The sequence below is a fragment of the Nonomuraea glycinis genome, assembly GCF_014646515.1.
Taxonomy (GTDB): Bacteria; Actinomycetota; Actinomycetes; order Streptosporangiales; family Streptosporangiaceae; genus Nonomuraea; species Nonomuraea glycinis.
The window spans coordinates 1-56090 of record NZ_BMNK01000018.1; the positions used below are offsets into that span (position 1 = coordinate 1).

General features: G+C 68.8%; 56 protein-coding genes (1 of these 56 running past the window's edge). 23 read left to right on the top strand and 33 right to left on the bottom strand.

Annotated features, from left to right (window positions below):
* From IEY87_RS36415 to IEY87_RS36425, 3 genes are all read right to left on the bottom strand, one after another.
* A partial coding sequence (locus IEY87_RS36415; protein WP_189143401.1) for a hypothetical protein occupies positions 1-285 on the bottom strand: 285 nt, incomplete at its 3' end.
* A 766-nt stretch (positions 286-1051) separates the two neighbouring features.
* Positions 1052-2734: a DNA polymerase/3'-5' exonuclease PolX gene (gene polX, locus IEY87_RS36420; RefSeq protein WP_189143402.1), complete on the bottom strand. Its 1683-nt coding sequence runs from the start codon at positions 2732-2734 to the stop codon at positions 1052-1054.
* A gap of 121 nt (positions 2735-2855) precedes the next feature.
* Positions 2856-3269 (bottom strand): DUF2000 domain-containing protein, encoded by a 414-nt coding sequence (locus IEY87_RS36425; RefSeq protein WP_189143403.1) that lies wholly within the window; start codon positions 3267-3269, stop codon positions 2856-2858.
* A 181-nt stretch (positions 3270-3450) separates the two neighbouring features.
* On the opposite strand from IEY87_RS36425, the gene IEY87_RS36430 reads away from it, so the two are divergent.
* The 3 genes from IEY87_RS36430 to IEY87_RS36440 all read left to right on the top strand — a co-directional run bounded on the left by IEY87_RS36430 (position 3451) and on the right by IEY87_RS36440 (position 5569).
* The gene (locus tag IEY87_RS36430; protein ID WP_189143404.1) at positions 3451-3945 is read left to right on the top strand and encodes an Lrp/AsnC family transcriptional regulator; all 495 of its coding nucleotides are present in this window, start codon (positions 3451-3453) and stop codon (positions 3943-3945) included.
* A gap of 97 nt (positions 3946-4042) precedes the next feature.
* Positions 4043-5314: an acyl-CoA dehydrogenase family protein gene (locus tag IEY87_RS36435; protein WP_189143405.1), complete on the top strand. Its 1272-nt coding sequence runs from the start codon at positions 4043-4045 to the stop codon at positions 5312-5314.
* Between the two features lie 93 nt (positions 5315-5407).
* Positions 5408-5569, top strand: coding sequence for a hypothetical protein (locus IEY87_RS36440; RefSeq protein WP_189143406.1), 162 nt, complete (start codon positions 5408-5410; stop codon positions 5567-5569).
* On the opposite strand, the gene IEY87_RS36445 is transcribed toward IEY87_RS36440, so the two are convergent.
* The 5 genes from IEY87_RS36445 to IEY87_RS36465 form a co-directional block, all read right to left on the bottom strand.
* Positions 5564-6127 carry an NUDIX hydrolase gene (locus tag IEY87_RS36445; RefSeq protein WP_189143407.1) on the bottom strand — a complete coding sequence of 188 codons (564 nt, stop codon included), beginning with the start codon at positions 6125-6127 and terminating at the stop codon, positions 5564-5566. The genes IEY87_RS36440 and IEY87_RS36445 overlap by 6 nt on opposite strands.
* A gap of 1 nt (position 6128) precedes the next feature.
* Complete coding sequence (locus tag IEY87_RS36450) at positions 6129-7340, bottom strand: hypothetical protein (protein WP_189143408.1); 1212 nt, start codon at positions 7338-7340, stop codon at positions 6129-6131.
* A complete protein-coding gene (locus IEY87_RS36455) occupies positions 7333-8298 on the bottom strand; it encodes an NAD(P)-binding domain-containing protein (protein ID WP_189143409.1) in 966 nt (321 codons plus the stop codon). The genes IEY87_RS36450 and IEY87_RS36455 overlap by 8 nt, the downstream gene beginning before the upstream one ends.
* 136 nt (positions 8299-8434) lie before the next feature.
* A complete protein-coding gene (locus IEY87_RS36460) occupies positions 8435-9559 on the bottom strand; it encodes a dienelactone hydrolase family protein (RefSeq protein ID WP_189143410.1) in 1125 nt (374 codons plus the stop codon).
* A gap of 181 nt (positions 9560-9740) precedes the next feature.
* Entirely contained in the window at positions 9741-10397 is a 657-nt protein-coding gene (locus IEY87_RS36465) for a TetR/AcrR family transcriptional regulator (protein WP_189143411.1), read from the bottom strand.
* Between the two features lie 120 nt (positions 10398-10517).
* Between IEY87_RS36465 and IEY87_RS36470 the strand changes: the two genes are divergently transcribed.
* Entirely contained in the window at positions 10518-11012 is a 495-nt protein-coding gene (locus IEY87_RS36470; RefSeq protein WP_189143412.1) for a nitroreductase family deazaflavin-dependent oxidoreductase, read from the top strand.
* Between the two features lie 24 nt (positions 11013-11036).
* Here the strand turns inward: IEY87_RS36470 and IEY87_RS36475 are convergent, their stop codons facing one another.
* Positions 11037-11981, bottom strand: a complete 945-nt coding sequence (locus tag IEY87_RS36475; protein WP_189143413.1) for an AraC family transcriptional regulator — start codon at positions 11979-11981, stop codon at positions 11037-11039.
* 114 nt (positions 11982-12095) lie between these two features.
* Between IEY87_RS36475 and IEY87_RS36480 the strand changes: the two genes are divergently transcribed.
* The gene (locus tag IEY87_RS36480; protein WP_189143414.1) at positions 12096-12920 is read left to right on the top strand and encodes an NAD(P)H-binding protein; all 825 of its coding nucleotides are present in this window, start codon (positions 12096-12098) and stop codon (positions 12918-12920) included.
* A 47-nt stretch (positions 12921-12967) separates the two neighbouring features.
* On the opposite strand, the gene IEY87_RS36485 is transcribed toward IEY87_RS36480, so the two are convergent.
* The 7 genes from IEY87_RS36485 to IEY87_RS36515 all read right to left on the bottom strand — a co-directional run bounded on the left by IEY87_RS36485 (position 12968) and on the right by IEY87_RS36515 (position 20289).
* Positions 12968-14788, bottom strand: a complete 1821-nt coding sequence (locus IEY87_RS36485; RefSeq protein WP_225277609.1) for a pectate lyase-like domain-containing protein — start codon at positions 14786-14788, stop codon at positions 12968-12970.
* Positions 14789-14995: 207 nt separating this feature from the next.
* A complete protein-coding gene (fmdA, locus tag IEY87_RS36490) occupies positions 14996-16252 on the bottom strand; it encodes a formamidase (protein WP_189143416.1) in 1257 nt (418 codons plus the stop codon).
* 28 nt (positions 16253-16280) lie between these two features.
* Entirely contained in the window at positions 16281-16562 is a 282-nt protein-coding gene (locus tag IEY87_RS36495; RefSeq protein ID WP_189143417.1) for an FmdB family zinc ribbon protein, read from the bottom strand.
* A 207-nt stretch (positions 16563-16769) separates the two neighbouring features.
* On the bottom strand, positions 16770-17342 hold the full coding sequence (locus IEY87_RS36500) for a TIGR03086 family metal-binding protein (protein WP_189143418.1): 573 nt from the start codon (positions 17340-17342) through the stop codon (positions 16770-16772).
* Positions 17343-17418: 76 nt separating this feature from the next.
* Complete coding sequence (locus IEY87_RS36505; protein WP_189143419.1) at positions 17419-18387, bottom strand: aldo/keto reductase; 969 nt, start codon at positions 18385-18387, stop codon at positions 17419-17421.
* Between the two features lie 35 nt (positions 18388-18422).
* Positions 18423-19460, bottom strand: a complete 1038-nt coding sequence (locus IEY87_RS36510) for a zinc-dependent alcohol dehydrogenase family protein (RefSeq protein WP_189143420.1) — start codon at positions 19458-19460, stop codon at positions 18423-18425.
* A gap of 1 nt (position 19461) precedes the next feature.
* On the bottom strand, positions 19462-20289 hold the full coding sequence (locus tag IEY87_RS36515) for a helix-turn-helix transcriptional regulator (RefSeq protein ID WP_189143421.1): 828 nt from the start codon (positions 20287-20289) through the stop codon (positions 19462-19464).
* 105 nt (positions 20290-20394) lie between these two features.
* Here IEY87_RS36515 and IEY87_RS36520 point away from each other — a divergent pair, with 105 nt between their 5' ends.
* From IEY87_RS36520 to IEY87_RS36535, 4 genes are all read left to right on the top strand, one after another.
* Positions 20395-21105, top strand: coding sequence for an SDR family oxidoreductase (locus IEY87_RS36520; RefSeq protein WP_189143422.1), 711 nt, complete (start codon positions 20395-20397; stop codon positions 21103-21105).
* Positions 21106-21222: 117 nt separating this feature from the next.
* A complete protein-coding gene (locus IEY87_RS36525; RefSeq protein ID WP_225277608.1) occupies positions 21223-22539 on the top strand; it encodes a glutamate-cysteine ligase family protein in 1317 nt (438 codons plus the stop codon).
* Positions 22540-22606: 67 nt separating this feature from the next.
* Positions 22607-23629: a hypothetical protein gene (locus IEY87_RS36530; RefSeq protein ID WP_189143424.1), complete on the top strand. Its 1023-nt coding sequence runs from the start codon at positions 22607-22609 to the stop codon at positions 23627-23629.
* 37 nt (positions 23630-23666) lie between these two features.
* Positions 23667-25352 carry an acyl-CoA dehydrogenase family protein gene (locus tag IEY87_RS36535; protein WP_189143425.1) on the top strand — a complete coding sequence of 562 codons (1686 nt, stop codon included), beginning with the start codon at positions 23667-23669 and terminating at the stop codon, positions 25350-25352.
* Positions 25353-25354: 2 nt separating this feature from the next.
* On the opposite strand, the gene IEY87_RS36540 is transcribed toward IEY87_RS36535, so the two are convergent.
* Positions 25355-26146: a LysR family substrate-binding domain-containing protein gene (locus tag IEY87_RS36540; protein ID WP_225277607.1), complete on the bottom strand. Its 792-nt coding sequence runs from the start codon at positions 26144-26146 to the stop codon at positions 25355-25357.
* A 55-nt stretch (positions 26147-26201) separates the two neighbouring features.
* Between IEY87_RS36540 and IEY87_RS36545 the strand changes: the two genes are divergently transcribed.
* Positions 26202-26573, top strand: coding sequence for a DUF5997 family protein (locus IEY87_RS36545; RefSeq protein WP_189143427.1), 372 nt, complete (start codon positions 26202-26204; stop codon positions 26571-26573).
* A gap of 10 nt (positions 26574-26583) precedes the next feature.
* On the opposite strand, the gene IEY87_RS36550 is transcribed toward IEY87_RS36545, so the two are convergent.
* Positions 26584-28182, bottom strand: coding sequence for an ATP-binding protein (locus tag IEY87_RS36550; protein ID WP_225277606.1), 1599 nt, complete (start codon positions 28180-28182; stop codon positions 26584-26586).
* Between the two features lie 201 nt (positions 28183-28383).
* On the bottom strand, positions 28384-29133 hold the full coding sequence (locus tag IEY87_RS36555) for an SDR family NAD(P)-dependent oxidoreductase (protein ID WP_189143428.1): 750 nt from the start codon (positions 29131-29133) through the stop codon (positions 28384-28386).
* 95 nt (positions 29134-29228) lie between these two features.
* Here IEY87_RS36555 and IEY87_RS36560 point away from each other — a divergent pair, with 95 nt between their 5' ends.
* Positions 29229-29837 (top strand): TetR/AcrR family transcriptional regulator, encoded by a 609-nt coding sequence (locus IEY87_RS36560; RefSeq protein WP_189143429.1) that lies wholly within the window; start codon positions 29229-29231, stop codon positions 29835-29837.
* A 113-nt stretch (positions 29838-29950) separates the two neighbouring features.
* On the opposite strand, the gene IEY87_RS36565 is transcribed toward IEY87_RS36560, so the two are convergent.
* From IEY87_RS36565 to IEY87_RS36580, 4 genes are all read right to left on the bottom strand, one after another.
* Positions 29951-30523, bottom strand: coding sequence for a hypothetical protein (locus IEY87_RS36565; RefSeq protein ID WP_189143430.1), 573 nt, complete (start codon positions 30521-30523; stop codon positions 29951-29953).
* A 32-nt stretch (positions 30524-30555) separates the two neighbouring features.
* Positions 30556-31743 carry a serine hydrolase domain-containing protein gene (locus IEY87_RS36570; RefSeq protein WP_189143431.1) on the bottom strand — a complete coding sequence of 396 codons (1188 nt, stop codon included), beginning with the start codon at positions 31741-31743 and terminating at the stop codon, positions 30556-30558.
* A gap of 150 nt (positions 31744-31893) precedes the next feature.
* A complete protein-coding gene (locus IEY87_RS36575) occupies positions 31894-32295 on the bottom strand; it encodes a DNA-binding protein (RefSeq protein ID WP_189143432.1) in 402 nt (133 codons plus the stop codon).
* A complete protein-coding gene (locus tag IEY87_RS36580; RefSeq protein ID WP_189143433.1) occupies positions 32292-32540 on the bottom strand; it encodes a type II toxin-antitoxin system CcdA family antitoxin in 249 nt (82 codons plus the stop codon). The genes IEY87_RS36575 and IEY87_RS36580 overlap by 4 nt, the downstream gene beginning before the upstream one ends.
* A 280-nt stretch (positions 32541-32820) precedes the next feature.
* Between IEY87_RS36580 and IEY87_RS36585 the strand changes: the two genes are divergently transcribed.
* From IEY87_RS36585 to IEY87_RS36605, 5 genes are all read left to right on the top strand, one after another.
* Positions 32821-34875 carry a DUF6571 family protein gene (locus IEY87_RS36585; RefSeq protein ID WP_189143434.1) on the top strand — a complete coding sequence of 685 codons (2055 nt, stop codon included), beginning with the start codon at positions 32821-32823 and terminating at the stop codon, positions 34873-34875.
* The gene (locus tag IEY87_RS36590) at positions 34872-35462 is read left to right on the top strand and encodes a hypothetical protein (protein WP_189143435.1); all 591 of its coding nucleotides are present in this window, start codon (positions 34872-34874) and stop codon (positions 35460-35462) included. Before IEY87_RS36585 ends, IEY87_RS36590 begins: the two co-directional genes overlap by 4 nt.
* 4 nt (positions 35463-35466) lie before the next feature.
* The gene (locus tag IEY87_RS36595; RefSeq protein WP_189143436.1) at positions 35467-35769 is read left to right on the top strand and encodes a hypothetical protein; all 303 of its coding nucleotides are present in this window, start codon (positions 35467-35469) and stop codon (positions 35767-35769) included.
* 74 nt (positions 35770-35843) lie between these two features.
* Positions 35844-36086, top strand: coding sequence for a hypothetical protein (locus IEY87_RS36600; RefSeq protein WP_189143437.1), 243 nt, complete (start codon positions 35844-35846; stop codon positions 36084-36086).
* Entirely contained in the window at positions 36083-36460 is a 378-nt protein-coding gene (locus tag IEY87_RS36605; protein WP_189143438.1) for a hypothetical protein, read from the top strand. Before IEY87_RS36600 ends, IEY87_RS36605 begins: the two co-directional genes overlap by 4 nt.
* Positions 36461-36634: 174 nt before the next feature.
* Here IEY87_RS36605 and IEY87_RS46305 read toward each other — a convergent pair whose 3' ends face one another.
* Positions 36635-36856, bottom strand: coding sequence for a DUF397 domain-containing protein (locus IEY87_RS46305; RefSeq protein ID WP_225277605.1), 222 nt, complete (start codon positions 36854-36856; stop codon positions 36635-36637).
* Positions 36847-37668, bottom strand: coding sequence for a helix-turn-helix domain-containing protein (locus tag IEY87_RS46310; protein WP_225277604.1), 822 nt, complete (start codon positions 37666-37668; stop codon positions 36847-36849). Before IEY87_RS46310 ends, IEY87_RS46305 begins: the two co-directional genes overlap by 10 nt.
* Before the next feature lie 217 nt (positions 37669-37885).
* On the opposite strand from IEY87_RS46310, the gene IEY87_RS36615 reads away from it, so the two are divergent.
* Positions 37886-38401: an ATP-binding protein gene (locus tag IEY87_RS36615; RefSeq protein ID WP_189143440.1), complete on the top strand. Its 516-nt coding sequence runs from the start codon at positions 37886-37888 to the stop codon at positions 38399-38401.
* Positions 38402-38454: 53 nt separating this feature from the next.
* Here IEY87_RS36615 and IEY87_RS36620 read toward each other — a convergent pair whose 3' ends face one another.
* The 4 genes from IEY87_RS36620 to IEY87_RS36635 form a co-directional block, all read right to left on the bottom strand.
* Complete coding sequence (locus IEY87_RS36620; RefSeq protein ID WP_225277603.1) at positions 38455-39180, bottom strand: dienelactone hydrolase family protein; 726 nt, start codon at positions 39178-39180, stop codon at positions 38455-38457.
* A gap of 184 nt (positions 39181-39364) precedes the next feature.
* Positions 39365-41242, bottom strand: coding sequence for a DUF4132 domain-containing protein (locus tag IEY87_RS36625; protein ID WP_189143442.1), 1878 nt, complete (start codon positions 41240-41242; stop codon positions 39365-39367).
* Between the two features lie 43 nt (positions 41243-41285).
* A complete protein-coding gene (locus tag IEY87_RS36630; protein ID WP_189143443.1) occupies positions 41286-42950 on the bottom strand; it encodes a DUF4132 domain-containing protein in 1665 nt (554 codons plus the stop codon).
* Between the two features lies 1 nt (position 42951).
* Positions 42952-43224 (bottom strand): hypothetical protein, encoded by a 273-nt coding sequence (locus IEY87_RS36635; protein WP_189143444.1) that lies wholly within the window; start codon positions 43222-43224, stop codon positions 42952-42954.
* Between the two features lie 75 nt (positions 43225-43299).
* Between IEY87_RS36635 and IEY87_RS46845 the strand changes: the two genes are divergently transcribed.
* Complete coding sequence (locus IEY87_RS46845; protein ID WP_263652595.1) at positions 43300-43425, top strand: hypothetical protein; 126 nt, start codon at positions 43300-43302, stop codon at positions 43423-43425.
* Between the two features lie 146 nt (positions 43426-43571).
* Complete coding sequence (locus tag IEY87_RS36645; protein ID WP_189143445.1) at positions 43572-45233, top strand: YncE family protein; 1662 nt, start codon at positions 43572-43574, stop codon at positions 45231-45233.
* 16 nt (positions 45234-45249) lie between these two features.
* Here the strand turns inward: IEY87_RS36645 and IEY87_RS36650 are convergent, their stop codons facing one another.
* Entirely contained in the window at positions 45250-46551 is a 1302-nt protein-coding gene (locus IEY87_RS36650; protein WP_189143446.1) for an FAD-binding oxidoreductase, read from the bottom strand.
* A gap of 53 nt (positions 46552-46604) precedes the next feature.
* On the opposite strand from IEY87_RS36650, the gene IEY87_RS36655 reads away from it, so the two are divergent.
* Both IEY87_RS36655 and ligD read left to right on the top strand, forming a co-directional pair.
* Positions 46605-49844, top strand: a complete 3240-nt coding sequence (locus IEY87_RS36655; protein WP_189143447.1) for an ATP-binding protein — start codon at positions 46605-46607, stop codon at positions 49842-49844.
* Between the two features lie 4 nt (positions 49845-49848).
* Complete coding sequence (gene ligD / locus IEY87_RS36660) at positions 49849-51030, top strand: non-homologous end-joining DNA ligase (RefSeq protein WP_189143448.1); 1182 nt, start codon at positions 49849-49851, stop codon at positions 51028-51030.
* A gap of 8 nt (positions 51031-51038) precedes the next feature.
* On the opposite strand, the gene IEY87_RS36665 is transcribed toward ligD, so the two are convergent.
* Complete coding sequence (locus IEY87_RS36665; RefSeq protein WP_189143449.1) at positions 51039-51920, bottom strand: SDR family oxidoreductase; 882 nt, start codon at positions 51918-51920, stop codon at positions 51039-51041.
* Positions 51921-52006: 86 nt separating this feature from the next.
* Here IEY87_RS36665 and IEY87_RS36670 point away from each other — a divergent pair, with 86 nt between their 5' ends.
* Positions 52007-52585 carry a TetR/AcrR family transcriptional regulator gene (locus IEY87_RS36670; RefSeq protein WP_189143450.1) on the top strand — a complete coding sequence of 193 codons (579 nt, stop codon included), beginning with the start codon at positions 52007-52009 and terminating at the stop codon, positions 52583-52585.
* A gap of 13 nt (positions 52586-52598) precedes the next feature.
* Here IEY87_RS36670 and IEY87_RS36675 read toward each other — a convergent pair whose 3' ends face one another.
* Entirely contained in the window at positions 52599-53486 is an 888-nt protein-coding gene (locus IEY87_RS36675) for an SDR family oxidoreductase (RefSeq protein ID WP_189143451.1), read from the bottom strand.
* Positions 53487-53543: 57 nt separating this feature from the next.
* Here IEY87_RS36675 and IEY87_RS36680 point away from each other — a divergent pair, with 57 nt between their 5' ends.
* On the top strand, positions 53544-55310 hold the full coding sequence (locus tag IEY87_RS36680; RefSeq protein WP_189143452.1) for a thiamine pyrophosphate-dependent enzyme: 1767 nt from the start codon (positions 53544-53546) through the stop codon (positions 55308-55310).
* A 35-nt stretch (positions 55311-55345) separates the two neighbouring features.
* On the opposite strand, the gene IEY87_RS36685 is transcribed toward IEY87_RS36680, so the two are convergent.
* Positions 55346-56090, bottom strand: the 3' portion of a protein-coding gene (locus IEY87_RS36685; protein WP_189143453.1) for an IclR family transcriptional regulator. It continues 11 nt past the right edge of the window; the window shows 745 of its 756 coding nt (coding positions 12-756); the start codon falls outside the window, past its right edge — the gene reads right to left on this strand; the stop codon is at positions 55346-55348.

Below are 56090 nucleotides of genomic sequence, written 5' to 3' on the forward strand. Positions count from 1 at the left end.
GCCGCCGCCGCCGCCCCCGCCGCCGCCGCCGGCGTTGTTGTTGTTGGTGATGTTGATGTCGCCGCCGCCACCGCCACCGCCACCGCCGCCGTGTCCTCTGGCGCGGCACTTAGCCGGCTTCTTGTGGAACTTGCAGGGATGCAGTGGCTGGTTGAGCGTCTCGGTAGAAGACGTCCTCTGAGCCAGAGGTTCGGCGCTAGCGGCTGAGGCTGGCATCGTGATTGGGGCGACAAAGGCGGAAAGCACCATCGCGCCGGCGGTGAGGGTATTCTTGATCTTCATCATGACAGATCACTCCTCGGTGATCTTGAAGTCGGGGCCGCGCTCGGGATGTGAAATGCCGCGTTGGCGCTGAAGGCGCCGGCACGTCGTCAAGCCGACCGCATGACATTGGATCTCTTGTTCACGCTAGATGTGGTGCGTGGAATTGGTCATCTCGCGCAGGCAAAGGTACAGATTCGTTCCAATTGCCCTGGTGGGTGGGCAATTATTGTCCAGAAGTACTTAACTACACTCAGTTGCGCCCGTCGTGTCGGTGGTGTGTAGCTGTCAAAGTTCTGTTAGCTCCCAGTGGAGATTCCCGACGAAATTTCACGTTTAATCAATGCATATCATCGAAGGGTCGGCTGTTGTAAAGCGTCCGGAATGGCCGCCGTGTTCGCCTATTGCCCACGTATACAGGAGCCCGCGCGCGACCGTGCGGCATCGGACGGGCGCTGGAACTGCCGGTCCGGTCTACCGGTGATGCGCAGGTAGATCAGGTCTCCCTTTGCCGGTGCCCGGCGTGACCTGGGACTGTCGAGTCGTTCTTGGCCAGAATGACGACCCATGCCGCGCGGGCTCCTGGCTTCTCATCTCGAGAGGAGCGGAAGGGTCGCATATAAGAGACCCTGTGTCAGAAGTTCAATCTCATATATGAGATTGAATGGTGACTTATATGTAGTGTGCCCAACCGATGCCTGCCATAGGGGGAATACGCCAGGCGTCGTACGATCGGGCTGACAGGAGCTATGCGGGAGGCGATAAGCGTGCGGGTCGGCACCCCGAGAGATCAGCGGCCCAAGAAGGCGAGCAACCGCTCCAGCGGCCAGGTGTTGATCACATCGTCGGTCGTCAACCAGGCCCGCTGCGCGATCCCGATCCCGAACCGCTGATGACTCAGGTGCGGAATCGCGTGCGAGTCACTGTCGATGGAGAACTTCACCCCATGGTGCTTGGCCAGCCGCACCAGGTCGGCGGGCAGGTCCGAGCGGTCCGGGTAGGAGTCGATCTCCATCGCCGTGCCCGTGCGGGCGGCCGCGCGGAAGACGGCGTCCCAGTCGGCGTCCACCGGCGGCCGCTTGCCGATCTTGCGGGTGGTGGGGTGGCCGATGATGTCCACGTACGGGTTCTCGCAGGCGGCGATGAAGCGGCGGGTCATCTCCTCGCGGGTCATCCCGAAATGGGAGTGGACCGAGGCGACACAGACGTCGAAGTCACGCAGGATCTCCTCGGGCCAGTCGACGGACCCGTCGGGCGCGATGTTGAGCTCGGTGCCGTGCAGCAGGCGCATGTCCGGATAGTGCTGCTGCAGCTTGGCCACCTGCTGACGCTGCTCCAGGGCCCTGTCGAGCGTCATCCGCTGCATGGCCAGGTCCGGGGCGTGATCGGTGACCGCGTAGTAGGAGTAGCCGCGGGCGTGACCGGCCGCCACCATGTCCTCCAGCGACGCGATCCCGTCGTTGAGGTCGGTGTGCGTGTGCAGGTCGCCACGCAGGTCCGGCAGCTCCACCAGGACGGGGAGCTCGCCGCGCAGCGCCGCCCGCACCTCGCCGCCGTCCTCCCGCATCGGCGGCGGCACGAACTGCATGCCGAGCGCGGCGTAGATCTCCTCCTCGGACTCCGAGGCGATCACCCGCTCACCCTCGAACAGGCCGTACTCCGACAGCTTCCAGCCCTTCTTGACCGCCATCTCCCGAATCGCGACGTTATGCTCCTTGGAACCGGTGAAGTACTGCATCGCCGCGCCCCACGACTCCGCCGGCACCAGGCGCAGGTCCACCTGCATGCCGGACGTGGTCCGTACGGACGTCTTCTTGTCGCCCGCCGCGATCACCTCCGCGACGTACGGCTGAGCGCGGAACGTCTCCATGATCGACTCGGGTGCGACGGCGAGGATGTCGATGTCACCGATCGTGTCCTTCATCCGCCGCAGTGACCCGGCATAGGCGATGCGGTGGGCCTGGAGCGAGGCCATCACCTGCTCCGCCACGCCTGTCGCGACCCCGATGTGCACCCGCCGCCCCGACTGCTCGAGCTGCTCGACGCCCTTGGCCAGATTGGCCAGCGTCTTGGGGCCGAGCCCCTTGACCCCGTCGAGCCGCCCGGCCGCGATCGCCTCGCCGAGCGCCGTGGGGGAGTCGATGCCGAAGTCCTCGAACAGCATGATCGCCGTCTTCGGCCCCAGCGTCGGCACGCGCGTCAGCCGACGCACCCCGTCGGGCACCCGCCCGCGCAGGTCGTCGAGCTGCCGGAAGCTCCCCCGCTGCAGGAACTCCTCCATCTTCTTCGCGATCGCCTCGCCCACCCCGGGCACGCCACGCACGTCGACCGCCGAGATGTCCTCGGGGAACCCGGCGATCGCCTTGGCGGCCTTCTGATAGCTGCGCACCCGGAACGCGTCACCGCCCGTCAGCGCGAACAGCTCTGCGTATTCCTGGAGGGCGGCGGCCGCCTCGTCATTAGCCCGTGCCATGACCCCAGCTTAGGAGGACGCCCCGACAGAATCCGGCGGCCCGGCCCGTCGCGCACGGCGGTGGCGAAGTCGAAGTCCTCGGCCGGGCGGCACTCCATGGCCATGAACCGGTGGCCGCCGGTCAGGCGTGCAGGGGAAAGCGCTTGGTGAGGGCGGTCACGCGGTTGCGCGGCCCGAACACGGCGACGGCCACGAAGTCGACGTCCGCCGCAGACGTGCTCTTCAACGTGGCGAGATAGTCGTCGTAGTCACGGGCGCGGCGGGCCACCTCGTTGAAGCCCACCGTGATCAGGTCCTCGCGGGCCTGGGCGCGGTCGTGCAGGTCCCGCAACGCGTCGGCGGACGCGGTGAGCACGGGCACCGGATGGGGATTCAGGCCCGCGTGGGATCGGCCGGACGCGTCGGTGCCGTCGTCGCCGAGTGGGTGGCCCAGGCGCGCGCCCAGGCTGAGGCCGACCACCGCGGCCGCGTTCACCGCGAGCGCGGGATCGAGGTCGTCGCGGACGACGAGGACCAGCTTCGTGGTCAAGGACATGGTGGATCTTCCGTTCTGCCTGTCGAGCGTGGACGCGGGCACGGCGGGCCCGTGCGGATCAGGACCTGTTCGAGCATGGACCTGTCATCCGATCGGTTCCTCTCCTCAAGCATCGGGCATCCGGCTGTACGAGAGAGGCCCGGCCGTACGAATGTTCGGAATGACCGGCATAATCCCGTACATGGACGAACTTGATTCGGAGATCATCCGCCTTCTCCAGACAGATGCGCGGCAGTCCAACCGCGAGCTGGCACGCACGCTCGGCGTCGCGCCCTCGACCTGCCTGGAGCGCGTCAGGGCGCTCACCCGTCGTGGCGTCATCCGGGGTTACCACGCCGAGATCAACCCGGCCGCGCTCAATCGCGGCGTCCAGGCCATGGTCTCGGTGCAGGTACGCCCCCTCAGCCGCGCCGTCATCGACACCTTCAAGAGCTCGGCGAGCGCGATGCCCGAGGTGCTCAGCGTCTTCGTGCTGGGCGGCGGCGACGACTTCCTGCTCCACGTCGCGGTCCAGGATCTCGACCACCTGCACGCCTTCCTGCTCGACCGGCTCAGCAAGCGCCGGGAGATCGCGGGCTTCCGCACCTCGGTGATCTTCCAGCAGGTGCACGACACCGCCCCCAGCAGACTTCCCGACGTGCCCGGCCACCCACAGCCGCCTGCCGGGACGACCTGACCGTCTCAGGAGCGGGGCGGCCGCCAGAGGTCCTGGGGGGAGCGATCAGGGGCGGGGGTTCGCGCGGGCCGAGGACGCCGAGCTCAAAGCCTTCCTGGTGCCCACGGACGCGCCCGGCAGCACGACCAGCCCCATCGAGGTCGAGATCGTCTCCCCGGAACGCCAGTACTCCGTCTTCTTCGACGACGTCCGGGTGCCCGCCGACGCGGTGGTCGGCCCCGACGCCGGTCCGGCCGTCCTGTACGCCGGCCTCAGCTCCGAGCGCATCGTGAGCGCCGCCCTGCTGAACGGCATCGCCAGGTACGCCATCGACATCGCGGCCGACTATGCCCGCAAGCGCACGGTCTGGAACGTGCCGATCGGCGCGCACCAGGCCATCTCCCACCCGCCGGCCAGGGCCGAGACCGCGCCGGCCGGCGCCCGGCTGCTGACCGCGGCGGCCGCCCAGGCCTTTGATCGGGGCGAGTCCGGCGGCATCCAGGCGACTTCTTCCTGGCCCGCTGAGCGGTCGGGCGGAGGTCCCCCACTTCCCGGCCCGCTGAGCGTCGAATGGAAGCTTCCTGGCTCGCTGAGCGTCGGATCGAAACGCCACCGTGATCAGTCCCTGGCAAGATCACCCGCCATGAGACTCCTTCTCCCGATCATCGTGGCCGGCTCGGCCGTGCTCATCGCGGCGGCTCCGGCCCAGGCCGCCCCCAAGGACCCGGCCAAGGCGGTGAAGGCGCAGCTGGTCGCCGGTCACGGCGTCCGGTTCAGCGAGACGATCAAACAGGTGAGTGACGGCACGTCCAGCGTGTTGGTGCGGCGCTCCGGCACCTTGCAGTTCGGCAAGGGCAAGGTCGTCGCCTCGGACATCACGGGCACGTTCGCCTCGGGGAAGGGCAACAAGCCCGAGCGGACGATCATGATCGGCCGCACCTTCTGGACGTCGGGCGGCCTCTACCGGTCGGGCCTGCCCAAGGGCAAGACCTGGTACAAGCGGCCGAGCGCGCTCGCCAGCGGCGCCGTCACCGGGCTGGTCATCCAGGTGGTGGACGCGGCCGAGCCCTCGACCCTCGCCGCCCTGGTCCAGAAGGGCAAGCGCGGCAAGTCCGGCTACAGCGGGACCATCACCTTCAAGCAACTCGGCAAGGTCTCCCGCTCGCTCCGAGCCGCCAAGCCGGTCTTCGCCACACCCGACACCGACATCACGTACGCCCTCACCCTCGACGCCAAGGGCCTGCCGAGCCGCCTGACCACGTCGTGGGAGGCGGCGATGCTGGGGTCGGACCGGACGTACAAGGTCGAGACCCGCTACCGAGGCTGGGGCACCAAGATCTCGATCAAGCCCCCACCCCCCGCCAAGACCTCCACCAAACTGACCCGCTGAGCGGCAGATCCCGCTCGCCGTACCCTTCAGGCTTGATTTGGCGACAGAAGGTCGCGCAGGCTCCGGCCCGTTGGTCGCCGAGGTGCCGAAGACGTGCACCTCGCGGTGGAACTGCTGTCCGGTGTCATGCGCGCCGGCGCCGAACGCATCGGCCGGGCTCCGGTCGCCTTCGCGGCCAGGGTCCGCGCGGCGCGGGAGATCATCCTCGCGTCGCCGGCCCACCACCCGGATCACACGGCAGGGACATCTTCATGAACCCGGTCCTGAAAGATTTCGAGCAATATGCACACCTGAGAAGAAGAGACTGCACAGCGTGAGACTATCCGTGATGTGCCCCTGCTTGATGAGATCGGATATCTCCAGTTCGGGTATGTATGCAGCTCTCCCCAGGTCTTCTTCCCTCGCCGCAGGGTCCGCCGACCGTAGGGACTCCTCTGCTGCCGATGCCGTGAACACGTAAACACGCTGATCGCTGAGCCCGGGAAGCGCGTAAAAGCAACCGGCCAAGGTCAAACCGGCGTCAACTACACCGGTCTCTTCTCGCAGTTCCCGTGCCGCCGCTGCCTCAGGAGTCTCACCGGCGTCGATGGCACCCATGGGAAGCTCGAGCGACCATTCGCCGGTGGGATAACGGAAACTGTTGAGCATGAGGATGAGGCCCGAAGGGGAGGAGACACAGATGGTCACCGCGTCGGGGCGCTTGACAACAGCATAGATACCCTCGCCTTCCGCCCGCTTGATCACATCCTCGAAAACCGAAATCCATTGGTTCTCGTACGCAACCTTCCGGGAAACGCGCTTGAACTTGGACACTCTATATGCCTTCCCATGCGTCAAGAAAGCTTGGCTTCTTTTGGTCCATCAGTCTTTCCAGTGTCAGATCGATACAGAGGAGCGACTGTGGTTCGAAATCCTTTGCCTGGACGCCGCATTTGGTCCAAGCATAGGATATGTCGGATCGCCCTAGGTTCACTATCAGATTCTTGGAGTCCCAGACGTAACGTTCGATCGCCTTTATTTCAGTATCAAAAACGCGATTCATCGACCCCGGTCTCATCGTAAGAAGACGGGCGAGCTTCATCGACGTCGATTCGATCTGCCAGTAGGCCAGTATGTCTATCGCTCCGGTTCGTAGATTTCTGGTCAGCCCCACCGGCTGGATCCTGCGGGGATCTCCCCGGACATGCCCGATCTCGCGCGTCGTCTCGTGCTCTATGGTTCGCGAAAAATCTAGCTGTGTCCCATTTCCTAGGACATCGTCTCTGCCGCAAAAACCGCTCACGGACACGTCCCAGCGATCGCGAGCGAACAGGACGTTGGCACCGCGTTTTCTGAGAAGAATTCTCTTGTCGGAGGTGACAAGGCACGTCTGTGAGCCCAGCAGGCCAACATGCCCACTCTTCCACTCGGCACGAATGGAAGAGCTGATTCTTTTCAGCGCCAAAAGACGCTGGAGCGTCGATGAGCGAATCTCGGGAGGCGCCATCGGATCGTTTATCATGGCGAAGACCGAATAATCGATGGGGGCAACCCCGATGACAAATCGCCCTTGTTTTCCGGTCTCCCTCGAATAAGATACGGGTATATATCGCAAGGCGTCATAATACGACATGAGGCCTAGCGCCTCACGCCTTGCATTAAGATCTCCAAATCCTATGCGCACTTCATGGTCCGCACGCATCGCGAGGCTCAGGTCGATGTTGATCTCCACATTTCGACCTATGATCGGCAAGTTCAGCAAAAAGGGAGAAGATGGCGACTGCGCATCATGAGTAATAGGGACAGATTCGGTGGGCATCAATTGCCTCGCAAGCCTGTGCCGCCTTTTGAAGCCAAAGACGAACGCTACGACTGATGTCCCGAAGCCTAGCGCACCCAGCGCTACTACCGTGGTCACCACACTGAACTGGGATACAAGGTAGGGCAAGGATGCTATCAATATGGCCAGAACGGCACCGCCGGCGACTTGCGCTGAGGTCTGTACCAGAAAGTCACGCCACGTCTTCGGGCGATCCTTCTCATCCACGCTTGCCGCCTCGCGGCAAGGGTGTTGTAGCTTTCAGGAGAAAGTCCTGAGCAACTGGCGCCAGTCGGGTCCGGCCGTCGGCGAGATCCAGAAGATTACGGGTCGGCACAGGGTTCTCACCGACCGTCGCCGCGACCGAGTCGTTGGTTGCGTCCGCGCCTTCGAGTACCTGTGCGTCCACGCCGTGCTGCTCGAAGCTTTGCAGCAGAGCCTTGAGGTCCTTCGGCAGGCACCACTTACCAAAAGCCCCGCCCGGCACTCGCAGTGTCGTAGCGAATCGATCTCGCTCAATTATTGCGCTGCACAGCTCAACGAAATAGGCTCTGTCGAGCCCGATTGCATCTGCGTAGGCCAGATACTCGTTCCACAGACTGATCAGAACCGTGTCGATAGTATTCTCGACGTATTTGAGAAGCTCTACTGCCTCGAAGCTGGAGCTGACGTATCGAGGCGAGCCCGGGAACTCCTCATACAGCCTGTCGAGGATCTTGGTGGCCTGCTCGGGCCCTCCGTACGCGATCCTGGGGGGATTATTTGAATCCTCCCACTGGGTTTCCTTGGAGAGGAAGCTCGGATTGACCGCAAAAAGGGTGCGCTTGAATGACGCAGCCAGTTGAGCCGCTGTCCCAGGAGGGCAAGTGCTCCTTTGTACTACTACCGAGACGCTCCATTCGGTGGACGACTCTATAATGGACAGCTCCCTGACAAGAGACCTGATGATCGTCAGATCTGCGGCTCCCGACAGAGGGAGAGGATCCGTAGGGACACACATGAATACCGCATCGACCGTCGCTACATCGGTGAGATCGGTGAGACTTGCGTCGGAACCAAATGTTTCGGCGACCCGCTCCCGCATCTGCGGGAGGGGATCGTAACCGTATACTTGATACCCTCTGGTCGAAAATGCCCTAAGGGTATTGAACCCGACATTCCCGCATCCTAATACGGCGACCTTCAAGGTGCCTCCCGACGACAGTCGAACTGGCGATCCAAAGTCCCGGTGGTTGCGTCAGCCAAGAATCCCGATTATGCACCAGGGTTCTTGAGAAATCTAGTGCGGTTCGGTCGATCCGGAATGACGATTTTCGGCTTTCCTATAAGGCGAGCTTCGACTCCAGAAAGGCGAATGCCGCGTCTTGCATCTCGAGGTCGAAGCGGTGCGGGCCAGGAAAGAACTGAGCGGTGTACGATTTCGTCGCCCCCGCCTCTTGATAGTAGCGCGAAATTTTCCCGTGGCCGGCTTCCATGCCTTCGGGGGTGAAAAGCTGGTCATCCAGCAAGTATTGGACCAGCAGTGGAGAAGGAGCTCGACAGCCGGCGAGATCAGGCCAGTCGTACCCTGAAGAGGTCAGCTCCGGCGGAAAAAGCAGCCACGTATGGGATGCTACGTTCTGCTGCGAAAGATGGCGATAGGTCGTCATCATTCCTACGACAACTGCTGCGCGAATGTGCGGAGAAGTGGCATTGAGAAGAACCGCACGACACCCGCCGCCGGACAGGCCGATGCACGCAACTCGGGCGCGGTCGACATCCACTCTTGAAAGCAGATAAGACAAGGCCACCCTGTCTTCATATGCAATAAGAGCGGACAGGCTCACGCCTGCCGAAATGCATAGTTTCGCGATCGCATGCTCATGTCTTGCGGCGAGCCGGTTGTACCAGGACACCTGCAACGGGCCACCGTATTCCGCCTCCTGTATCATCCATTCATTCTCCGGAGGAGGTGAGATCGAAGACGGTAGCTCCTCTGCCGGAAACCTGCGACTTCCCCACATGAGAACATCTGGAACCAGAACCACGTACCCGAGTCTGGCCAATTCATTCGCGTATGCCCTCCCGCCGTAGACTTGTTGTCGGAGGTAAGACAACTCCGGTGGCAGGCCACCGGGTCCATCGGCGATCTTCTCTTTGCCATGAAATTTATACGAATCATGACTGTGGAGTGCAACTACGGCGGGAAGGGTGCCGCCGGCAGGTCTTGCCGGCTTGAAAAGCCATGCCACCGTCCGAGGGCCATATCCCACGCTATATGAAATCTCTTCGCCCACGACTTCGCCGTCGGTCCAGGTGGAATCGACCCGGGGTGACCTGGGTTCGACAGCGCTACTGAACTCCAGCGCACGTAGGGCTTCCGCTTGGTACAAACGTCGGAATCCTCCGCTCAACCGGGCGTCCGAGAGGAAATCAGAGAGACCGCTCCAGTAGCTTTCCTTGGTCATCGCATATCTCCCTCTGAAAAAGAGATCCGCTTATCCCGGATGAGAAAGTGAGGCCAAGCCAATGGCCGGGTGACGCGGAAGTTCAAGACTCCCAGCCAAACATGCGCACCGACTCGACACAACTGCTTCACCGCCGATCCCTACACCTCGGTCGTTCTCGCAGGCGGCGATGAGGGGCTTCTCACCTGTTCGGGGCCGTGTTCTTCACCGCGGACAGCAGGAGATCGATGCCGAAGGTGTAGTAGGCGTCCAGGTCTGGAGGGTCGGTGAGGGTGGTGGCGAAGGCGGTCAGGTGGGGGTAGCGGCCGGGGGGCAGGCGTTCCAGGTCGAGGCGGTGCTGTCGTCTGAGCTCCGCGGCCTCCTCCTCGTCGCCGCCCAGGCCGCCGGGCTGGCAGGAGACCATGGCCGCGGCTCCCATGACCAGGTAGGTGGCTGTCTGGTCGGCTTGCCGGAGGGTGAATCCGGCCTCGGTGAGCAGCCCGATCAGGGTGTCGGTGGCCCGTCGGTATTCCTCGGTCATGTTGCTGTCGATCATCGGCAGCAGAGCGGACAGGTACGGGTGCGCGCGGGTCTGGTCCACCAGCGCGGTGATCATCGCGCGGAGGCGTTGGTGCCACGGCCGGTGGGGGGCCACGTCGGTGACAAGCGCGGACAGCAGGCGGTCGGCGAGCGCGGACAGCAGCTCGTCCTTGTTCTTGACGTGCCAGTACAGCGCTGTCGGGGCGACGTCGAGCTCGGTGGCGAGGCGGCGGATGGTGACCGCCCCGAGCCCTTCGGCGTCGGCGAGCTGCAACGCCTGCTCGACGACGGCTTGGCGGGTCAGTTTCTCCGGAGGCACTTGACAACTGTAGGGGGTGCAGGGTCTCCTGGGCAACGTACATGTACAAAGTTCATGAACAACGTACAGGAGGGTGGAGGCCACTATGTGCCCGCAGGAAAGATCTTCATGGAGGCAGACATGAGCCGTAGTCGACCCACGCGCACGCACCGGTTCGACCACTGGCTGTATCGCGGTGGCCGTCCCAACCGGCTGGCGCGGGCGATCAACCGGGCTTGGGCCACCGTGTTCGCGGCCGGGATCCTGCAGCCGGACCGGATGGTGACCCTGGAGGTGCCGGGCCGGCGTACCGGCCGTACCATCTCCTTCCCGCTGGTCATCGCGGACCACGAGGGGGAGCGTTACCTGGTGGCGATGCTCGGCCCGGACACCAACTGGGTGCACAACGTCCGCGCGGCCGGCGGGCGGGCGGTGCTGCGGCACGGCCGCACCGAGTCCGTACGCCTGGAAGAGGTCGATCCCGGCGACCGCGCCCCGATCCTGCGCCGCTACCTGGAGCTCTCACCGGGAGGCCGCACTCACATCCGCGTGGACCCGCAGGCGCCGCTGGACGAGTTCGAGCGGATCGCCGCGCAGTACCCGGTCTTCCGCATTGCCCCCACTGACAACCGATAGCCCGGCTCCCCGTCCGGTCGTCCACTACGGTCGGGTGGAGACGAGCGGTCCTACAGCGCTCTGCCTGCGGTATTTGCCGGGTGCGATGCCGTACCGGCGTTTGAAAGCGTTGGCGAAGGCGAACTCTGAGGTGTAGCCGATGCGGGTGGCCACCTCGTTCAGCGGGGCGTCGGATTCGCGCAGGAGGTTGGCCGCGACGGTCAGACGCCACCAGGTCAGGTAGGTCAGGGGTGGCCGGCCGGCCAGGGTGGTGAAGCGGTGGGCGAAGGTGGCCCGGGACAGACCTGCCTGCGCGGCGAGGGTCTGGACGGTCCAGGGGCGTGCGAGGTCGTGGTGCATGGCGTGCAGGGCGGCGCTGACGGCTGGGTCGGCCAGCGCCGAAGCCCAGCCGGTGCCCGGTGTGGGTGGGTTCTCGAACCAGGTGCGCAGGATGTACAGCAGCAGTGTGTCGAGCAGTGCCGGCACGATGGTGTCCGCGCCGAGACGGGGATTGCCGATCTCGTTGCCGAGCAGGTCGACGGCCGCGCGCAGCTCGGGGTGGTGCCCAAGCCGGGCGGGCAGGTGGATCATCTCGGGCAGATCGCGGAGCAGCGGGTGAGTGTGGCCGGCGGAGAGTTGGTAGCCGCCGCACAGGGTCACCGTGACCGGCCCGTTCCGCCCGACGAAGTCGGAGGCGAACAGCTCGGCGTCCTCCAGCGGGTCACAGACCGGCTCGGCCAGCGGCGTCGACGGGCTGTCGGCGAGACCGTACCCGTGGCCATGGGGGAAGAACACCACGTCGCCGACACTGAGCGCGACCGGGGCACCGGAGGGCGGGATGAGCCGGCACGAGCCCTGCAGGATCACCTGAAAGCCTGCCGATCCGGGTGCTGCGGGAAAGCGCTGCCCCCACGGGGCGTGCCAGGCGACGCGCGCTGAGCGAGGCCGTCCGGAGCGCATGACGGCGATCACGTCGCTGAGCACATCCACGTGAAGAAGCTAGCACTCAGACGATCACGTATGAATTCCGGCTTCTGAAGTATTGGCCATCTTGGCTGGGCCTCTTACGTTTGACCATCAGTTGATCAATTGAGGAGGCGTTGAATGTCACGACGAATTGTGGTCACGGGGGCGACCGGCACTGTCGGCCGTCAGGTGACAGCGCAACTGCTGGAGGCCGGGGTGGGGGTTCGCGCGCTGACCCGAGGACCGGCCGATCTGCCACCCGCCGTTGAGAGTGTGCACAGTGATTTGTCGGTGCTCGATTCCCTGCGCGCCGCCGTCGAGGGCGTCGAAGCGGTGTTCCTGGTCTGGCCGTTCGCCTCGGCTGAGGGCCTTGAGGAGGTGCTGGCGCTGGCGGCCGAGCACGCCCGCCACGTGGTCTACCTGTCATCGGTGGCAGTACGTGACCACGAGCGGCGGGCCGAGCAGTTGATCGAACGGTCCGGACTGGCGTGGACGATCCTGCGCCCGCACGCTTTCGCGGCCAACACCCTGCGGTGGGCCGAGCAGATCCGCGCCGAGGGCATGGTGTCCGGGCCGTACGGCGAGGCGGCGATGTCCCTGGTACACGAGCGGGACATCGCGGCGGTCGCGGTGCGCGCGTTGACTCAGGACGGCCACGCCGGCGCCGTCCACGAACTGACCGGTCCGCACTCACTCACCCAGACCGAGCAGGTACGCATCATCGGCGAGGTGGTCGGCAGCCCGGTGCGCTGGGCGGAGACCTCCCCCCAGGACGCCCGGCGGCAGATGCTGGCCCGCGGCTGGCCGCCTGAGGTCGTGGACGGCATCCTGCGAGCCCAGGCCGAGATGACCCTCGGCCCGGCACAGGTCACCGCCACGGTGGAGGAGATCACCGGGCGCACGGCGAGCACGTTCCGCTCGTGGGTGACCGAGCACGCGCACACCTTCCGCGCCATCAGGTGACGCCGGCAGGGCGGGGCCGGGCACGGAGGGTCCGGCCCCGTCCTGGTCTACGGGGTCGGTGGGTAGTCGGCGAGGTACACCGGGACGCCCACCTTGGTCGTGTCGGCCGCCTCGCCCACGCCGTTGACGACGTGGTCGATCGTGCCGGCGCTGAGGTTGACGGTCATGATGTGGTGCAGTTTGATGCCCGGCCTTGACGGCGTCTCGAAGCCGTTCTCGGTGTGGATCTCCGGGTTGTTCTGGTTGAAGACGTACACCCCGGCGCCGTACAGGTTGTGTGTCCTGACCCGGTCGCTGACCTTGTAGCCGGCCCAGCCCTCGACGGCGCCGTTCATCCAGTCGGCCTGGGTGGGCGGGTCGTACGGCAGTTCGTTCTGGTAGAGGATCGTGGTGCCGTGCTCGCCGTTCCAGATGGTGTTGTACTGCTGGAAGTGCTCGACGAACAGGCCGGTCGCGGTCACGTGGTCGCCGTTGATGACGGCGCCGTTGCGGCCGAGGTTGGTGTTCCAGCGCTGGGTGTCGGTGAAGCCCTCGACGCCGTGGTCGGCGCGCCACACCCAGGCGTGGTCGATGAGCACGTGGTCGCTGTTGACCTCCAGCGCGGTGCCGGTCTTGCCGACATGCGGCCCGCCGACCCGGAAGTAGACGTCGGACAGGGTCGTCGGGTTGGCCGGCGAGCTTCGGTGCTGGCCGTGCTTCGTGCCCACCTGCAACAGCACCGGTGACTTGTGGAGACCCGCGTCGATGGTCACGCCGGCGACGACGACGCCCGGCACATCGGCCACGACGAGCGGGATCGAGCCGCGTACGGCGGTGAGCGTGGCGTGGCCGAGGCCGAGGACGACCGTGTTCGCCCGCTTGACCTCGATGCTCCGCGCGATGTCGTACACGCCGGGCGTGAGCAGCAGGTTCTTGCCACGCGCTAGCTGCTGGTTGATGACCTGCGCCGAGTCCGACGGCTTGGCGACGAAGAAGTCACCGATCGGCAGCGTACGGCCCGGCGTCATGCCGCCGGCCCACGTGACGCCACGGGTGCCCTTCCGGGCGGCGGGCACGCGCACCTGGTACCTGCCCCGCGCGTCGGCGTACAGGTAGGGCTTCTCCCTGCTGACAGGGGTGGCGTCGAGGGTGGTGTAGGGCGGGTTCGGGAACCCGGTCTCGTCCGGTGCGCCGACGACGCCCGAGAAGACCTGGTTCCACACGCCGTTCGACCAGCCGGCGACCTCGCTGTCGCGGATCAGCCACTGCTGCTGCGACCCGTTGGTGACGGACGGCAGCTTGGAGTCGGCGATGAAACCGCCGCTGGCGTACTGCGGGCCGGCGGTGCAGTAGTCCATGAGCGACAGGTTGCCGCCGGTGATGTTGAGCCGGCGCAGCGACACCGCCTGGGAGACGGCCCAGAAGTTCGCCGACGACCGGCAGCCGTCCTGGCCGGCCGCGTTGACGTTGATCGACAGGTTGGACAGGGTGCGCCAGAAGTTGACCAGCGCGAGGCAGTTGGCGGTGCCGCCGTCCGCCAGGCAGCGGTTGTAGACCTCGACCTTGCCGTTGATGACGACGTCGGTGGGCGAGGCGCCGAGGCCGGAGATCTCGGTGTAGTAGCCGACCTTGATCTGCAGCGGCTGCTCGGCGGTGCCGTACGTGCCGGGCTTGAAGAGGTAGGCGTGCCGGGCGGTGCCCATCTCGCTGTCGACCTGCGCGGCGTGCGCGGCGTCCAGGGTCGCCTGGATCTGCGCGACGGGCATGCCGGGGTCGAAGACGGTGACGTTCGGCCCGAGAGCGGGGGCGCCGTGGGGCGGTGTGGCAGCGGTGGCGGGCGTTCCCGTCGTCATGAGGGCGGTCGCCAGCACGAGACCGATCGTGGACACCCGGCGGATCCGTAAGCGTCGCCTCGTGGTGCCAGGGGGGTGGGCCGTCATATCGGTTCGTCCTTTCCGAAGCGCTTCGTGACACCGCCGGACCGCGAGAGAGCGCTCTCTCGCGTCGCCTGTTTCTACCGCGTGGCCGTTCCGATCACAAGAGCTCGTGGAGGCGGTGAACCGCCTCCACGAGCGAAACCGCAAGAAGGGCGCCGGTCAGCTGAAGCTGGCGTGCGGGGCGCTGGTGCCCTGGGGCACGCGGGTCGGGCCGGACGCGCTGGGCCGGATGTCGAAGTCGAAGATCGCGGTCGGCAGGTAGACGGTGGCGCAGGAGTTGGGGATGTCCACCACGCCCGACAGCCGGCCTTCGATCGGCGCGGCCCCGAGCAGCAGATATGCCTGCTCACGGCTGTAGCCGAACGTCGTCAGGTAGTCGATCGCGTGCAGGCAGGCCCGCTGGTAGGACAGCTGCGCGTCGAGATAGCGCTGCTCGCCGTCCAGCGTGACGGACGTCCCGGAGAACGCGAGCCACTCGCTGTACTGGGGCGGGACACGGCCCGGCATGAAGATGGTGTTCTCGCCGACCCCGTACGTCTCCATGCCCCCCTTGATGAGGTCGACGTGCAGGTCGATGAAGCCGCCCATCTCGATGGCCCCGCAGAAGGTGATCTCGCCGTCGCCCTGCGAGAAGTGCAGGTCGCCGACCGACAGGTTCGCGCCGGGCACGAACACCGGGTAGAAGACGCGGGACCCCTTGGTGAAATTCTTGATGTCCTGGTTGCCGCCGTTCTCCCGGGGCGGGGCCGTACGGGCGGCTTCGCCGGCGACCCGGTCGAACTCGGACGAGGGCACCGACCCGAGGATCGCGTCCTGAGGCTCCGGGGGCAGGGCCAGCGGCGGCACCCGGTGCGGAGCGGTGGCGATCAACGCCCCCTCCCGGGTGTTCCATTTCGCCAGCAGCTCCGCCGACGGGGCGGTGCCCATGAGGCCAGGGTGGACGATGCCGGTGAACGACACCGCCGGGATGTGGCGCGAGGTGGCGTCCTGACCGGAGAAGTCCCAGATCGCCTTGTAGGCGTCGGGGAACTGTTCGGTGAGGAACCCGCCGCCGTTCTTGGTGGGGAAGATTCCGGTGTAGCCCCACCCCTGGCCGGCCAGCGGGCCGCTGTCCTCCTGCGGGATGGCCCCCAAGTCGAGGATGTCCACGATCAGCAAGTCGCCCGGCTCGGCCCCCGCGACCGAGAACGGGCCGCTGAGCGCGTGCACCGTCGTCAGCGGGGCGTCACGGATGTCCTCGGCGGAGTCGTCGTTGTGGATCGCGCCGTCGAACCACTCCCGGCAGTGGACCCGGAAGCTGTCGCCCGGTTTGACGTGGGCCACCGGCGGGATCTCGGGATGCCAACGGTTGTGACCGACCTTGGCCTGGTCGGTGAATCTCTTGGTCGAGTCGAGCGGGAAGATCAGCTCTGGCACGGCTGGATTCCTTTCAGCGCGGGAACGGTCACGGGCGCGGCAGGCGTCGGGTGGCGGGATGGGCGGCCACCACGCCCGTGCCGCGGCGTCGCGGCAGGGAGGTGACGACCTCGGGCTCGGCGGCGCTGCGCTCCGCGCGCTGCAACTGAGCCGACACGGCGGCCGGAGTGCGCGCCAGCATGGGCGTCGAGAACACCCGGACCGAGGTCGCGCCGCAGTCCGGGCACGGCACCGCGGCCGTTGCGGTGCCGATCGGAAAAGCGACCTCGACGTCGGAGCAGTGCGGACAGCGATAGCCATATATCGCCATAGCGAGAGCCCTTCGCGCGAGGTTGGACAAAGCCTCCCCGGCTCAGGGCCTCTCTAGCGACGTGACCTCGGGCAACAGCCGCAGAGCCGGATACCTATGCACCGTAACGCGTGCATGAACCGCGCTCTATCTCACTTGTCCCATATTGCTCGCAGGGTAAGACAGATCGCAGAGGCCCCCGGCAAAACAGGTGTAACTCTCCAGGGCTCAGCGCCCTGACCAGAACGGGTCCCGGCCGATGAACCCGAGCAGCCTGGCCTGGGCGTCCGCATCGCCGGGCACCTCGACCGGCGCGCCGTACTGGCCGGAAGAGCGGATGGCCTGCTCCATCGGCTCCATCTGCCCGAGGAGCCGGGCACAGAAGCCGGGGTCCAGCCGGTCGTCCTGGCCGGTGGCCCGGGAGAGATCCCAGGTGTGCATGAACACGTCAGCGGTGTAGAACCGGTCGATCGCGGCCTCCACCGGCAGGCTGCCGACATGCCGGTTGACGAACTGCCGGTGCGCCGTCTCCGGGGTGTCCAGCAGCGCCTGCACCCCGTCGCAGTGCACCTGCCACGCCGCGACCGGGTCCTCGTCCACCGAGGGTCCGTGGGGCAGTTCGAGGTCGGCGCCGGAGGCGAGGAACCCGGGGAGCCATTCGGTCAGGTGGCGTACGACGTCGCGGGCGTTCCAGCCGTCGACAGGGGCGGGCGCGTCCCAGGTCCGCGTACCGCGAACCCGGTCCGTGAACAGCCCGGCGACCTGCCGGTGCCGCTCGGAAGGGCGGTCGGACAGTGCCATCGATGAGCATCCTCTCCAGCTTCGGGTACCCCCCGAGTCCTCGTGGGGGCGGCGCGCCGCCCCCACGAGAAAGATCTTAGAACCGCACCTCACGAGCCGTGTACGGCTCCGCCAGCGAAGCGAGCTCCTGCTCCGAGAGCCGCACCCCCACGGCCGCCACCGCGTCGTCCACGTGCCGATCCTTGGTCGCCCCCACGATCGGCGCCGTGACGGCCGACTGGTGGAGCAGCCAGGCCAGCGCGATCTGAGCGGCGGGCAGCTCCCGCGCACGGGCGAGCTCCGCCACCCGGTCCACGATCAGCCGGTCGTTGGCGGGCTCGTACAGGAAGTCGATCCGCTCGTCCGACCCCGTCCTCGCCGTGGCGGCGTCGGACCCGGCGCGGGCGAGCACCCCGCGCGCCAGCGGGCTCCACGGGATCACGCCCACCCCCTGGTCCGCGCAGAGGGGCAGCATCTCGCGCTCCTCCTCGCGGTAGAGGAGGTTGTAGTGGTTCTGCATGGACACGAACTTGGTCCACCCGTGCCGCTCGGCGACCTGCTGCGCCTTGGCGAACTGCCACGCCCACATGGTCGACGCGCCGATATAGCGCGCCTTGCCCGCCTTGACGACCTCGTGCAGCGCCTCCATCGTCTCCTCGATCGGCGTCTCGGGGTCCCACCGGTGGATCTGGTAGAGGTCCACGTGGTCGGTGCCGAGCCGCCGCAGCGAGTCGTCGATCGCGGTGTGGATGTGCTTGCGGGACAGGCCGCGATCGTTGCGCCCCTTGCCCATCGGGAAGAACACCTTGGTGGCGAGCACATAGTCGGAGCGGCGGGGGAAGATCCGGCGCAGCACGTTGCCGGTGACGGTCTCGCTGGCCCCTGAGCTGTAGACGTCGGCGGTGTCGAAGAAGGTGACGCCGCCGTCGGCCGCCCGCCGGATGATGGGCTCGGCCTGGTCCTCCGGCAGCGCCCACTCCTGCTTGGCCGGGTCGCCGAAGCTCATCATCCCCAAGCAGATCCGCGAGACGTGCAATCCGCTGTCACCCAGTCGCGTGTAGTCCATGCCGCCCACCATATGACCGGGAAAAGAGCGGGGTCTCAGCGGGGATACGGTGGAGTGATCATGGTGACGCCCGGCACCGAGCCGATCGCCATCAGGGCCTTGCCGGCGTCGGCGAGGCCGATGGTCCTGGTGACGAGCTGGTCCGGGTGCAGCAGACCGGCCCTGATCATCTCCATCATCGGCGGGTACGCGTGCGCCGCCATCCCATGGCTGCCCAGCAGCCGCAGCTCCAGCGCGACCACCCGGTCCATCGGCACCGGCGTCGCCCCGCCCGGCAGCAGGCCGACCTGCACGTGCCGGCCGCGCCGGCGCAGGCTCTCCACCGAGGCGGCGCAGGTCTGCGGGCTGCCCAGAGCGTCGATCGAGGTGTGCGCGCCGCCCCTGGTCAGCTCCCTGACCTGGGCGGCGGCGTCACCCGCCGAGCCGTCGACGAAGTGCGTGGCGCCCGCCTCCTCGGCCAGGTGCAGCGCGTCGGTGCTGATGTCGACGGCCACCACCCGCGCCCCAGCCGCACTCGCGATCATGATCGCGGACAGGCCCACACCCCCACAGCCGTGTACGGCCACCCACTCGCCCGGCGCCACCCGGCCGACCTGCGAGACCGCGCGGAAGGCGGTGGCGAAGCGGCAGCCGAGGCCGGCCGCGGTGACGTACGACATGTCCTCGGGGAGCGGGATGAGGTTGACGTCGGCGTGGTCGATCGCCACCAGCTCGGCGTAGGAGCCCCAATGGGTGAAGCCGGGCTGCGTCTGCCGCTCGCACACCTGCTGCTCGCCGGCGGCGCAGGCCGTACAGGATCCGCAGGCGCAGACGAACGGGACCGTCACCCGCGCGCCGGGCAGCCACCCGCGCACGTCGGAGCCGACCGCTTCGACGACGCCCGCCAGCTCGTGGCCCGGGACGTGCGGCAGGACCCGGATGTCGGGGTCGTGCCCCTGCCAGGCGTGCCAGTCGCTGCGGCACAGCCCTGTCGCCTCGACCCTGATGATCGCGCCGTGTGGGGCGGGGGACGGGTCGGGCAGCTCGCGCACGTCGAGCTCTCCACCGAAGATGTCAAAGGCAACCGCTCGCATCTCATGAGCTTAGGGTCAATCGCCGCAGCTCGCGCAAGGCCTGCTCGGAAGGGGAGCCAGGCTCGGTGGTGCAGATGACCACCTGCAGGTCATCGCGGCCGGGCACCCGCATGACCTGGCAGAGCGTCTCGATCGTGCCGGTCGCCGGGTGGGCGACGTGCGTGAGCCGCTCCTCGCGGGGCCGTACCTCGTGCGCGTCCCACACGCGGGCGAAAGCGGGGCTGAGCGCGAGCATCTCCGCGACCAGCGCCCGCAGGCCGGGGTCGTCGGGGTAGCACCCCACCGCCATGCGCAGGTTGGCGACGCAGGCGCGGGCGAAGTGGCCCTGCTGCTCGTCGTCGAGGAGCTCATCGATGTCAGGGGAGAGAAAGGTCCAGCGGATGACATTCAGGTCGTCATGCGACCGGGAGCCGAGGTCGAGGAGCGCGTAGGCCAACGGGTTCCAGGCGAGGATGTCGTACCTGGGGTTCAGGACGAAAGCGGGCACCTCCTCCAGGGAGTCGATCAGGTGCAGGGCGCTTTCCGGCACGTCGGACCTGATCCCGGGCGCGTTGAGCGGCTGCCCGGCCAGGCGGAACAGGTGGGTCCGCTCGTCCTGGTCCAGCATCAGCGCCTGGGCCAGCGCGTTGATCACCTGTCGCGACGGGTGCGGGCCGCGGCCCTGTTCCAGCCGGATGTAGTAGTCGATCGACATGCCCGCGAGCTGCGCGACCTCCTGCCTGCGCAGCCCGGGGGTACGGCGCTGCCCGGTATCGGGCAGCGCGACGTCCCCGGGCGTGACGCGGGCCCGCCTGCTGCGGAGGAATTCAGCCAGCCCGGCTCGGTTCATGAGGCCATTGTCCGTCATGTGGCATCAGACGTGGGTGGTACTGCTGATACCAGCATCAGCAGGTCTCTCCCGCTGCTCTCGCGGCCCCTGCCAGCGTGAGAGACCATGACGACGACAGCGCTCATCACAGGCGCCAACAAGGGCATCGGTTACGAGACCGCGCGGCAGCTCGGTGAGCGAGGCATCACCGCCATCGTGGGCGCGCGCGACGAGGAGCGCGGGCGGGCCGCCGCCGAACGGCTCGGTCAGCCGTACGTCCGGCTTGACGTGACGGACGAGGCGAGCGTCCAGGCTGCGGCCAAATGGATCGGAGAGGAGTACGGCTCGCTCGACATCCTGGTCAACAACGCCGGCATCGTGGCGCCGCCGCACGATCTGGCGCCCAGCGCCACCACGGCCGCCATCATGCGGCAGACCTTCGAGGTGAACGTGTTCGGCGTGGTGACCGTGACCCACGCGATGCTGCCGCTGCTGCGCCGGGCGCCCGCCGCCAGAATCGTGAACATGTCGACCGAGCTCGGCTCCCTGACGGCGGCGCTCGACCCGGACAACCAGTTCTACGCGCTGAACATGCTGGCCTACAACTCCTCCAAGTCCGCGCTCAACATGCTCACCGTCAGCTACGCCAAGGAGCTGTGGGACACCCCGATCAGAGTGAACGTCATCGACCCCGGCTTCTGCGCCACCGACTTGAACGCGCACACCGGGTTCCGCACCGCCGAACAGGGCGCGGCGGTCGCCGTGCGGCTGGCGACCCTGGACGCCGACGGTCCCACCGGCGCCTTCTTCCAGGAAGAAGGACCGCTGCCCTGGTGAAGGTGTCAAAGCCTTCCCCCAGGACAGAGAGGGGGGATGGGACAGGATCTAGATAAAGCGCGATTTTCTGAAGCAGAATTCGTCCAATTCGGGGAGCGCCTTCACGAACAGCTCGCGGTGCTGCGCGAGCTGCTCGACAAGCCGGGCTTCGGCGAGGGGCCGGTGACCATCGGGGCCGAGCTGGAGCTGTTCCTCGTGGACGAGGCGGGCCGGCCGCTGCCGCGCAACGCCGAGGTGCGCGCGGCGCTCGACGACCCACGTGTGGTGCTGGAGCTGGGCCGCTACAACCTGGAGGTGAACCTCACCCCGCTGCCGCTGGCCGGGCCGTCCTTCGAACGGCTCGGCGCGGAGATCCAGGAGACCCTCCGCAAGGTGGACGCGGCCGTCGAAGGGGGCGGGGCGCTGCCCATCGGGATCCTGCCGACGTTGAACACCGAGGACTTCACCGCCGACGCCATCAGCGACGAGAACCGCTACGAGGCGCTGAGCAGGGGCATCCGGCGGCTGCGGCTGGAGCCGTTCCTGGTCAAGATCGATGACCTGGAGCTCTCGGTGCAGAACGTGATCCTGGAGAGCGCCAACACCTCCTGGCAGGTGCACCTGCGCACCCCGCCGGACCGGTTCGCCCGGCTGTTCAACGCCGCCCAGCTGGCCATCGGCCCGGTCCTGGCCGTCTGCGGGAACTCGCCGCTGTTCCTCGGCAGGACGCTGTGGGAGGAGACAAGGATCGCGCTGTTCGAGGAGGCCGCCGACGACCGGGACGTGGAGCGGCTCTACCGCAAGGACGGCCGCGTCACCTTCGGCTCCGACTGGGTGCACGAGGGCGCGTACGAGATCTTCGAGAGGTACGTGAACGACTACGACCCGGTCGTGCCCGATCTCAGCGACGACGGCGCGCCGGGCGACGTGCCCCAGCTGCGCCTGCACCAGGGCACGATCTGGCAGTGGAACCGGCCCGTCTTCGACCCGGCCGACGGCGGCCACCTGCGCATCGAGATGCGCGCGCTGCCCGCCGGCCCTTCGCACGCGGACATGACGGCCAACACGGCGTTCCTGCTCGGGCTGACCCTGGCGCAGGCGGAACGCGACCTGACCGGATACCGCTTCGCGGAGGCGTACCAGAACTTCTACCGCGCGGCCATGCACGGGCTGGACGCCAAGCTCTCCTGGCCGGGCAAGGACGGCGAGTTCAACGCCGCGGACCTGGTGCTCAGCCTGCTGCCCGAGTCGCGGGCCGCGCTGCTGGCGGCCGGGGTGGCGGCCAAGGACGTGGACGACGCCTTCGACATCATCGAGCAGCGAACTCGGCTGGGACGTACCGGAGCGGTGTGGCAGCGGGAGACACTGGAGGCGTTCGGCGGCGACAGGGAGCGGCTGGTGCGGCGCTATCGCGAACTAGCGCTGTCCGGATTGCCAGTCCACATGTGGCCATAATGCGCAACCATCACTGGCTTTCGCTCGTCTGACTCAGTCAGAGGAACGAAATGACTGGGGGCAACACATGGTTCCGACCGACAAGGCGCCTTTCACTTTACGGCGGGCGACGGGCACGCTCGCCGAGGGGGCGGCGAAGCTGGCCGGCGAGATCGAACCCGCCACGGTGCAGACCGTGCTGGCCGACGCCAACAGGAAGGCGGTGCGCAAGGGGGCGGCCGCGGCGTTCGGCGCGATGCGCCCGCCTTCCATGTGGTACGCCTTCGACCGCGGCGACCAGGACACCACCGACTGGTATCCCCAGGGGCTCACCTGCGGGGAGGATTCCGGCACCATCGACGCGTCGGTCTTCTTCGTCACCTGGTACTTCCGGCCGCAGGCGGGGGAGCGGGGGATCAGGATCTCCTTCCTCAGCCCGCAGACCCTGAAGTACCGCCACGCGCTGCTCGTCGAGGCCAAGCCCGACGGCTCCTACCTGCCGATCAACATCCACGCCGGTGGCGTCGCCTGCTACGGCGATCGGCTGTACGTGGCCGACACCACCAGGGGACTGCGGGTCTTCGACCTGACCAAGGTGCTCGATTTACGGTCCGTCCAGAGCGATCTGGGCGATCCCGAGCGGATCGGCCGGCACCAAGGCAAACTCCACGCCTTCGGCTACCGGTACGTGCTTCCCCAGACGGACTCCTGGCGGCTGGCCACGACCGGCGCCCGCTTCTCCTTCGTCGGTGTCGACCGCACCACCACGCCGCACACGCTGATCTCCGGCGAGTACGTCGAGGACGCCACCACCGGCCGCGTCGCCCGGTGGAACCTGGAGTTGGACGGCGTGCCCAGGGACGCCTACGTGCTGGGCCACCGGAAGATCCAGGGGGCGGTCTCCCGGGGCGGCACGTGGTACCTCAGCCAGGCGGCGAGCAGCACCGTCAACGGCAAGCTGCTCGTCGACTCCGGCAGCGGGGTCGAGACGCGGCCGTTCCCGGTCGGGCCGGAGGACCTGACCGCCCGGGGGAGCAAGCTGTGGAGCGTCACCGAGTTCGCGAACAGAAGGGTGATCTTCGGCGTCAACCTCGTCGGAGCAGGGGCGTGACTCGCCGCCCGGCCGGTCCCATGTAACACTCCGGACCATGGGCCGTTATCTCATCGAACCGTTCGACCGCAGCGACCGTTACGCCACCGAGCGCTACCAGGGCGCCGCCGGACGCAACTGGTGGCGCTGCGACCCGTCGTTGCGCCTGCTCATGCGCCGCCATCTCGGTGACGGCTACACCTGGGCCGAGCCGCACCTCGACCGGCTGGGCGGCCTGACGGGCGGGCTGATCGCCGCATGCGCGGAGCAGACCGACGCCAACCCGCCCCGACTTGAGAAGTACGACAAATGGGGGCGCGACGTCAGCCAGGTCGTCATGCCGCCGTCGTTCCACACCGCCAGGCAGGCGCTCATGGCCGACAACTTCACCTCACCGGCCTTCGCCGAACAGGCCCGCGCCCACGGCGCCGACCCCAGCGCACTCAGCGCCGCCTGGACGTACCTGCTCGACCAGGCCGACATCGGCATGGGCTGCGCGCTCGGCACCGGCGGCGACATGGTCGTCTCGCTCACCGAGCGGTACGCGCCCGACGACGTCAAGGAGCGGGTCCGGGAGATCTTCGCCGACGGCGACTACTCCGGCGAGGCCGCGCAGATGCTCACCGAGCGGACCGGCGGCTCCGACCTGGCCGCACTGGAGGCGTCGGCCGTCCCGGACGGCGACTCCTGGCTCCTGACCGGCTTCAAGTGGTTCGCCTCCAACGCCAACGGCTCCGCCTTCGTCGTCCTGGCCAGGCACGAAGAATCGGTCGCGCCCTTCCTGGTGCTGTGGGAGCGCCGCGACGGCAGCCGAAACGGGGTGCGGATCAGGCGGCTCAAGGACAAGCTCGGCACCCGCTCCGTGGCCTCCGCCGAGGTCGAGTTCGCCGACGCCGAGGCGTTCCTGCTCGCCGGGCCGGGGTCCGGCTCCGGGCTCGGCGCCATGATGAAGCTCACCAACTCCGCCCGGCTCGGCGTGGCCATGATGGGGCTCGGCGTCGCCCGCCGCGCCCTGGTGGAATCCCTCTGCTACGCCCGCGCCCGCGAGGCGTTCGGCCGGCCGCTGGCCGACCAGCCGCTGATGCGCCGCAAGCTCGCCGAGCTGATCGTCGAGGTCGAGGCCGCGCAGGCACTCGTCTTCGACGGCCACCTCGGCCCCCGCCTGCGCCTCGCCCCCGCACTGGCCAAGCTCCGCACGGCGCGCCTGGGCGTCACCGCGGCGAGCGACGCCATCGAGGTGCACGGCGGCAACGGCTACATCGAGCAGTGGCCCGTCGCCCGGCTGCTGCGCGACGCCCAGGTCAACCCGATCTGGGAGGGCGGCGACAACATCCTCTGCCTGGACGTACGCCGGGCCATGCTCCGCGAGAACGCCCACGAGCCCTTCCTCGACCGCCTGGAGGCCGCGCTCTCGCAAGCTCCCGCGGGTGACTGGTCCTTGGTACGGAGCCGCGTCGACGACCTGCGCAAGGCGATCACCGCCTGGTCCTCGCTCGACCCCGCCGTGGCCGAGGCCCGGCTGTATCCGCTGGCCCAGTTCATGGCCGACGTGTACGCCGCCGCGCTGCTGGTGGAGCAGGCGGGCTGGGAGGAACGCGCGGGTCACGGCTCCCGCAAGGCCCTGGTCGCCCGCCTCTACGCCGACGCCCACCTGGCCGACCACGGCCCCCTGCGCGGCCTCGACCGCCCGGCCGAAGACCTGGACCACTTCGACGACCTCGCCCGTGGGGCCCTGGCCCTCTGACGTCACCGGGGCCGGCGGCCCTTCTTGCCACTCTTACCACGGCCGGCCGGCACCGCCCGGCTCCCGGCGCCACCCTGCCCTGCCTTCCCGCCCTGGCCTGCCTTCCCGCCCTGGCCTGGCTTTCCGGCCTGCCGCCGGGCCGGCTTCTTCTCCGCTGCCGCCTTCTCCACCGGCGCCGCGGGAGTACGGCCACGCGAGCTGTTCGCCGTACGGCCGCGGACGATACCAATGAAATCGTCCACCAGGTCGGTCGTCCTGTCCGTGGGCCAGGCCAGCGCCACCTGCGACTGCGGCGCGTCCGGCACCGGCCGGTAGGTGAGGTCGCCGCGGTCGTACAGCCGCGCCAGCGACAGCGGGACCACGAGAAGCCCGGTCCCGGCCGCCACCAACGGGACCGCGTCCGCCGTCGTGGCCGGCCGCTCGAACGCCGGCAGCCCGGGGCGCGCCGTCCACTCAAGGACGTCGTCCAGCGGGTGGAACACCTCCTCGTCGGCCAGGTCGCCGACGGTCACCTCATCGCCGGCGGTCAGCGCGTGGTCCTTCGGCAGCACGACCACCGTGGTCTCCACGTACAGGGGAATCACACTGAGCCCGTCCCGGTCGACCGGCAACCGGACGAACCCGGCGTCGGCGCCTTCGCCGTGCAGGACACCCACCACCTCGGCGGCGGGAGCCGAGACCAGGGTGAGCGGCACCTCGGGCATCCTCTCGGCCCAGACCCCGACCCATTTCGCCGGTGTCACCCCGGGTGCGTACGCCAGCCGGAACGCCCTGTCGCTCTCCTCATGAGTCACCCCGTCAGCGTACCGATGTGAAAGGGACCCGTTTCTACTCACTACCCTGGACTCCATGACCTCGCTCAAATCCAAGACGACCCAGACGATGAAGCCCGCGACCGCGGCCAAGAAGCTGGGCATCCTCCTCTCGGCCACTCCCGCCGAGTTCCAGGAGGGCGTCGTCTCCAGGAGCGAGCTGAACGCGCTGCAGGCGACCCCACCCGCGTGGCTCACCGACCTGCGCCGCAACGGCCCCCACCCCAAGCAGGTCGTCGCCGCCAAGCTCGGCGTCTCCGTCTCCGGCCTGATCAGAGGCGGCATCACCAGCCCGCTCACCACCGCCGAGATCGACGCCCTGAAGGCGGAGAACCCTGCGTGGCTGGAGCACGAGCGCACCATCCAGGCCGAAACCCGCAAAGAAGCCCTACGCCTCAAACAGCGCTAGACGGCAGCTTTCACCCACGCAGAACGGTGACTTGGCGGCCGGACGGTGTGGTCGCCTGCTCGAAACTGCCTCGTTCCTTCCAGGGTGCGGCCTCAGGGCGCCGGTCGAAGATCACCAGTACGCCGGTGGAGAGGCTGAGCCGGTCCAGATACCCGTCGAGCTGGGCGAGGCCGTCGGGCAGCGGGTCGTCCCTACCGGCCCGCCAGACCTTCAGTTCCATGGCCTCGCGTTGCATCACCCGTTCGCCATCTGGGCCGGTGTAGGGCCAGCGGATCAGCACGTCCAGGCGTTTGGTGCCGGCGGCGTACTCCCGGTCGAGCTGGCCGCCGCCGTTGACCAGGCGGTGCAGGAAGGCCATGAGGATGATCTGGCAGGCGGCCTCGTGGTAGCCCTCCTGCCGGATGAGCACCTCGCCGTGCTCGCGCCAGAACACGACGAACTCCTGCAGGAGGCGCGGCAGATCGAACCGGCCGTCCGGCAGCACGAAGCTGTGCGGATCGGCCTTGACGAACCGCTCTGTGCGATCGCCCAGGACCCGTAGCAGGACTTCCCGATAGATGGGGTTGGCGATCTCCATATCTCTGGTCCCTCGGATGAGACCGAGATCGTGGACGTAGGAGGCGTCGTCGTCGAAGGCGGCGTCCGTGCCCGGATACGTGCCGGCCACGATCGGTTCGATCACCCGCTTGACCCGGGGCTCGTGCAGCCGGGCCACGAGCGCGTCAAGGTGGGTGGCGCGCTCCCGGATCAACCGCTCCTTGGCGTCCTCCACCTGCCCGGCGGTGACGGCGCCCGTCACGCCCATTTTGAAGACGACCTCATGGGCCAGGGCGTTGACCAGCCACGGCTGACCCTGCGTCAGCTCGAACACCCGCTCCACCGCGTCCTTGGTGAACTCCTGGCCGGTCGCCTCCGTGTGCTGGTCGTACAGCTCGGCGATCTCGTCGGCGGTGAAGTCGCCCAGGCGCAGCGACTCAGCGACGATGTTGAACGGGCTGGCCGGGTTCGACCTGCCGGGCTCGCCACCCGAGGCGACCTTGTAGTCACGCAGGTCACGCAGCCCGCACAGCACCACGGACGCGGGGAAGGGTTGGCCCTCATGCCGGGCGTTGTGGCCGTCGCGGAGCTGGCTGAGGATGCTGACCATGCTGTTGCCCTGCAGGGCGTCGATCTCGTCGAGGAGCAGCACCACGCGGCGTGGGCTGCGGCGGCACCACTCGCTCAGCGCCGAACCGAACCGGGTGCCCGCCGGAGCCTCCGGCCAGGGATCCGGCGGCAGCAGTTTCTTCGGCCATCCCGATCTCCCGGCGGCCTCGCGGAGAGACTTCAGCAGGATCGTCTCCGCGGCGGCGTAGTCGTCACCGGCCGACTTGGCGCGCTCGCAGGAGAACATCAGCGCGGCGACGTCGCCCTCGGCGGTCAGCTCGGACGCCAGGGTGCGCAGCATCGTGGTCTTGCCGGTCTGCCGGGGCGCGTGCAGCACGAAGTAGCGGTCCATCTCGATGAGCACCCGTGCCTGCGGAAGCCGCTGCGCGGGAGGCAGCATGTAGTGGTGCTGAGGGCCGCACGGGCCGGTGGTGTTGAAGTATCTCGTCCGAGGCGGGCGCATGGTTACATAATGTCACCGAGCTGTCGCTTCAGGTGTGCGAACCTACTTTCTACAAGTGTCGCCTTGAGCGACCGTCAGCCGGACAGAGGTGTGAGGTGACGGCCGCTCGCGGGCGATCAGATGGTCGTCGTCCGGGAGGGTCGGCCGATTTCACGGCCACGGCGACGTGCGGCCAAGCCGTCACTCCGCTGTGGAGCGGGGTCAGATCTGGTTCTCGCCGCCGTCGACATACAGGTTGGCGCCGATCATGAAGCTGCTGTCGGCGGAGGCGAGGAAGGCCACGGCGGCGGCGACCTCCTCCGGGCGTCCCATCCGGCCCATCGCGACGCCGGCGCCCTGCTTCGCTTTGAAGGCGGCCGCGTTCTCCTCGCCGACGAGCTCGGTGATCCCGGAGGTGTCGATCGGCCCGGGTGAGATCGCGTTGACGCGGATGCCCCGGTCCTTGAGCTCGTTGGCCCAGGTCCGGGCGAAGGATCGGACGGCGGCCTTGGACGCCGCGTACGCGCCGAAGGCCTGCGTGCCGTTGTCGGCGGCGGTGGAGGCGTTCAGGATCACCGAGGCGCCGTCGTTGAGCAGGGGCAGCGCCTTCTGCACGGTGAGGAGCGTGCCCTTGACGTTGACGTCGAAGATGCGGCCGTATTCCTCCTCGGTGATCTGCTCGAGCCTCGTGAACGAGGCGGTGGCCGCGTTGGCGAACAGCACGTCCAGGCCCTGACCTCGGTCGCGGACCGCGTCGTACAGGCGGTCCAGGTCGGCCGGGTCCGTGATGTCACCCGGTATCGCGGTGGCCGCCGGCCCGATGAACTCGACGGCCTCGTCCAGCTCGGCCTTGCGCCGGCCGGTGATGAACACATGCGCCCCCTCGGCCGCCAGCCGTGCGGCGGTGGCCCGGCCGATTCCCCGTGTGCCGCCACCGGTGATGACGGCAGTCTTGCCTTCGAGCTTCCTCATGTGCTTGACCTCCACAAATTTTGCTACCGATCGGTACTGAACGGAGGCTACACCACTTAAGAACCGACCGGTACGGAAGGGGTATGCTTGTGGACGTGGACATCACCCAGAAGGCGCCGGTCGGCCGGCCGAGAGGTTTCGACGCCGACGAGGCCCTCGAACGCGCCATGCTGGTCTTCTGGGAGCAGGGCTACGAGGGCGCCAGCCTCACCGACCTGACCAGCGCCATGGGCATCACCCGCACCAGCATGTACGCGGCCTTCGGTAACAAGGAGGAGCTGTTCCGCAAAGCCCTGGAGCGTTACACCGAAGGCCCCGCCGCCTACGGGGGATGGGCCTTGAAGGAGCCGACCGCCAGGGAGGTGGCCGCCGCGTTCCTCGCCGGCTCGGTGCGGACCTCCACTTGTCCCGGCCTCCCCGCCGGCTGCCTGGGCGTCCAGGGCTCCCTGGCCGCAGGTGACCCCGGCCAGGTGGCCCGCGACACCCTCACCGCCTGGCGCAACGAGGGTTGCTCCCGTCTGCGGGAGCGATTCCAGCGGGCCGTCGACGAAGGAGACCTGCCTCCGGGCACCGATCCGGAGCTGCTCGCCCGCTACGTCATGACCGTGGCGAACGGCATCGCCGTCCAGGCGGCCAGCGGCGCCGGCCGCGACGCCCTCCAGAAGGTGGCCGACATGGCCCTGCGCAACTGGCCACCCGCCTGACAGCCGCCGCGCATCTGGCCGGCAGGCTGCGAAGACTCTCACGAGGCGCTGGTCGGAGCCGGCCCCAGCACGTGCCATGGGCCTGTCCGAGCAGCGCGTCCATCAGTCGAAGGTCAGAGCTTGATGCCCTTGATGATCTTTGCCAGCTCCGGCACGAGGGGCTGGCTGGCCATCACGGTGACGACGACGCCCTTACGCTTGACCCAGCCCGCGTACCGGCCGTGGCCCAGCGCGCCGTCGCCCGCCTGCGTGAGCACCTGACGGCCGCCGATCCTCACGGTCTTCGTGTCGCCGGAGAACGTCCCTATGATGAACGGCGCGTTCTTGAGCTGCGCCGGCTTGCTCGCCTTCGGCCAGCACACCACCCTGACCCACAGCGACCGATGCCTGGGGCTCTCCTCGGAGCGCTCATCACTCCACTGGTAGCCGTACTCGGTGATGCCGTTGTGCTTGTTGACGCCGACCTGGCCGTACGTGAAGCCCTTCGGGAGGTGGTCGACGCGGACTCCCTTGATGGCGGTGGCGCCCCTGGGCGGCTTGTCGGTCTTGGAGTCGTACGACCGCTTCGCCTCCGCCTTGGTCGGGACAGGGCAGACCGGCCGCTCCGCCGCCTGGGCAGGGGACACGATCAGAGCCGCAGCGATGGGCAGTACGGACAGGACGGCAAGCTTGTGAATCTTGGTCATACCTGGCTTGATGCGACAGGTGCGAGGAAAGTTCATCGGGCGAAGGCCGCGAGCGCGATGCCCATGCCGCGCTGATTCCGGCCCGCGGCCTTGGCGTCGGTGGAGTTGACCGCGTACACGACCGTCCGGCTCAGGTCACGGGTGGCGCCGATGCCGGCCGCGCTGCCGTACCGGGAGCCGGTCTTGCCGTAGGCCACGATGCCGCCGGGCAGCTCCAACCTGGACAGGCCCGAGGTGTAGGTGGCGGGATCGCCGGTGCCGTACGTGGGCACCCGCGGCACTGTGAACATGTGCTCGAGCTCCGCCGCCGGCACCACCTCGCCACCGAACAGGGCCTTGACGAACGTCTCCAGGTCGGCGGTGGTGGAGATCAGGTCGCCGGAGGCCCAGGTGGAGGTGGTGCTGGTCACGGTCATGTCCACGACATGGTCGCTGCCGTACTCGATGGCGTTCTGGAAGCCCGCGGGGACGACCTGGTAACCGTGGTTGTGCCGTCCGCGGATGCGGGTGGACTCGCCCGGCAGGTAGCTGTTCCGCATGCCGAGGGGCTTGAGTATGCGGGTGGTGACCTCGTGCTCGTAGGACCGGCCGGTGACCTTCTCGATGAGCAGGCCCGCGACGAACGTGTTCATGTTGACGTAATGCTGCTGCGTGCCCGGAGTGAACTCCATCGGGTTCTTCACCGCCTCGCCGACATACTCCCGCGGCGTCCACTTCTTGAACCTGGTGGCGTAGACCCACGCGAAGCTGTCGCCGACCTTGGGTGAGGGCAGCCCGCTGGTGTGGTTGAGCAACTGCCCGACCTTGACGGCCGGGTAACTGCCCGGCAGCAGGCCGGGCAGGTGCTGCTGGACCGTGTCGTCGAGCGAGATCTCACCCTCGGCGACGAGCTGCAGAACGACCGCGACGGTGAAGATCTTGGTCACGCTGCCGACCCGGAATCGGGCCCCCAGCTTCGCGGGGCGGTCGGTACGCAGGTCGGTCACGCCCGTGACCCCCTGCCACGAGCCCTTCGCGCCGCCCACCCTGACCTCGGCCGCGGTGGCGTCGGAGGCGGGCAGCCCGGCGATGCTCCGCTCCAGCGCGGCCTCGTTGATCGGCGGCACCTCGACCCGCGCGACGGCGGAAGGCGCCGTACCGGCGGCTGCGAACGTTGGCACGGCGGCAGTGGAGAAGACGGCGGCGAGGGTGAGAGCGGCGGCGACATGGGTGCGCTTCATTTCGGTATCTCCAGGTAGCGGCGTTCTGTGGAATGCCCCAATCCTGTCGATCACAGGCGGTCGCCCGGATCGCCGTCACCGGCGATCTTCCATCTCACTCCCGAGAGGGAGCTTCTCGCCCGATCGAGTGACCACGGAGTACGCGCCTGATCAAATACCGATGAGTCGGACACGGTCGCCGCACAGCCGGGCCATGTCGTCGACATCGGAGGTCAGTATGGCCACTGGACCCGGTTGGCGCAGCGCCACCTCGGCGACCGTCGCGTCGATCGCGTACCGGTGGCCGTGCTGACCCGCGGCCTTGAGCAGTTCCGCGGATACCTTGGCCGCACGTTCGGTCACCGGCTCGACCTTGACACGGGAGAGCACCCACTGCAGCCGGGGCATGTTCACCCGTGTATGGCTGACTTCCACGATGGTGTTGGCACCGATGACGAAGTCGGCACCCATGGTGTGGAACACCTGCAACATTGCGAGGATCTTACGGTCCTCCGCCATCCAGGCGGAGAGTCCTTGTGAGTCGAGGACGACGGTTTCAATGTTCTTGATCACGTCGCGCTCGCCGAACCATCGAGATCCGCCGCTCCGGAGATCATTGCGCGAGCCTGAGTCAGCTCCTCCTCGGTGAACTCCCCGTGCTCCTCCTGGTGACGCCGCAGGTCGACGCCGAGGAGTTGGTGCCGCAACTGGCGCGCCACCGCCTCGGCGACGTAGCCGGAGACGTTGTCGGTGAGCTTTCTGAGCTCGGCCACCTGGTCACTCGGCAAAGTCACGGTGATGCGAGTCGTATCCGCCATGAGGCAAGCATGCTGCGGTATGCACATTGGCGCTGCTTGGATCGTCCCGATTCGCTTCTGGACACTGGGTAATGTGATCGACGCACCGCAAAAATGCGCTGTCGCAACACCTGGCGCTGTCGAAGCAAACGGCGAACCCTTGAGGGTGCGGGCTGCGTACATTCTGGCGTATGCGCGTCCCGAAGCCGATGATGACCATGCTTTTCCGTTATGCGCCACTCGTGGGGAGCTGTCGGCCGGGGGATAATGCGGCTGTCCTCGACCGTGCCGGAGACCCGTGATGACGACCCCGTCGCCGAATCCCCAGCCGTCACCCGAGCGACCGCCGGACAAGCCCTCGGCCCGCACCGACACGGGTCCGGCGCAATCTTCTCGAACCCCACCGGCGGTCGCGCAACCGCCGGACTGGGGCTATTCGGGGATCGATCCGCAGCTGATGCACGCATTCGAGCGCGACCTCGGCCAGGCGGAGACCACGCTCGGCAGGCATGAGCCCCGGATCCGCCGCGCCCTAGAGGACCTCGATCTGGACACCTCGCGGCTGAGCGCGCTGCGTGAGCTGGGCCGCTGGGTCAGCGCCAAGCGGCCGGAGTTACGCCGCCGCAACGAGACGATCCAGGCGGCGAACCCGGAGTGGGGTGCGGCGCCGGCGGGCGGGATAGCGCCGTTCGACGAGGGTCTGTACGCCGCCGCCTCCGGGCAGCCTGAGGTGTACGCGGCCGCGCTCAAGCTGAGCAAGCTCGGCCGGAACGGGGAGGTGGACGAGAAGACCGTCGCCGAGTTGGAGAAGCGGGTGGGCGACGCGGGGTTCGCCACGTCGCTGATGTACGCGCTCGGGACGGAGAGGTTCCGTCACCTCATGGCGGCGCTGGTGTACCAGAAGGACGAGCGGAAGCAGCGATTACAGGCGGCGCTGGGCAAGGCGCTCGGCGCGGCCAGTCCGAGGCTGAGCGAGTCATGGCGCAAGGAGATGCTCAACGGTCTGCGCGTGCCGGTGGATCAGCACGCGCTCGCGGAGCTGCTCCCGCACGGGACGTTCACCCGGGACTTCTTAGTGTCCACGGCCAAAACGCTTGAGAGCCTGGATCGGAAAACCTCGAACGACCCGGCCTTGGCCGGCAATCCGTACGATCCGATGATCGGGGTCATGAAGGCGCTCGCCAACCATCCCAAGGCGGCCCAGGAGTTTTTCGTCAACGACCCCAGCGTGATGAAGCGCTACGTCACCGAACGAGCGATGCTTGACGACGGGGCTGCGTTCGGCAAGGCGCTGGAAGCGGCGACAATGACCTACCGCGACCGCAACGGCACGCCCCAGGAACCCTCTCCGGGCTTCAACTCGGCCAAGATCGCCTCGGACTTCATCCATTGGGAAGCTCAGCGTGTGTTGGCGGGCACCGAAGGACCTTCCTTCGCGACGACCGGCACCACCGCCCGCATACTGGCTGCCTATATGAACGACGTCAGTCGCGCTGCGAAAACGCCGCGTCTCAGCGACTCCAGCGTCTCCGGGTTCAGCCGAACGCACCTACCGGCGGACGATGAGGTCTGGAGTGCGAAGTTCAGGAGGGAAGACCTTCGGAAGGTCATGGAAGACGCGTTCAAGCACGATCCGAAGGCGTTGGCGACGGTCGCGGCGGCGCAGACCGCGTGGTCGAGAAACCTGCTTGACCACGGTGCTGCGCAAGCTGCCGAAGGCAGGGGAACCGATGCTCTCATGGCCCATGCGAAAGAGGTGGGGGCAGGCTTCGGGTTGATCACTGACGCGAGCGGGCTGGCTACCATCCAGAAGGGCAAGGAGTTGGACGAGGCTCAGGAGCGGAACATCAAGATAATCATGGCGGCGGTCAATACCGGACTCGCTATCCCGCAGTCAGCCGCCTGGGCGATAACGGCAACCACCCTGGGCTCGTGGACCAGCTTGATCGAGGAAACGGCTAAATCTGAGAAGAATCAGAATAGGGCTGTGTACGATGCCAACACGGCAGTGGACAAGACAAAATTTCTGCTCGATCAGCTTGCCGCGGATGCCATGCTCAAGCATGGGCTGTTCGGTAAGGGTGAGCCCGCTGCAGCCACACATCCGTGGGGCTCTCTGGAAGGATTGGGGAAGGGGGAAGACCCACGTAAGTCGCCTAATAATTTCCTCAAGAACGACGGAGAGTCGCTGATGACGCTGGGCGAGATGGCACCTTATAAGGGTGATATTCAGCCGCGGCTTGACGCCTATGAGAAATGGCTCTACGACGATGGGGCCGGTAAGCAGTGGAAGGAAATCTCCGATGAGTTAGACAAGGGCTACGAGGCCGGCTTCTCGGAGTTCAAGCCAAGATGAAGATGAATCGCACTTTCTCGATGGCGATGCTGAGCATATTGGCTCTGTTGGGCGCTTGTCAGCAGGAGAAGCCATCCCCAGTGACTAAGACGCTACTTCCGTCGGTCGCGGCTCCGCCGTATATATGCGACTACATTCCACTGGATGCGGTGCGGCTGATGACAGGCGTGCAGGATCCGATCGTCAACGGGGATTTTGATCTGACTGTAGGCCAGGAGTTGGATGGAAAAGCTTACGGAACCGGTGGCTGCTTTGTTTATCAGCCGACCGGAAACAAGACGAAAGTGCTGCAGATATCTTTGTCTCCCGCTGGGTCGAAAGAAGAGGCTGAGTGGGAGATCAGTCAGGGCGCTCGGCGGCTACCGGACATCGTCCCTGGGGCGATCGGTTACTACGGTCAGGACGGCAGCGCTGACAATACCCAGGCGGCGGCGATACTGGTACACGGTCTTGATCAAGTGATCGTGGAGTTGATCCAGGGCGTCAAGGGACGCGACAACGCCGCCGATGTGGTGGCCATGATGAAGCTGATAGCGCCGAAGCTGATCCTCGACGCGACCCCCGCCCCCAAGAAGACCAAGGACTGAGCCGATGGCCGCGATGGTGCGCAACCCGCTGCACGAGGCGCTCCAGCAGGCCATGCGCACGATCGGCCCGATGATCGAGCAGATCAACGCGGAAGTCGACCGGCCCTGCCGGATGTTCCACTCGGGCAAGGTCTGGACCGGCCCGGCCGCCAAGCAGTTCGACTCCCAACTCGCCCAGTTCAGCTTGCGTGCCCGCACCTCAGGACAGGCGATCATGGACGAACTGCGTCAGGTCCTGAGCCGTACGCCCAGCGAGGTGACCGAGCAGGAGGCCGCCTCGATCAGACGGAAGTACAGGCTCGTCTGACTCCTGGTGTGGCCTGCGCAGCAGGACATCTAATCAGCTAGGAGGATGGTTCCTAGTGGGGTAGTCTCATCGGCATGACCGAGGGCCTCCCTCCGCACATGCGGCAGCTCGTCGAGGTTGCGGCGATAGTGGCCGCCGCAGGTGCCACGGCCGATTGGCTGTGCCACCTCCGGGGCGACATGTGCGCGCTGCGCGTGATCAAGGGTGGCATCGCGTCGGTTCCGGTCATGATCCCTGCTGACCCGGATTGCGATCCTGAGCTCTTTCGTGAAGCCGTCAAGCGTCTGGAAGCAGTCGTAGAAAGGATGGGCCGATGAGCAAGACGATCACCTATGTCATCACCTACGAGAACGGGCGGTGGGTGTCGCGTTGCCCCACCGGGGAGATCGAGGGTGTCGGCGTGGCTGGATCCTTGTCGCAGATGGAGCGCGACTTGGTGGAGATGCACGTCTGGGCTTGGCCGGAGGACACCCCTGGCGTGGAGTTCGTCTTCGACCTGCCCGGGCACGTGGCCGGGGTGGTGACCGAATACCGCCGCGAGAAGGAGCTGGCCGAGGCTCACGCCAAGCGCGCCGCGGAGTTGGCCGTCAAGGCTGCCAAGGTTCTGACGAGCCACTGGTCGGAGCCGGACACGGCACGTGTCATGGGCCTGTCCAAGCAGCGCGTCCATCAGTTGAAGGTCAGTGCTTGACGATGGCCGGGCCGCACGTCAATGCGTGTGGCCGTCCGTCGGCTGAAGCCGCTCGGCAGGGATTGTCTCGCCGCGAACAGCGTCAGCCGGAGCATTTGAGCATGGCTCCGTCTCAGGCTGTTCCCCGCCGGCGCGGCCCCCGGTGAATCGCCGGGGGCCGCATGGTTGCTGACGCTAGAAGTCGAAGATGCCGGTCTTCGCGCCTGTTACGAACTTGTCCCAGACGACCCGGCGGAGAACCCACGGGTCGGTGTCCGGTTGCTCGGTGTCACGCAAAGCGACGCGGCCGTCCGACAGGTGCTTCGCCTCCAGGCAGTCGCCGCCTTGGCCGCTTGACGCGGTGATCCATCCCGTGGGGTTCGCGATCTCTTCTGCAATTTCGTTGCTCAGCTCCACGCTGCCACTCTTTCCTTGATGCGCTGCACTGACAGGTACGAGGGGAGTGCCGCGCTGCGTATGAGTTCGATGCGATCGACGAGCCGTTTGATGTCGCTGGTGGAGTCCACGACGCGACCGTGGACGGCTGATTCGACGTAGGCGGCGATCGGCACTCCGTTTTCCTGTGCCAAGAGAGCCGAGCCCACCAGGACTGCCGTACACCGGGCAGCGTACGGGAGAAGTTGGACGGTGAACCATTTGTTCTCGGCCAGGGTGATCAGGTGTTCTAGCTGACGTCGGGTCACAAAGTCATCCCCAATCGGACGATACAGGATGCCTTCGTCCACGACAGCTAGGAATTTAGGGGGTGTCGGCCGGTCGAAGATGGCTTGCCGCTCGATTCGGGCGTTGACCAGTTCTTCCACCTGCTGCGGGGACTTGTGAGGTTCGCCCTCGAAGATGGCGCGAGCGTACTCTTCCGTCTGCACGAGCCCGGGCACGATGAGCGGTGCCCAGGTAATGAGCTGATCAGCCTTCCGCTCGATCGGTGGCCACTGCCGGAACCAGTCGGGCATCCGATGGCCGCTGATGGCGGGCCAGTAGGTCAGGAGAGCGCCATCCAGCCCCAACGCCTTTTCGCAGAGCTCGATCAGTTCGCGGGTGGGGTTCTCGTCGCCGCGCTCTACGTTTCCGATACGGCTTTTGCTGTAGCCAATACGCCCGGCGAGCTGTTCCTGGGTCAGTTTAGCGGCATATCGGTATTTGCGTAGTTCGGCACCGAAACGCGCCGTGGGACCGGCGGTTGGGTCGAGCTCTTTGGGTGCTGGCATTCTCCGCTCCCTGCTACCAGGCCTGTTGTAGCTCTCCTGGCATCGTGACAGTAAAAGCCTGGGATCGCTCTGGGAATGTTTCCGCAGACAATGTAGCGCGTTGCAGGCAGTGTGTGGAGTGCCGCAAGGCAACTAGTCAACTCGGCGCTCATTGACAGAAGAAAGCAGGATCATCGCTGGCATGCATATTACTGCAAATGGGGCATAGGTGATTAACATGACAGCGCTCGACATGCGAGCCATCGGAGAGATGCGTTTTCCTGGATATCCAGAAATTCTGAGCGATGTCCGCATTTACGTGGCCCGATGGCTTGTCATCGGACTGCCCGAAGCGGCCGAAGCCGACGAACTGCTGGACAACGTACGCCTTCTCGCGACCGAGCTCGCCGCTAACGCAATAAAGCACACTATTTCCGGCCGATGGCGCAAAGGCTCATTTCGCGTTCGTATGTGGCTCGGTGCCGAGCAGGTCCGTGTCGAGGTCATGGACCAGGGATGGTGGTCGGGGCCGCGACTCCGCGACGACCCCGACGAGACCAGCGGACGAGGCCTGCACATCCTGGCCGCCGTGGCGACGCAATGGGGAGTGAAGAGGCGCTGGCTCGGCCGGACCGTGTGGTTCGAGCTCCCCATCCAGTTTCCCCCGGCCGAGCACCCGGCAGACCTGGAGTCACCGTCCTGGCCGGGCTCGCTGCCGCCGTCGGCGGCAGCTACCTCCACGACCTCGACATGACCCGCGTCGACATCGCGTGCAGGAACCTCGTCGCGGGCTACGAGGCGGCGGACTTATCCAAGGTGCCGGGTGAAGAACCGCAGCGTGTCGTCGGTTTCGTACGCGGGGATCTCCCCATGACCGCCGGGGTTGGCATGCAGGGTCTTGTCGGTGGAGGCGAGGGCGTCGAACAGGGCCAGGGCCTGGTCCCGGGGGACCATCTTGTCGTCCCATTGCAGGAGGAACCGCACCGGTACGGTGACCTGGGCGGCGGTGTCGGTCAGCCCGCGCGCGCCGAGCAGGCCCAGCACCGCGGCGCGGATCCGGGGCTCGGCGGCGAGCAGCGGCACACCGAACCTGCAGCCCATCGACATGCCCCAGTAGCCGACCGGGCCGGCGCCCACCTGGTCGAACTCCTGGACCGCGGTCAGAACGGCCTGCCAGTCGGCGACGGTCTGCCCGGCCAGCAGAGTGTGGATGGCCGTGGCCGGCTCGGTCGCGTCCTCATCGGCGGCCATCCGGGCCCGCATGTCGCTCGCCAACTGGATGAACTGCTCGCTTTTCGGCCGGTCGCCGTGGCTGGGGGCGTCGATCGCGGCGACGGCGAAGCCGCCTTCGCCGGCGAACCGGTGTGCGCCGGCCACGATGCCGGGAGCCCTCTTGTGCTGGCCGCCGCCGTGTCCCATCAGGATCAGCGGGCGGGGGCCGGTGGCGTCCTGCGGCGTGAACAGGATGCCGGTGATCTCGCCGAGGGTGAAGGACTGTTCGGTGACGCCGTCGGTCGACATCTGGGAAGTCACGCTGAAGCGCATGGCGTTGCAAAGCCTTTCGGGGGTGCCTTAAGCGGGCGCTCCCTAGACCATGAGGGAGAGGGAGTCCCGACCTGTCATCACAGCGTTGATCGGTCTCACCTCCTCTGGTCGCAGTGCCTCACGGCGCCGCCGAATTTATCACAGCATCGCCTGACGTGGCCCCGGCCGTCCCCTACGGGAGGAGGCCGGCCTCCTCAGAGGGGAGGTCGATCGAGGCGACGGCGACGAACAGGTCCACCTCCCGCATCGCCTCGCTGAACACCAGCGGCGGCACCTCGGCCAGCGGCGCCGCCTGCCAGCCACCCTCGGCCGGCCGGTGGAAGCGGACCTGGCCGGTGACCGCGTGGCCGTCGTGGTCCGGCAGGAGATCTTGGGAGAACGTCACCTGCCACCCTCCCACCCTGCGCCGAGCCTCCCCGGACCCGCCGCCGTCCCACGGCCCGAGGTGCTCGGCCCGCCACCCCTGCCGCTCGAACAGCGCGTACACCTTCGGATAGTCCACCACCTGCCCGGCGAACCGATCGGAGTAGACCCCTGCCGCCTCCTCAGCGGCCGTCAGCGGATAGACCTCACGAAAGGCCTGCTTGAACGGCTGCCGCAGCTCCCGCACCACGTCCCGCCAGGCCGCCACCTCCTCCGCAGACGCGCGGGCCGGATGCCACAGCCGCACCGGCACGTCCGGCACACCCAGCCCCAGCTCGCTGCGCCATTCACCAGGTGACACCTCGAACTCCCAGATCAGCCGGTCCACGATCGGCTGCCCCGCCAGCCGGCGGTAGGGCGGCGGGGTGTCGCTCGCGTAGCCGGCCTCCAGCGCCCTGACCAGGGTCGCCTGCTGCTGCTGAACCTGCTTGGCCAGCTTTCGCAGCCGCTTGACCTCGTCGGGATGCTCCTGCCTGACCGCCGCCGGAGCCGACTTGAGCTTCTTGTCCCCGTGCCACCACGACAGCTCGACCGCGCCATCGGTCGAGATCACCGCCGTGTGCTCGCCCAGTGCCTGCCGGACCCGGCCGTCCGGCAGCCGGAAGGCGGCCTCGATCCGCCCGGCCAAGGCGGGCTCGATCCGTTTGAGCATGCGGTCCAGCTGCTTGGGCACCCCCGCATGCCGGGTCGCCTGACGGGCGGCCCGCAGCGCCGCCATCGCCTCGGGGGTCGGATGGTCCTCCACCGCGCGAGCGATCTCGAACAGCACCCCCTGCGAGGGCAGCGTCCTGGCCTCGGTGGGCGCCACCGCCACCCCGGGCAGCAGCCGCTCCAGCAGCTCAGGCAGCCACGGCTCGTCCCGGAACAGCGCCAGCCGGGCGGCACGGCCGATGGTCTCCTTCTCCCCGGTGGCGAACGCCTTGTCCGCTCGGTAGGGGATCTTCCCGGCATGGATCGCCGCGACCCGGGCCTCGGCCGTCTCCAGGGTCACTCGCGCGAAGTCACGGTAATCAGGCAGGTCGTCGAGCCGCTCCAGGATGTCGGGCAGGGGCGGAAAGGCGTTGAACGAGTGCTCCCGGACCGACTCGGCGAACAGCGCCCGCCGCGGCACATCCCAGCCGAGCAGCAACTCCACCTCGGCGACCGCGATCGGCCCGCGCCCCTCGGTGAGCTGCGCGGCCACCTCCGCGTCCAGCCCCGCGAGCCCGGCCGCCGCCAGCAGGGAGAAGGGGCTGTCCAACCGCTTCTCGCGCAGCAGGAAACCGACCACCGTGCGGGCGGGCTCGGCCAGCCGCTCCAGCGGCGCTCCGGCGGGGCATCGCACCAGCGCACCGATGCCGACGAACAGGTCCGCCCACTTCCGGGTCGGCAGTCCGTCGACCAAGGCCCCGAACACATCGAGGCACGCCTCGGGGGTGAACACCGGTTGCCTTGTGCGCGCCTCCGCCTCGGTCGAGAAGCGCGCCATCCTGGCCCCACCGGGCCGCTTCCCGACCCGGTAGGCCGCCGGGATCAGCGTGCCCAGCTCGACCGCGCTCACCAGGGAGACGTCCTGCCACGGCGCGGGGTCCTGCCTGGCTCCGGTCATCAGATCCAGCAGGTGCCGGGCTGGAGAGGAAAGCTTCATGCGGGAGATCCTGCCGGACGCCTCCGACAGAGTTGTCCATCGGTCAGGTCGTGATCTGGCGGGTGATGGGCGGGTCGGTGATGGCGGTGTCGTTCGCCAGCAGGAAGGCCTTGCTGAGGATGAGCGCCAGCCGGCCGTCCTCCTCGAAGGGGAGGAACAGCCCCGCGTGGGGGTCGCGGGTCGAGACGATGCACAGGTAGGCGTCGTTGGGCTCCATCAGGATGTTGCCCGAGCCCAGGTGGATCTTGTAGGTGCGCAGGTCGCCCCGAACCACCAGGAAGCGGTCGGTGACCGTACACCGCTCGGCGATGGACGTGCGGCCGAGCAGACGGGACAGTGCGTCCCGGCGCACCTCGGCGGACGGCGCCAGCGGCCCGGACGAACCCGTCTCCCAGTAGCCCCGCAGCTCGTCCGGCCTGTTGGCGGCCCATTCGGGGTAGCTCGCGATCGAGGCGACGGCGACGAACAGGTCCACATCCCGCATCGCCTCGCTGAACACCAGCGGCGGCACCTCGGTCAGTGGCGCCAGGCGCCACTCTCCTTCCGTCAGCCGGTGGAAGCGGACCTGGTCGGTGACCGCGTAGCCCTCCTCGTAGAAGAGATACCCGTGGTCGAACGACGCCTGCCATCGTCCCCCCGCCAGCACCCGCCGCGCCTGCCCGTCGCCGCCGCCGTCCCAGGGCCCCAGGTAGTGGGCCTGCCAGCCCCGCTGCTTGAACAGCGCGTACAGCTTCGGGTAGTCGACCACGTGCTCGGCGAACCGGTTGGAGTGGACCTCCGTCGCCTCCTCGGCGGGCGTGAGCAGATAGACCTCACGAAAAGCCTGCTTGAACGGCTGCCGCAGCTCCTTGTCCTGCACCACCTCCCGCCAGGCCGCCACCTCCTCCAGCGACGCGCGCGCCGGATGCCACAGCCGTACCGGCACGTCCGGCACGCCCAGCCCCAGCTCGCTGCGCCACACGCCGGGCGAGACCTCGAACTCCCAGATCAGCCGCTCGGCGATCGGCTGCCCGGCCAGCTGGTGATAGGGCGGCGGGGTGTCGCTCGCGTAGCCGGCCTCCAGCGCCCTGACCAGGGTCGCCTGCTGTTGCTGGACCTGCTTGGCCAGGGTTCGCAGCCGCTTGACCTCGTCGGGATGCTCCCGTCTGACCGCTGCCGGGACCGACTTGAGTTTCTTGTCCCCGTGCCACCACGACAGCTCGACCGTGCCCTCGGTCGAGATCACCGCCGTGTGCTCGCCCACCGCCTGCCGCACCCGCCCGTCCGGCAGCCGGAAGGCCACCTCCAGCCGGTTGGCCAAGGCGGGCTCGATCCGTTTGAGCATGCGGTCCAGCTGCTTGGGCACCCCCGCATGCCGGGTCGCCTGACGGGCGGCGCGTAACGCCCAGACGGCCTCCGGCGTGGGATGCTCCTCCACCGCACGGGCGATCTCGTACAGCAGGCTCTGCGAGGGGAGCGTCCTGGCCTGCGTGGGCGCCACCGCGACTCCGGGCACGAGCCGCTCCAGCAGCTCGGGCAGCCACGGCTCGTCGAGGTAGAGCGCCAGCCGGGCGGCACGGCCGATGGTGTTGGTCTCGCCGTGGTCGAACGCCTTGTCCGCCCGGTAGGGGATCTCCCCGGCGTGGATCGCCGTGACCCGGGCCTCGGCCGCTTCCAGGGTCGCGCGGGCGAAGTCGAGGTAGCCGGGCAGGTCGGAGAGCTTCCGCACATCAAGTGGCGGCGGCGAGAAATGGGCGGGCCCCTCCGCCAGCGACTCGGCGAACAGCGCCCGCCGCGCCACATCCCAGCCGAGCAGTCTCCGCCGGGAGGGGCACCACCGTGCCGACCGCGACGCACAGGTCCGCCCACTGCTGGGTCGACAGCTCCTCGACCAGAGGCTCGAACAGCTTGGCGCACGCCTCGGGCGGGAACGACGTGCTCGTCTGCTCGGCGGTTTTGATCATCAGCTGCAGCAGGTGCTGGGCCCGATAGGAGAACGGCATGCGCGAGATCATGCCGGACCCCACCGACACAATCATTCCTGGCCCGAGCCGGGATCCGGCCGTAGGTTCGACGGCATGACCGTACGAGTGGAGCGCGAAAGCCTGGTGACGACCGTCGTGTTCAGCAGGCCCGAGGCGCGCAACGACGTCGAGGGGCGTCGCTGTCGGCTCACGCTGTTCCTGCCCCCTGAGGCAGCGTGAGCGTGGTGATCACGGTTTGATGTCGCCCAGGTGCGACGACCTGGTGGTATCACGGAGAGTTCGCCTTCCATAGAAATGTCGATCTTGACGTGGGAGCACCTATAGGACGTTATTGGAACATATGTTCCCGTCTTAAGGAGTTCTACGTGCGCCACCCACTGATTCGCCGACTAGCCGCTTACTGCGGTGCCGTCGGCTTGATCACGGGCCTGCTCACCGTGTCGGCCCCTGCCGCCTCGGCCGCCGATACCACGACCGATCTCGGGGTGAGCCTCGATTCCTTCACCGCCGACATCGCCGTCGGCGGTGGCCAGGTGTTCGTCTCCGCCGCAGACCGGATCATCGTCGCCGACCGCGGCGGAAACGTCACGGGCGGTGCCGTCACCGGCCTGTCAGGGGTGGACGGGCTGGCCCTGAACACGGGCGCCACCCGCCTGTACGCGGCGCTCACCGGCTCGAACGAGGTGGCCGAGATCGACACCGCGAGCCGCACCGTCCTCCGCCGGATCGACCTGTCCGCCCACCCGTGCCCGTCCACGCTGGCCCTGTCCGGCCAGTGGCTGTGGGTGGGACACGGCTGCGCCGGCGAGGAGGGTGGCGACGACGGTGGCGCCGTCGGCCTGGACCTGACGGCGGCGGCTCCGACGCCGGTGACGCTCGGGCGCGTGCACGCCCGGACTCCCGTGCTCGCGGTCGCCGGCGACACGCTCGTGGTCGGCGAGACCGGCCTACGCCGTTCCGACCTGCTGGTCTACGACATCGGCGGCGGCACCCCGACGCTGCGCGGCGAGATCGACGGCCAGAGGTGGGACCTGGACAAGCTGAACGAGCTCACCCTCACCTTCGACGGCTCCACCCTGATTGCGGCGGCCGACGCCCCCGGGCACTTCACCAAGTTCGACACCACGACCCTGACGGCGACCGGCGCCTACGGAGATGGATGGGACGGGTACCCGGCCGGCGTGGCGATCGACTCCCGTGGCGCCTACGTCGCCGCGGGGCGCCAGTGGGGCAGCACCGACCTCACGCTCTACGACGCCGCGACCGGGGCGGTGACGTACTCCGCCGACCAGCCGGACGCCGAGGTGGTCCCGGGCGGCGTCGTGTTCTCCGGGCAGGATGTCTACACGCTGCTGCGGAACTCGGCGGGCCGGCTGCTGCTGTGGCGGCTGCACGGCGTCACGCTGCCGGCCTCCGAGCTGACGCTGACGGCCCCGGCGCGCGTGCGGTCCGGTGGGTCGGTCACCCTCGAAGGGCGGATCACCCGGACCAGCGGCAAATCGCGCATCGTCCGGCCGCTCGCCGTGACCCGCCGCCTGCCCGACGGGACGAGCGTGCCGCTCGACAGCGTGACGGCAGGCGAGGACGGCAGGTTCACCTTCACGGACACACCCCCGGGCGTCGGCGAGGTGACCTACACCGTGCTCTGGGACGGCGACAGCAGATCCCGCTGGAGCAGCGCCTCCGCCACCGTGACGTTCATGCACATCTCCTCTCTCACCCTGGACGGACCGGCGTCCGGAACTGTCGGCGAGCCTGTGGAGCTGACCGGCGTGCTTACGGTGGGCGACCGGCAGCCCGAACCGGGCGCCACGATCACCGTGCAGCGCAGCGTGACGAACGACGGCGACCCCGAGACCGTCATTCTCCCGCCCGTGAGCACGGACGCAGATGGCTCGTACACCTTCATCGACACGCTCGAGACCGCCGGCAGATACACCTACATCGCGATATGGACCGGGCACGCCACAGCCGGGCGGGCCACGACCCACCATCGGGTCACGGTCACGCTTGGCAGCAGCGGGTGACCTGCGAGGGTTGGAGCTAGAGGACCGGGAAGTTCGCCCTGATCACACCCCGCGGGTCGCGGGCGCGCTTGAGGTCGCGCAGCCTGTCGAGGGTCTCGCGGGGGAAGGCGGACGCGGCGTGCTCGCCGTCATGCAGCATCGTGTACGGCTTGCGTCCGGTCGTGTGCGGCACCAGGGCCTTCGACAGGCCTTCGATCCGGTCGGCCGTGTCCTGGGACGGCAGGCCGAGCAGGTAGACCAGGTACGGCTCGTCCAGGTGACCGGCCGCGCCGCCGCCCGGGACGGGCCTGGACAGGGCGCCGCCCAGGTGCCTGATCTGCACGCTGACCAGCGGGTCGATCGGGTCGGCCAGCAGCACCTCGGCCACCGCGTCGTCCAGGCTCGTCAGCAGGTACGCGCTGCTCATGCTGGGGAGCGGGTCGGTCGGTTCGGCGCAGATGCCGCCCAGCTCGGCCACCGGCAGCAGGCCACGGCCGTCGCTGATCGCGCCGCCGATCCGGTCGAACGGGCTCAGCAGGTCGCCCGGGTGCTCGCCCAGGAAGGTGCAGTCCACCGTGACGAAGCCCGGCCCGCCGGGGAGCTTCAGCAGGTCGTACCAGACGGTCAGCTCGTCCGGAGCCGTCGCGGTGACCTCGCGGTAGGCGGCCAGCACCTCCGGCGCCCGCTCCACCGGCCACATGATCCGCCCGCCGTACAGGAAGGGTGCCGGACGCAGGGCGAACTCCAGCGCCGTCACCACGGCGAAGTCGCCGCCGCCACCGCGCAGCGCCCAGAACAGCTCCGGGTCGGTCTCCGCCGTCACCCTGATCTTCGCGCCGCCGGCGTCGACCGCGTCGAAGGCCAGCACGCTGTCGGCGGCGATCCCGTAGGCCCTGCTGAACCAGCTCAGCCCGCCGCCCAGCGTGTATCCCGTCACGCCCACGACGGGGGAGCTGCCCGCCAGGCCCGTCAGTCCGAGCGGGCTCGCCGCGGCCAGCACCTGGCCCCACTGAGCGCCCGCCCCGACCCGCGCCACACCATCCGGGCCGGCCTCCGCCGATCCGCCGATGATCTCCACGCTGTTCAGCCGGTGGGTGCGCAGCAGGATCGTGCCGTCGGCCGAGCCGCTGGCGGAGTGGCCGGTGGGCTGGGTCGTCACCGCCAGGCCGTGCAGGGCGGCATAGCTGACCGTGGCGGCCACGTCCTCGGCGTCCGCCGCCTCGACGACCGCCACGACCTTCTGCGCGACCGCCAGGTTCCACGGTCGGCTCGCCTCGGCGAAGCCGGGGTCGCCGGCGGCCCAGATCGTGCCCTTGATCGTGTTCTTCAGTTCGTTCATGGGGATGACTGTGCATGTAACGGTTTGAGAGTGGCTTGAGGTTGACTTGGGGCGTGGAGCTTCGACTGTTCGGCCCGCTTGAGGTGTACGACGCCGACGGCGTCAGGCTCGATCCCGGCACGCGTAAGCAGCGGGCCGTGCTGGCCATGCTCGCCCTGCGGCCGGGCCGGGCCGTCTCGCTCGACCGGCTCATCGAGGAGCTGTGGGCGGGGGAGGCCCCGGCCAAGGTCACCGCGACGCTCCAGGCGTACATCTCGCACCTGCGGCGGGTGCTGGAGCCGGACCGCAAGCCGCGCACCCCGCCCGCGCTGCTCCTCACCCGCGAGCCCGGCTACCTGCTCGACATCACGCCCGCCCAGACGGACCTGGGCCGGTTCGCCGCCTGGAGCGCCGACGGCGGCCGCCTGATCCGGTCCGGCAGGCACGCCGAGGCCGCGGCGGTGCTCGATCGGGCGCTGGCGCTGTGGCGGGGGGAGCCGCTGGCGGAGTTCGCCGGCCTGGCCTTCGCCCGCGCCGAGTCCGCCCGGCTGGCCGAGCTGCGGTCGGGCGCGCTGGAAGATCGGCTGGAGGCCCGGCTGGGCCTGGGCGAGGCCGGCATCCCCGACCTTGAGGCGCTGGCCGAGGCCAATCCCTACCGGGAGCGCGCCTGGGGCCTGCTGGTGCTCGGCCTCTACCGGGCCGGGCGGCAGGCCGAGGCGCTGGCCGCCCTGCGCCGGGTGCGTGCCCTGCTGGCCGGCGAGCTCGGCATCGAGCCGGGTCCCGAGCTGAAGCGCCTGGAACAGGCCGTCTTCGGCCAGGCCCCGGAGCTGGAGGCCCGCCCTCACCCCCCGATCTACGCCGCCCCCGGCTCACCGAGCACCCTCCCGCCCGTTCCCGCAGGTCCGGGTGACGCGGTGATCTCGCAAAGTCCGGTCGAGGGCGTCGGTGGGCGGCTGGTGGGGCGGGACGGGGAGGTGCGGGCGGTCGAGGAGCGGCTGGCGGAGGCGCGGGCCGGCCGGGGCGGGCTGGTGGTCATCACCGGCGAGGCGGGGATCGGCAAGACCAGCCTGGCCAGGGCCGTCGCCGAGCTGGCCGGGGCGCGCGGGTTCCGGGTGGCGTGGGGGCGCTGCCTGGACGGGGGCTCGGCGCCGGCGTTCTGGCCGTGGACGCGGGCGGGCGTGCTCCCGGCGCGGGCGCACGCCGAGCTGTTCGACCTGTACGACGACGTGCTCGCGCACCTGCGCGCCGGGCCGAACCTGCTGGTGCTGGAGGACCTGCACTGGGCCGACGCCTCCTCGCTGAAGCTGCTCGGTCATGTCGCCGGCGAGCTGGCCCGTACCTCCACGCTGGTCCTCGCCACGCTCAGGCCCGAGCCGGGCGAGCACCCGGAGCAGCTGCGCGAGACGCTCGGCGCGCTGGCCAGGGAGGGTCTGCGGATGCCGCTGGCCCCGTTCGACGCCGAGGACGTGCGCCACTACCTGCGCCTGCGCGACGTGCGGGCTGACCCGCTGGCCCTGCTGGACCGCTCGGGCGGTAACCCGTTCTACCTCACCGAGCTGCTCCGCCTGCCGGAGAGCGAACGCGATCTGGTCCCACCGGGCGCCCGCGACGTCATCGACCGCCGCCTGGCCAGGCTCCCCGGACCCACCAGGGAGCTGCTCAGGGCGGCGGCCGTGGCCGGCCGCGAGGTGGACCTGGAGCTGCTGTCCGCGCTGGCCGAACGGCCGGTCGAGGAGGTCATGTCGCTGCTGGAGCCCGCCCTGGCGACCGGGCTGATCACCGAGGCGGCCGGCTACCGCTTCTCCCACGACCTGGTACGCCAGGCGCTCGACACCGGCCTGGACCGGCTGGCCCGCGCACGGTTGCACCTCAGGGCGGGCGACCATCTGCACCAGGTCCCCGGCGCGGACCCCGCCCTGCTCGCGGGCCACTACGCCGCCGCGGCGCCGCTGGGCGGCTCGGCCAGGGCCGTCGAGCACGCGACCGAGGCCGCCCGCCGGGCCACCGCCGGGCACGGCTACCAGGAGGCCGTCGAGCTGTGGGAGCTGGCGCTCGCCCACCTGCCGGCCGGCGACTCGCCCGCCCGCTGCCGCGCCCTGACCGAGCTCGGGCAGGCACGCCGCGACGCCGGGGACGCAGAGGGCGCGCTGCGCGACCTGAGCGAGGCGGTCGCCCAGGCCCGCCGGCTCGGCGACCGGCAGGCGCTGGTGGCGGCGGTGTCGGTGTTCGGCGGCCCGGCGGTGTGGAACTGGCGGCCGTACGGGGTCGTGGACGAGGAGATGGTGGCGGTTCTGGAGGAGCTGCTGGCGGGCCCGCTCGCCGACCACGACAGGGCGACGCTACTGGGCACGCTGGGCGTCGAGCTGTACTACGGCCCGCGCCGGGCCGAGGGCGAGCGCCTCGCCGCCGAGGCGGTCGAGTTGGCCCGCGCCCTGCATGATCCGGCCCTGCTCGCCAGGACCCTGAACAACCACCTGCTCGCCTCCTTCGTCCCCGGCCGCAACCCGCAGCGGCTGCGCGCGGCCGAAGAGATGCGCGAGATCTCCCCCCTGAACAGGCAGGCCCGCCTGATCGCCGGGATCTTCCGGATGTCCTGCCTGCTGCGCGCCGGTGAGCTCGCCGAGTGGGAGCGGGAGCTGGCCCGCTGCGACGAGTTGGTCCGGCGGCTGCGCCGGCCGGAGCTGGAGGCCATGGTCAGGGTGGCGGAGACGGCCGGGCACACCCTGCACGCGCGCTGGCCGGAGGTGGAGTCCCTGCTGGAGCGTTTCCCCGGCCCGAGGTACGGCGCGAGCCTGTGGGGACTGGACGCCCGCCGCCTGACCGGCCTGTACACCTGCAGGCGCGGCCAGGGCAGGGTGGCCGAGATCCTGGACGAGCTCGTCGCCGCGGCCGACCGCCCGCTGCTCACGCCGCTCCGCCCGCTCGCCGTGCTGGCCGCGCTCGACACCGGCCAGGAGGACCTGGCCAGGCACCTGCTCGCCCGGTGGGGCGCCGACCTGCGCGAGGACTGGTCCGCCGACTTCCTGTGGCCCGTCTGGGGGCTCATCGCCGCCCGGCTCGGCACGCCGGATCCCGAGGATCTGTACGCACGGCTGCGGCCGATCGCGGACCAGCTCATCGTGATGGGCTCCGGCAGCGTCGGCTGGGGCTCGGTCAGGGACGTGCTGGCCCGGCTCGCGTTCCGGCTCGGCCGTACGGACGAGGCCCGTACGCACGCGCGGGCGGCGATCGACGCGCACCACCGCCTGGGCCTGGACCACTGGGAGGCCCGCAGCCGTGAGCTGTGGGAATGTCAGAGCCGCCACGTATCGTGATCTCATGCCTGACATCGAGGTGGCCGGGCGCGACGTGCGCATCACCAACCCGGACAAGGTGGTCTTCCCGCGGGGCGGCCACACCAAGCTCGACCTGATCCGCTACTACCAGGCGGTCGGCGAGGCCGCGCTGCGCGGCGTCCACGGGCGGCCGATGGTGCTCAAGCGGTTCGTGCACGGCATCGAGGAGGAGCCGTTCTTCCAGAAGCGCGCCCCGGCCAAGCGGCCCCCCTGGATCGAGGTGGCCGAGCTGCGCTACCGCTCGGGCCTCGGCGCCGAGGAGGTCGTCTGCACGGACCTGGCGCAGCTCGTCTGGGTGGTCAACCTGGGCTGCGTCGACCTCAACCCGCACCCGGTGCGCGCCGACGACCTCGCCAACCCCGACGAGCTGCGCATCGACCTGGACCCGGTGCCGGGCGTCGCGTACGCCGACGTGCTGCGCACCGCGCAGGTGGTGCGGGAGGTGCTCGGCGACCACGGGCTGACCGCGTGGCCCAAGACGTCGGGCTCGCGGGGGTTTCACGTCTACGCCAGGATCGATCGCCTCTGGCCCTACGCCCAGGTGCGCAAGGCGGCCGAGACGGTGGCGCGCGAGGTCGAGCGGCGCGCTCCCGATCTGGCCACCAGCCGGTGGTGGAAGGAGGAGCGGCACGGCGTCTTCGTCGACTTCAACCAGAACGCCTACGATCGCACCGTCGCCTCCGCCTACTCCGTGCGCGCCCTCCCCGACGCCCGCGTGTCCACGCCGCTCACCTGGGACGAGGTGCCCGGCTGCCGGCCGGAGAGCTTCACGCTCGACACCGTGCCGCACCGGCTGCGGGAGATCGGCGACCCGTGGCAGGACATGGATCTGCACCCCGGCTCCCTCGACGGCCTGCTGGAGCTGGCCGACGAGCTCGGCCCCGCGCCCAAGCCGCCCAAGGGCAGCGGCCGCAGACAGCAGACCAGGCCCGTCATCGAGATCGCCAAGGCCCAGCACAAGGACGAGGCGATGGCCGGCCTCGAGCGCTGGAAGGCCCGCCACCCGGAGGCGGCCGCCCTGCTGGAGCCTGCCGACGTGCTGGTGGACGGCATGCGCGGGCGCAGCAGCCTGTGGTATCGGATCCGGGTCAACCTGGAGCACGTCCCCGCGACGCAACGCCCGCCCCAGGAGCCGCTGGAGATCGACTACGACCCCTGGACCTAGCGAGCCGGTCAGGGCCGGAGGTTCTCCAGGTCCTCCAGCAGGCTCGGGTGCTTCGGCTCCCAGCCGAGCGTCTGCCGGGTGTAGGCGCTGGACGAGGGCTGGTCGCTCGAGAAGAGCGCGCCGAGCGGGCCGTAGGTCTCCGCCGGCACCGACTCGACCGGCAGGCCGAGCCGCCGGCCGATGACCGCGGCGATGTCACGCACCTGGTCCCCCTCGTCGTCCACGGCGTGCCAGGCCGTACCTGCCGGCGCCTGCTCCAGGGCGAGCCGGAAGAGGACCGCCGCGTCGAGCGCGTGCACGGCCGGCCAGCGCTGGGTGCCGTCGCCCGGGTAGCCGGACAGGCCGGTCTGGCGGGCGATGGCGGTCAGAATACCGGCGAACCCGCCCTCGCCCTCGTTGTGCACCGTGCGCGGCAAGCGTACGGCGCTGCTCCGGACCTCGCGCGCGGCCAGCGCCAGGACCGCCTTGACCGCGCGACCGCGACCACCGACCGGCCCGTCGGTGATCAGCGGGTCGGCCTCGGTGGAGACGCGGCCCGGCGCGGCGGGTGTCCCCGAGGCGACGACGAAGGGGTGGGCGGTGCCGACGAGTGCCTGGCCGAGGGTCTCGAGGGCGGCGGTTTCCTCCGCGACCGCGTTCGCGAGGGCCTCCGGGCTGCTGAAGTCGTTGGCGAAGGCCAGGTGGATCACTCCGTCGGCCTGAGCGGCGCCGGCGCGGAGGACGTCCAGATCGGCGAGACCGCCGCGGAGCGCTTCGGCGCCGGCCGCCTCGGCGGCCTGCGCGGAGGCGTCGGAGCGGGCGAGCGCGAGGACGGTGTGGCCGTTGCCGAGCAGTTCGGCGACGACGGCGGAGCCGATCAGGCCGGTGCCACCGGTGACGAAGACGCGCATGGAACTCTCCCGTAAGTGATGGGACTCTTGTCTCATCACTCTAACAGGGTGATGGGACAAGAGTCCCATCACGTTAGGATGGGCCCATGGCTCGATGGGAACCAGGCGCGCGCGAACGCCTTGTCGTGGCTGCCGTCGACCTGTTCACCGAGCAGGGCTACGACGCCACCACGGTCGCGCAGATCGCCGAGCGCGCCGGAGTCACCAAGAGCACCTTCTTCCGGCACTTCCCCGACAAGCGCGAGCTGCTGGTGGCCGGCCAGGAGGCGCTGAGCCGGCTGCTGGCCGAGGGGATCGCCGAGGCGCCTGACGACGCCAGCCCGCTCGAAGCGGTCGCCGCCGGTCTCGAGCGTGCCTCCACCGCGATGGGCGCCATGAGTCGCCGGCTCGCCCCTCGCCTGAAGGCGGCCGTCGCCGCCAGTGCCGAGCTGCAGGAGCGTGACGCGCTCAAGAGCGTCAGCCTCGCGGCCGCGATGACCACCGCGCTGGTCGCCCGCGGCGTGCCCGACCCGACCGCGGCTCTCGCGGGCGAGCTGGGCGTCCTCGCCTTCAAACGGGGGTACGCGAAATGGTCCGAGAGCGACCGTGACGTCAAGGACGAGCTCGCCGGCTACGCCTTAGCGGCCCTGGACGAGCTGCGCGCGGCAAGCGCGTCACTGGGCTGACCACTCCAGGCGGTTACTTCCTTGTCTGTCGCTGGTAGCCCTCGTCGCCGCCGTAGACCCGTAGGTCGGGGTCGCCCTCCGGCTGGTTGGCCGGGCTGGTCGGTGAGGCCGTGTGCTCCACGGCGAAGTCGTCGGACAGGGGCATCGGCGGGCACAGGTAGTCGGCCCAGGAGATCCGGCCCAGGGGAGTGGCGTCGGTGGTGAGCGCGCCCGCTCGCTGCGCGGCGATCAGCTTGCCCGGGTAGCGCACGCGTACGCACAGGCGGCGCGACCGGTGGGCCCGTAGCCAGGTGCGGACCAGCTCGTCGGTGCCGAGCACCTGGGGCCCGCCGAACTCCAGCGTCTCGCCCCGCGGGCCGTCGGCGAGCAGCCCGCCCAGGCGCGCGGCCACCTCGGCGGTGTCGATCGGCTGCCAGGGGACCGAGGGGTCCACCGGGATTGCGGGCAGGCCGGCCAGCCTGCGCAGCAGCCGGTCCAGCCACTGGTGGTAGTGGGTGGTGCGGAGCACGGTGTGGCCGAGGCCGCTGCCCCTGATCACGCGCTCGGCCTCGAACTTGTGCCGCGGCAGCCCGGTGGGCACCCGGTCGGCGCCGACCGGCGAGACGTACAGCAGGTGAGACACCCGCGCCTCGCGGGCGGCCGAGACGAGGGTCAGGGTGCCCGCGACGTCCATGCGCTCGGACCCTCTGCGAGCCTGGGTGGCCAGGTGCACGATCGCGTCGCAGTCGCGGGCCGCCTGCCTGACGCCGTTGCCGGAGGCCAGGTCGCCCCGCACCCAGGTCACGTCGGTCCCTTCCCGCTCGCGGCGGCTCATCGCCCGGACCTGGTGCCCCCGCCTGACCAGAGCGGGCACCACGGCCCTGCCCAGCGTGCCGGTCGCCCCCGTAACCAAAATGCGCATAACGGGCACATACCCGGTAAACGCCTGTCCGTGCATCTGCGGGGTAGGGCGCTGCACATGGCTCGAATCGCAGCGGAATCCCTGGTGGAACGGCTCGCCGAGTGGGACGTCGACACCGTCTTCGGCATGCCCGGCGACGGCATCAACGGCATCATGGAGGGCCTGCGCCGCCATCGCGACCGGGTGCGCTTCGTCCTGGTGCACCACGAGGAGGCCGCCGCCTTCATGGCCACCGGCTACGCCAAGGCGACCGGCCGGATCGGCGTCTGCCTGGCGACCTCGGGGCCCGGCGGCATCCACCTGCTCAACGGGCTCTACGACGCCAAGCTGGACCACGCGCCCGTGCTGGCCATCACCGGCATGCAGGAGACGTCCGTGCTCGGCACCGCCTACCAGCAGGAGGTCCACCTGGACCGGCTGTTCGAGGACGTCGCCGAGTACAACATGATGATCAGCAACCCGGCGCAGCTCCCGTCGCTGGTGGACGTGGCGATCAGGACCGCCTACGCGCGGCGCGGGGTCGCCCATCTCACGATCCCCAACGACGTGCAGGTCGCCGACGCGGGCGCCGAGCCGTACCAGAGCCTCGGTCCGGTCAGGCCGCCGCGGACCGCGCCCGTCTACCTGCGGGGATCCGGCCTGCCGCGCCCGGAGGACCTGGAGTGGGCGGCCGAGGTGCTCAACGGGGCCGCCCGCCCGGCCATGCTGGTCGGCGCGGGGGCGCTGCACGCCAGGGACGAGGTGCTGGCCGTGGCGGAGGCGCTGGGCGCGCCCGTGGTCAAGACGCTGCCCGGCAAGGCGGTCATCCCCGACGACTCGCCGTACACGACGGGCGGCATCGGCCTGCTCGGCACGCTGCCCAGCGAGGAGTTGATGGAAGAGGCCGACGTGCTCCTCATGGTGGGGACGAACTTCCCCTACACCAAATACCTGCCCGAGCCGGGCAAGGCGCGGGTGGTGCAGTTCGAGGCGGACCCGGCCAGGGCGGGCACCAGGATCGCGACGGACGTGCCGGTGGTGTGCGACGCCAAGGAGGGGCTGCGCGAGCTGCTGCCGCTGCTCACCCCCCGGAACGGCAACGCCCATCTGGCGAAATATCAGGAAAAGATGGTGAAGTGGCGGGGCGACATGGACACGCTGGAGAACGCCGAGCGCGACCCCATCGCCCCGCAGTACGCCGTGTCCGTCCTCGACGAACTGGCCGCCGGCGACGCCATTCTGACCTGCGACAGCGGCACCATCGCCACCTGGGCGGCCAGGCACTGGACGATCCGCGACGAGCGCGAGTTCTACCTGTCCGGCACCCTGGCCTCGATGGCGCCCGGCCTGCCGTACGCCATCGCCATGCAGCACGCCCACCCCGGCCGGCAGGTCATCGCCTACGTCGGCGACGGCGGCTTCGCCATGCTCATGGCCGAGTTCCTCACCGCCGCCCAGCACCGGCTGCCGGTCAAGGTCATCGTCAACAACAACAACTCGCTCGGCCAGATTCTTTGGGAGCAGATGGTCCTCGGCTACCCCGAGCACGGCGTCCGCTACCCCGAGCCGGAGGCCGACTTCTCCACCTGGGCCCGCGCCTGCGGCGGTTTCGGCGCCAAGGTCGGCAAGGCCGCCGACCTGGCACCGGCGATCAGCCAGGCGCTCGCTCACGACGGCCCGGCCCTGGTGGACGTGGACGTGAACCCGAACGAGCCGCCCATGCCCGGCAAGGTCTCCTACGAACAGGCCAAGAACTTCGCCCAGGCCTTCCTCAGAGGCCAGCCGCACAAGGCGGCCATCGCCACCACCCTGTGGAAGGACCGCATCCAGCGACTGGGCGACTAGACCACCGGTGACCGGGCGCGGGCGATCCCCACCGTCTAGGCCGCCTGTGACCAGGCGCGGGCGATTCCGGCTGTCGCGCTGAGCAGCGGCTCCACCAGGCGGGGCAGCTCCCGCGAGCGCCGGGCGGACAGCACGATGCCCAGGGCCGCGATGGCCCGCCCCGCCACCAGGACGGGCGCCGCCGCCGAGCACGAGCCCAGCGACATCTCCTCGAACGTCAGCGCGTAGCCCTGCGCCCGGACCGTCGCCAGCTCCCGCGCCAGCCGGCCCCGCTCGGTGATCGTGTGCGAGGTGGGCCGCTCCAGCCGGCGCTCCAGATAGGCCCGGACGAACCAGTCAGGCTCGTACGCCAGCAGCGCCTTGCCCACCCCCGTGGGGTGCATGGGCAGCCGGGACCCCGTTCTGGAGACGATCGGCACCGCCCGCTTGCCGTACACCTTGTCCACGTACAGCACCTCCAGGCCGTCGCGGACGGCCAGGTGCACGTTCTCGCCGGTGTTGCCGAACAGCTCCTGCAGCCACGGGTGCGCCACGTCGTACAGCGGGTCCGGCGCGAGCCGGCCGAGCTCCCACAGCCGTAACCCCACCTGGAACCGTCCGTCCGGGGTGCGGCTGAGCGCCTGCCAGCGCTCCAGCTCGCCGACCAGCCGGTGCGTCGTCGTCAGCGGCAGCCCGCTGCGGGTGGCCAACTCGGTGAGGGAGAGCCGCGGATGCGCCGCGTCGAACGCGCCCAGCAGGGCGAGCACCTTGGACGTGACCGTACGACCCGGCTCGCGGGAT

Coding starts and splice junctions, on each gene's coding strand:
- IEY87_RS36670 (WP_189143450.1), top strand. CDS start 52,007: ATGGCTCGATGGGAACCAGGCGCGCGCGAACGCCTTGTCGTGGCTGCC.
- IEY87_RS36585 (WP_189143434.1), top strand. CDS start 32,821: ATGACGACCCCGTCGCCGAATCCCCAGCCGTCACCCGAGCGACCGCCG.
- IEY87_RS36505 (WP_189143419.1), bottom strand. CDS start 18,387: ATGGACTACACGCGACTGGGTGACAGCGGATTGCACGTCTCGCGGATC.
- IEY87_RS36515 (WP_189143421.1), bottom strand. CDS start 20,289: ATGAACCGAGCCGGGCTGGCTGAATTCCTCCGCAGCAGGCGGGCCCGC.
- IEY87_RS36495 (WP_189143417.1), bottom strand. CDS start 16,562: ATGGCGATATATGGCTATCGCTGTCCGCACTGCTCCGACGTCGAGGTC.
- IEY87_RS36510 (WP_189143420.1), bottom strand. CDS start 19,460: ATGCGAGCGGTTGCCTTTGACATCTTCGGTGGAGAGCTCGACGTGCGC.
- IEY87_RS36430 (WP_189143404.1), top strand. CDS start 3,451: ATGGACGAACTTGATTCGGAGATCATCCGCCTTCTCCAGACAGATGCG.
- IEY87_RS36625 (WP_189143442.1), bottom strand. CDS start 41,242: ATGAAGCTTTCCTCTCCAGCCCGGCACCTGCTGGATCTGATGACCGGA.
- ligD (WP_189143448.1), top strand. CDS start 49,849: ATGCCTGACATCGAGGTGGCCGGGCGCGACGTGCGCATCACCAACCCG.
- IEY87_RS36460 (WP_189143410.1), bottom strand. CDS start 9,559: ATGACCAAGGAAAGCTACTGGAGCGGTCTCTCTGATTTCCTCTCGGAC.
- IEY87_RS36600 (WP_189143437.1), top strand. CDS start 35,844: ATGACCGAGGGCCTCCCTCCGCACATGCGGCAGCTCGTCGAGGTTGCG.
- IEY87_RS36665 (WP_189143449.1), bottom strand. CDS start 51,920: ATGCGCGTCTTCGTCACCGGTGGCACCGGCCTGATCGGCTCCGCCGTC.
- IEY87_RS36545 (WP_189143427.1), top strand. CDS start 26,202: ATGACCTCGCTCAAATCCAAGACGACCCAGACGATGAAGCCCGCGACC.
- IEY87_RS36605 (WP_189143438.1), top strand. CDS start 36,083: ATGAGCAAGACGATCACCTATGTCATCACCTACGAGAACGGGCGGTGG.
- IEY87_RS36425 (WP_189143403.1), bottom strand. CDS start 3,269: ATGTCCTTGACCACGAAGCTGGTCCTCGTCGTCCGCGACGACCTCGAT.
- IEY87_RS36650 (WP_189143446.1), bottom strand. CDS start 46,551: ATGAACGAACTGAAGAACACGATCAAGGGCACGATCTGGGCCGCCGGC.
- IEY87_RS36480 (WP_189143414.1), top strand. CDS start 12,096: ATGTCACGACGAATTGTGGTCACGGGGGCGACCGGCACTGTCGGCCGT.
- IEY87_RS36520 (WP_189143422.1), top strand. CDS start 20,395: ATGACGACGACAGCGCTCATCACAGGCGCCAACAAGGGCATCGGTTAC.
- polX (WP_189143402.1), bottom strand. CDS start 2,734: ATGGCACGGGCTAATGACGAGGCGGCCGCCGCCCTCCAGGAATACGCA.
- IEY87_RS36555 (WP_189143428.1), bottom strand. CDS start 29,133: ATGAGGAAGCTCGAAGGCAAGACTGCCGTCATCACCGGTGGCGGCACA.
- IEY87_RS36530 (WP_189143424.1), top strand. CDS start 22,607: ATGGTTCCGACCGACAAGGCGCCTTTCACTTTACGGCGGGCGACGGGC.
- IEY87_RS36680 (WP_189143452.1), top strand. CDS start 53,544: ATGGCTCGAATCGCAGCGGAATCCCTGGTGGAACGGCTCGCCGAGTGG.
- IEY87_RS36500 (WP_189143418.1), bottom strand. CDS start 17,342: ATGGCACTGTCCGACCGCCCTTCCGAGCGGCACCGGCAGGTCGCCGGG.
- IEY87_RS36580 (WP_189143433.1), bottom strand. CDS start 32,540: ATGGCGGATACGACTCGCATCACCGTGACTTTGCCGAGTGACCAGGTG.
- IEY87_RS46845 (WP_263652595.1), top strand. CDS start 43,300: ATGACCGTACGAGTGGAGCGCGAAAGCCTGGTGACGACCGTCGTGTTC.
- IEY87_RS36595 (WP_189143436.1), top strand. CDS start 35,467: ATGGCCGCGATGGTGCGCAACCCGCTGCACGAGGCGCTCCAGCAGGCC.
- IEY87_RS36615 (WP_189143440.1), top strand. CDS start 37,886: ATGACAGCGCTCGACATGCGAGCCATCGGAGAGATGCGTTTTCCTGGA.
- IEY87_RS36535 (WP_189143425.1), top strand. CDS start 23,667: ATGGGCCGTTATCTCATCGAACCGTTCGACCGCAGCGACCGTTACGCC.
- IEY87_RS36550 (WP_225277606.1), bottom strand. CDS start 28,182: ATGCGCCCGCCTCGGACGAGATACTTCAACACCACCGGCCCGTGCGGC.
- IEY87_RS36565 (WP_189143430.1), bottom strand. CDS start 30,523: ATGACCAAGATTCACAAGCTTGCCGTCCTGTCCGTACTGCCCATCGCT.
- IEY87_RS36590 (WP_189143435.1), top strand. CDS start 34,872: ATGAAGATGAATCGCACTTTCTCGATGGCGATGCTGAGCATATTGGCT.
- IEY87_RS36675 (WP_189143451.1), bottom strand. CDS start 53,486: ATGCGCATTTTGGTTACGGGGGCGACCGGCACGCTGGGCAGGGCCGTG.
- IEY87_RS36570 (WP_189143431.1), bottom strand. CDS start 31,743: ATGAAGCGCACCCATGTCGCCGCCGCTCTCACCCTCGCCGCCGTCTTC.
- IEY87_RS46310 (WP_225277604.1), bottom strand. CDS start 37,668: ATGCCAGCACCCAAAGAGCTCGACCCAACCGCCGGTCCCACGGCGCGT.
- IEY87_RS36470 (WP_189143412.1), top strand. CDS start 10,518: ATGAGCCGTAGTCGACCCACGCGCACGCACCGGTTCGACCACTGGCTG.
- IEY87_RS36635 (WP_189143444.1), bottom strand. CDS start 43,224: ATGCCGTTCTCCTATCGGGCCCAGCACCTGCTGCAGCTGATGATCAAA.